The sequence below is a fragment of the Limnohabitans planktonicus II-D5 genome, from assembly GCF_001270065.2.
In the GTDB taxonomy this organism is placed as follows: Bacteria; Pseudomonadota; Gammaproteobacteria; order Burkholderiales; family Burkholderiaceae_C; genus Limnohabitans_A; species Limnohabitans_A planktonicus.
Window position 1 is genome coordinate 1 of record NZ_LFYT02000012.1, and the last position, 57,671, is coordinate 57,671.

Here is a 57,671-nt window from a genome sequence, read left to right on the forward strand (position 1 = left end):
CCAAACGTCGGACTCTGCGAGTGCCGACCTACAGGAGCCATGGATTGGTAGGTCGGTGGTCGAAGACCCCGACATGGGGCTGCTGAAGCCCGCCAAAGTTGAATCGGGTTCAGCGCCTAAGCGGGCAAACGTCGGACTCTTCGAGTGCCGACCTACGGGGGCCATGTATTTGTTGGTCGGTGGTTGAAGACCTCGACATGGAGCTTGCTGAAGCCCGCCAAAGTTGAATCAGGTTCAGCGCCCAAGCGGGCAAACGTCGGACTCTGCGAGTGCCGACCTACGGGAGCCATGTCTTCGTAGGTCGGTGGTCGAAGACCACGACATGGGGCTGCTGAAGCCCGCCAAAGTTGAATCGGGTTCAGCGCCTAAGCTCACAAACGTCGGACTCTGCGAGTGCCGACCTACGGGAGCCATGTATTTGTAGGTCGACGGTCGAAGACCCCGACATGGGCTGGTGAAGCCCGCCAAAGTTGAATAAGGATCAGCGCCAAAGCCCATAAACGTCGGACTCTGCGAGTGCCGACCTACAGGAGCCATGTATTCGTAGGTCGGTGGTCGAAGACCCCGACATGGGGCTGGTGAAGCCTGCCAAAGTTGAATCAGGATCAGCGCCAAAGCTCACAAACGTCGGACTCTGCGAGTGCCGACCTACGGGAGCCATGTATTCGCAGGTCGGTGGTCGAAGACCCCGACATGGTGCTGGTGAAGCCTGCCAAAGTTGAATCAGGATCAGCGCCCATGCCCGCAAACGTCAGACTCTGCGAGTGCCGACCTACGGGAGCCATGTATTCGTAGGTCGGTGGTCGAAGACCCCGACATGGGGCTGGTGAAGCCCGCCAAAGTTGAATCAGGATCAGCGCCCATGCCCGCAAACGTCGGACTCTGCGAGTGCCGACCTACGGGAGCCATGTATTCGTAGGTCGGTGGTCGAAGACCCCGACAGGGGCTGCTGACGCCCGCCAAAGTTGAATCAGGATCAGCGCCCATGCCCACAAACGTCGGACTCTGCGAGTGCCGACCTACGGGAGCCATGTATTCGTAGGTCGGTGGTCGAAGACCCTGACATGGGGCTGGTGAAGCCCGCCAAAGTTGAATCAGGATCAGCGCCAAAGCCAGCAAACGTCGGACTCTGCGAGTGCCGACCTACGGGAGTCATGTATTCGTAGGTCGGTGGTCGAAGACCCCGACATGGGGCTGGTGAAGCCTGCCAAAGTTGAATCAGGTTCAGCGCCCAGGCCCGCAAACGTCGGACTCTGCGAGTGCCGACCTACAGGGGGAGGCCTGGGGAGGCTCGTGGCCTCATGAACCTTGTGATGCGCGGATGCGGTTGACTTGCAGTGGCGTGACTTCGCTGGCCTGGTTGCCCCATTGGGTGCGCAGGTGTGTGAGCACGGCGGCGATGTCGCGGTCGTCCAGCTCCAGCACCGCAGGCGGCATGCCAAAGGGCTGGGGGTGCCCTGCGGTGGCGGGGCCAAAGCCTCCGTACAACACCATTTGCACCAGATTGGTCGGGTCGCGCAGCAGCACCGCCCGGTTGCCCGCCAGGGCCGGATAAGCCACCAGGCCCGCAGCGGTTGTCGCGCCCCGGCCTTGTTCGCCGTGGCATTGGGCGCAGTGGCGGTCATAAATCTTGAGCCCTTGCTCGGCCACGCGGGGGCTGATGGCGGCCTTTGGACTGGTGGACGTGGCAGCCGCGGTGGCCGCAGGGGGGCTGTTGCGCGATTTCAGATACACCGCCATGGCCTGCAGGTCGGCGGGGCTCATGTGCTGGGTGCCTTGCAGCACCACTTCGGCCATGGGGCCGCTGGTCTGGGCCTGGGGGGCGTGCCCTGTGCGCAGCAGCTGCACGATGTCGGCCAGGGGCGTGCTGGCCAGGCCGCTTTCTGATTCGCGGGTCAGATCGGGCGCGTACCAGTTGACCACCGGTATCAGGCCGCCCGACAGATCGTCCACCGGGCCGCTGGCACCCAGGCGGTTGCGCGGGCTGTGGCAGGCTGCGCAGTGGCCCAGGCCTTGGACCAGATAGGCCCCCCGGTTCCATTCGGCGGTTTGGGTGGGGTTGGGTTGAAAGGGGCTGGGCTTGAAGTACAGGCTGCGCCAAACGGCCAGCGCTGCTTGGGTGCCCAGGGGCCACACCAGCGTGTGGGCGGGCTGAGCCTGCGCAACCGGGGGCAGGCTTTTGAGCCAGGCCAGCAGGGCGTCGCTGTCGCTGCGGGTGATGACGCTGGTGTGGTTGTACGGGAAAGCCGGGGTGAGCAAGCGCCCACCTTTGGAGCGGCCATGGTGCAGGGCTTGCCAGAAGTCATCGGCGGTCCAGTGGCCCAGTCCGGTGGCCATGTCGGGTGTCAGGTTGCTGCTGAAGACGCTGCCGAAAGGTGTGTCAATGCGGCGGCTGCCCGCCATGCTGACGCCGCCACGGGCGGTGTGGCAGGCCACGCAGTTGCCTGCACGGGCCAGGTACTGACCGCGTTCGATCTGGCCGGGGTCTGCAACGGTGCTGATGCTGGAGGGGGGCGGTGCTGAGGAAGAAGGCAGCCAGGTGTCTCCCCAGTTGTCCCAGACCACCCAGGCCGACAAGGCCAATGCAGCGCCCAGCAGGCCCAGACCGATGCGCTGGATCAGGCGGCGGTTCATGGCTTGGCTCCTGCAGAAGTTGGGTTCAGTTCGGGCGCACTGCCGCAGCGCCATGCCTCGGGCAGGGGCGGTGTCTGCGGTGCCAGGGCTGCAGGGCGCGTGTCGGCAGGCAGGGGCTGGCGTGCCAGCCAGCTGGACACGGCAATCAGGTCATCGACAGGCACACGCTGGATGACCTGGGCCATGCAGTCGGGCGCATGGGCCTTGCGCTGGCCGGTTTGCCAGGCACCCAGTTGGGCGTTCAGATAATCAAGCGGCAGGCCCAACAGGCCTGGCACGTTGGGTTGCACGCCGGTCAGGCGCGCGCCGTGGCACTGGATGCAGGCAGGCAGGCCGCGCGAGGCATCGCCCTGGGTGACCAGCTGCTGACCGCGTGCCAGGCGTTCGGCCGAAATGGTGTTGGCTGCGGTGGGGCTGGGGTAGGGCAGTTGCAGGTCGGCGAAATACCGGGCCATCTCGCCCAGGTAGTCGTCGCTCAGCGGGTCGATCAGGCGGGTCATCAGATCGTAATGGCGTCTGCCTTGGGCAAAGTTGCGCAGCTGGTTGTGCAAATAACCGGCCGGTTTGCCCGCCAGGCGGGGGTAATAGCCATCGGGGCCTGCGCGGCCTTGTTCACCGTGGCAGGCGGTGCAGGCACGGGTGCGCTCGGCCATGTTGTCGGCAAAACGGGCCGGGGTCTGGGCGGCGGCGCTCAAGGCCAGGACCCCCAGCAGGGTGCCCACCAGCAGGCGGGCACAGGCCACACTGGATTTCATGCGATAAAAAAACGTCATCATGCTTGGAAGATAACCGAAGCGGCGACAATTGCAGGTTTTGCGCCCGATGTGCAGACACCTTGGGCGCTCAGTTCATTCATTCAAGTTCAAGCCATGTCCGATATCCAAGTCCGATTTGCCACCCATAAAGATGCCCCCGCCGTTGCCGCCTTGCATGTGAGCGCCTGCCGCGCCGCTTATGCCGGTCAGGTGCCCGACACCCACTGGGAAGCCACGCCTATGGCCAAACGCGTGTCCTACTGGAAAGAAGCCATCGAATACGGCGAGCCGCAAGTCATTGTGGCCCTGGCGGGGCAAGAGATTGTGGGTTTTGTGGGTTTTGACCGTTCTCGTGACCCCAAATCGAAAAACACCACCGGCGAAATCTGGGCCATTTATGCCGCCCCCGAGCGCATCGGCCAAGGCGTGGGCCTGGCCCTGTGGGACGCGGCCCGTGAAGGCCTGGAAGACGAAGGCTGCACCGATGTCACCGTCTGGCTGCCGCTGTTGCATGAAAAAACCCTGCGCTTTCATGACCTGGCCGGTTTCAAGCGCGAAATGAACACCGCCCGCACCGTGCCTTTGGGCGGGGTGAAAGTGGAAGAAGTGCGCCTCAAGCGCAAGCTGGCTTGAGTCTGAAACGGCCCGCCAGTCCATGAAACTCTTGCTGGCACCCATGGAGGGCCTGCTGGACCACACGCTGCGTGACATGCTCACGCGGCTGGGGGGCGTGGATTTGTGCGTGTCCGAGTTCATCCGGGTCACCAACACGGTGTTGCCGCGCCGGGCCTTCATTCGCGTGGCGCCAGAGTTGCTGAACAACAGCCGTACTCCCGCAGGCGTGCCGGTGCGGGTGCAACTGCTGGGCTCTGACCCGATCTGCCTGGCCGACAACGCTGCCGCCTTGGCAGAGCTGAACCCGTATGGCATCGACCTGAATTTTGGCTGCCCGGCCAAGACGGTGAACCAGCACCGGGGCGGGGCCGTTTTGCTGGACGAGCCCGAACTGGTGGGGCAAATCGTTGCGGCGGTGCGCCGTGCAGTGCCTGCCCACATTCCGGTGTCGGCCAAGATGCGGCTGGGCTACAACGACGACAGCCGCGCCGAAGACTGCGCCCAGGCCATTGAGGCCGCAGGGGCCAGCGATCTGGTGGTGCACGCCCGAACCAAAGCGCACGGCTATCGGCCCCCGGCATACTGGGACCGCATCGCGGATTTGCGCCAGCATGTGCGCTTGCCCATGGTGGCCAACGGCGAAATCTGGACCGTGGCCGACGCGCTGCGTTGCCGCGAAGTGACCGGTTGCGAGCGCCTGATGATCGGGCGTGGCATGGTGGCCGATCCCGGCTTAGCCCTGGCGATTGCCCGGCACGATGCGGCTGTGGGCAAAGTGTTGGGTGGTACTGCAGGTGCTGTGGCTGCTGCAGGCAGCCTCGCACCCGGTCAATCCGTGGCGTGGTCACAGATCGTCGGCTTGATGCGCCTGTTCTGGGTGGGCATCAGCCAACGCGTAGCGCCCAGGCATCGGGCCGGTCGCCTCAAACAATGGCTCAACTACATGCGCCGCGTCTACCCCGAAGCCCAACAAGCCTTTGACCAATTGAGGCTGGTGCACGACGCCAAACACATCGAAACCTGGCTCAGTCAGCAATCCAACGCCAGCGCCCCGTAGGTCGGTGGCTTCAGCCCCGACGTTTTGGGCCTCCGGCAAAGGCCACATGTCGGGGCTGAATCCGCCGACCTACGAATGCAAGGCCTCCCGTAGGTCGGCACCTTAAGGTCCTACGTTTTGGAGCTCCGGCAAAGGCTTTATGTCGGGGCTGAAGCCAACGACCTGCTGTTGACCCGGCCCCATGGTGCTTGAATTTTTGTCATGTTCAACGTTGGGTGTGGGGTGGGCTTTTGTAGGGGCCTTGCCCTGCAAGCGATGGTCTGCGGTCCACAAGCGTCATGTCGCCAGCAGGGCTGGCTCCCACAATGCCCATGTCTTGGCGCACAGGACCTGTTCTGCGCAAATGCTCATGTCCGCCAAACCCACATGCGTCGGGGTCTTCGACCGCCGACCTACGGCATACGCAAATGCGGGAATGCCGGGCTTATTGGCTGGCCAGGTGGGCGGCGACTTCGGCGCGCAGTTGGTCGAGTTGGGGGGCCAAATGGCTGTAGGCGGCGCGGACTTCGGCGGGCTCGCCGTGTTTGCTCAGTTGCTCAACCATGACGACGCGCTCGACCAAGCTGTCCACACAAAACACGGGCGTGAAGCCCTTGAGCTGATGCAGGATACGGTTGGCACCGTTGACATCTTCCTTGTTCAGAAATTCTTGCAAGCGGGGCAAGTCTTCACTCAGAGTTTGTTGCAAAGTCTTGAGCAGCGACAAAACCCCATTGATGTCGCCAATGAATTCCATGGCCCGGTCAATGGACAGGTAGGTCGGATCTGCAGCTTGGCTCATACAGTAAGGATGCGGGTTAAATGAAAAAAGAACGTAACAATTTGAAACGTCTGATGATCTTATTCTAGTCAAGCAATGCGGCCAAGCCCAATTCGGGTTCAAACCGCTTGTTTTTGTACATCAATCGGCTCGGGCCCGGAAAAGCGACTTGGGTGACGGAATGGCGTGGATCGCCCGGGTAGCAGATGGTGCGGATGCCGTCCTGGTCGAAGGGTTCGGGCTCGATCACGGGGGGGCGGCGGCTCTGGGCTTCGGCCAGGACGCTCTCCGTGTGCGCGTGCCGGGTCAGATGCACCAGGCTCATGATCTGCGGCGGTGCCAGCTCAATCTGGCGGTCCCAGTAGCGGATCAGCGCTTGACGCGGGGTGATCCACAGGGTTTCAGTGGTTTCGTGGTTGTCGTGTGCGGCGGTTTGCCCGTCGGGCACGCGGGTGATGAAAAACCGCGTGTCAAAGCGCTTGTGGGTGACCGACGCCTGGCGGGGCGTGATCCAGCGTGTCCAGGGCACCAGGGCTTCGGTGCGCAGCTGCAGCGACAGGTGTTGAAAGGCTTCAGACCAGCTTTGCCCCTGGGTCAGGGCGTTTTGCAGGGCTTGCAGATCGGGTGTTTCGCTGTGCGCCTGGCCCAGCAACACGCGGCATTCTTCAAAGGCTTCGCGAATCGCGGCTACAAACAAGGCGGCGGCGCGTTCTGCGGGCAGCTCGGGCTCGGCCAGGCGCTGGTGCAAGGTGGCGGTGTCCTGGCTCAGCCTTGCCAGCAGCGCGGGACTGTGGTCGGCTGCGTCGAGCTTGCCGCCCGGAAACACATACGCACCCCCCAGCACATTCGACGCCTGATGGCGCTTGAGCAGCAGCACCTGCAGGCCCTCGGCGTGGTCACGCAGCAAGACCACCGAGGCGGAGTCCAGCGGCGGGGTGGTGATGATTTCAGTGTTCAGTTCCATGAGGGTGTCAATCGGGTAACACAGCGGGCAGACCGGCTGCTTTAAAGTTCGGCGTTAGGCTTTTTCAGAGAGCTGCCAGATTAGCAGATGGCGTCCGGCGGTCCTGTCACCCATTCACATCTATTCGAACAAAGGAAAACCCATGAGCATCGAATTCAAAGGCCGCGTGGCCATCGTCACCGGCGCAGGTGGCGGGCTGGGCAAACAGCATGCCCTGGCACTGGCCGCACGCGGTGCCAAAGTGGTCGTCAACGACCTGGGCGGTGACGTGCACGGGGTGGGCGGCTCAGTGTCGGCCGCACAGGCGGTGGTTGACGAAATCCGCGCTGCGGGTGGCGAGGCGATTGCCAACGGCGCTTCTGTGACCGACTTTGAAGCTGTGCAAAAAATGGTGCAGCTGGCCATGGACACCTGGGGCCGGGTGGATATTTTGGTCAACAACGCGGGCATCTTGCGTGACAAGAGCTTTGCCAAGATGGAGCTGGCCGACTTCAAATTGGTGATGGATGTGCACGTCATGGGCGCGGTGCATTGCACCAAGGCCGTGTGGCCCATCATGCAGGCGCAAAATTATGGCCGCGTGGTCATGACCACTTCGTCGAGTGGCCTGTATGGCAACTTTGGACAGGCCAACTACGGGGCGGCCAAGATGGCGCTGGCGGGCCTGATGCAAACCCTGTCGATTGAAGGCGAAAAACACAACATCCGCGTCAACGCGCTGGCCCCCACCGCCGCCACCCGCATGACCGAAGGCCTGATGCCCGAGCAAGTGCTCAAGGCCCTGGAGCCCAGCGCCGTGGTGCCCGCCATGCTGGTCATGGCCAGTGAGGACGCGCCCAACCGCACCATCATCTGCGCCGGCGCGGGCAGCTTTGAGGTGGCCCACATCACCCTGACCCAAGGCGTGCACCTGGGCACCGGCCCCGACACCCCCGAACGCCTGGCCCAGGCCCTGAGCCAGCTGCACGACACCCAAGGCGAAACCGTGCCCCGCTCGGGTTCAGAACAAGGCGCGCTGGAAGTGGGCAAAGCGATGAAGGCGCATGGGGCTTGAACCGCGAATTGAGCCGGGTAATCAAGCGGTTCAGGGACAGCATTCTTGGTCAAGAACTCCAGCCTGAATCAGGCCCAACTCAGGTCAATTGCCTCGCCAAAGCTTGCAATTGAGGGGCAATGCGTTCTCGTAGCCAGACCTCGTCCAAGGCCCGCCCTTGAAATGAACAATTGATGGCGGCAAGCTCCCCCCGGTCAATGCGCCCCAAAGGGACGGCGACAGCTTGCACATCGGGGAAGACCTCTCCGACCGACACGCAGCATCCGTACTTGGGATACTGGAGCAAATTTTCCGTGAGCTTGGGGCCAAACCTGTGCCAGTCCTGAGGCGTTTTGACCTGAATCTGGTTGAGCAAGGCTTCACGTTCAGGGGGGCGGCAAGACATCAGGTACGCCCGGCCGATGGCTGTGCCCGCCATCGAGTGGCTGGTGCCGACTTCGAGGGGGTAAATCCTTTTGTCAAAAGACCTCACGGTTTCAATGTAGAGGATGGCCAGTCGGTCGCGAATGCCGATGGAGATGGAGCCACCCGTGGCCTCGGCCAACTCCAGCATCAGAGGGCGGGCTTGTCTGCGCAAGGTGAACTGTGCCAGCAAGGGATGACCCAAGGAAATCACGGCCGAACCCAACTGGTACTTGCCGTAATGTTCGGTGGGCATCAAGTAGCCCATGCACATCAGGGTGTAAGTCAATCGGGAGATCGTGGCCGCAGGCAGCTTCAATTTTTGGGACAAGTCCTTGTTTCCCAGCACAGCTTGTTCGGGCGTGAAGCAGCGCAGCAACTCCATGCCACGCGCCAAGGTGGTGGCAAATTGTTTGTCCCCGGCGTACTCCTGAAGGCTGGCGGGCGCACGGTTGGGAGGTGTCTCGAGTTTTGGCATATTGGAATATTGTTCAATATATCGAAATTTAACCTGAATCAAGACCTTGCCCTCACTAGACTGGGTCTTGTAACAAAAATGCCATCACCAAAGAGTGACGGGCCACAGGAGACAAGACGTGCAACTCAACGATTTGCCCAGCCACGAGATACCCGCGCTGAATGGCAACAATGCCCCCATTCACCAAGAAGATGTATTCAAGGACATGACGGTCATTGGGCAGGTGCCCAGTGATCTGAATGGCCTGTATGTGCGCAACGGACCCAATGCTTACTACCCACCCGAGTGGCGATATCACGCCTATGACGGTGATGGCATGTTGCATGCCGTACGTTTCGAAAACGGTCAGGTGACTTACCGCAATCGCTGGGTCAAAACATCGGCCTTGCAGGAAGAGCAAGCTGCAGGGCATGCCCTGTGGAAGGGTCTGAAGGAGCCTTGGCGCACCGACCGTCCCGATGAGCCTTTGAAGAACACCGCCAACACGGACGTGAAGTACCACGCGGGTCGTTTGATCAGCATGTGGTACCGCTCAGGTATGCCCTATGCGGTAGATCCTGACACCCTCGAAACCCTTGGACCGTCAGACTTTGATGGCAGCATCAACCGCTTATCGGCCCATTCGCGGCCCGACGAACACACTGGCGAATTGCTGTTTTTTGACTACAGTCTGAAAGCGCCCTACATGCAATACGGCGTGGTCGGTCCAGACCGCCAGATCAAACACAAAATCGATGTGGACCTGCCAGGCCCCAGTTTGCCGCACGACATGGCGATCACCGAGCACTTCACCATCTTGCATGACTTTCCCTTGCGCCCCGACCCCGAGGCACTTGCCGCAGGGCGCTACAAGTTGCGTTTTGATGCAGACCAACCCTCTCGTTTTGGCGTCCTCCCGCGCTACGGGCAGCCCCATGACATTCGCTGGTTCCATGCCAAGCCCACTTATATGTTGCATGTGGTCAATGCCTGGGAGGATGGCGATGAGGTGGTCATGGTGGGCACACCTTACCGACTGCACGAAGATGAGCAAGGTCGTCCCGATGCACGTCGACTTGAAAAAACCATCCATCTGCGCCAGCGCGATTTCATGCTGTATGAATGGCGCTTCAACCTGGCCACCGGCCAAACGCATGAGCGCGTGATTGACGATGTGCTCAACACCGAGTTTCCGGTCATCAACAGTCTCTACCAAGGGCGCAAGAACCGCTACTCCTACAACATCATCTTTCCCCAGGGCGGCAAGGAAGAGCCGCGCTTTCCGGGCCTGGTCAAGTACGACCTGAGCACGGGGGGGTATTTGGCCTACAGCGCGGGGCCCAAGTATTTCTACAACGAGCCTGGATTTGCACCACGAGACAACGCGCAATCCGAAGACGATGGCTATCTGGTGGTCCCTGTTTGGAACCCGGACGAGCAACGTTCAGAAATCCAGGTGTTCGATTGCAAGGGTGCACGTATGGCCGAAGGTCCAGTGGCCCGCATTGTCTTGCCTCGCCGCATGCCGCATGGCTTTCACGCCACATTTGTCAGTCAAAACACCCTGAATCGCTGGAAATAAACATGATCCTGGTCTCATCCGAAAACATCAAAAATTATGTCGAACAGGGCTGGTGGACAGAGGAAACTCTGGGCGAGTTGTTCATCAAAACGGCAGAGCAGCAATCACAGGCCATGGCCGTTGTGGACCCGCCCAACCGCAGTGACATCTCAGGCGATGTCTCCTTGAGTTGGACCTGGGGGCAATTGCTGCAGCAAGTCGGCAGGTACAGCGCCCTGCTGCATGCGCAGGGTTTGCGCAAGGACGACGTGATCGTCATGCAATTGCCCAACTGTGTGGAGATGCATGCCATTTACCTGGCGTGCGCCATGACGGGTGTGGTGGTGTCGCCTGTGCCGGTGCAATACCGCGCGCATGAGCTGACGCATGTTTTTGCCACCACGCAAGCCAAACTGGCGATCACAACCGAACGTGTGGGCAATTACCCTGCTGCGCAACAATGGGCCGCGCATGCCCACCTTTTTGAAGGCTTGCAGCACATTTGGTCTTTGGGTCATGACTTGCCGCAAGGTGTGCACAACCTGAACAACTTGCTGGGCAACACCTTGCCATGGAGTGCGCCCCAGTTGCGACAGCACATGCACGACGAGGGTGTGACGGCGCATGATGTGCTCACCATTTGTTGGACTTCAGGCACGGAGGCCCGTTCAAAAGGGGTGCCTCGCAATCACAACGAGTGGTTGATTGCAGGCCAATCCGTCAGCGACGCAGGGCAGTTGCAACGGGGGGCTCAGATGTTGATTCCTTTCCCCTTTGTGAACATGGCCGGCATTTCATCGAGCCTGGCGGCCTGGCTGGTGGTGGGCGGCACTTTGCACCACCACCATCCCTTTGATCTGGATGTGTTCGTGAACCAGTTGCGTGCACACCCCATGGATTACAGCGTGGCAGCGCCTGCGGTGCTCAATTTGCTGCTCAAACAAGCTGAAAAAATGGAGGGCGCTGACCTCAGTCGCCTCAAAAGCGTGGGCTCCGGCGGTGGACCTTTGTCCGAGTGGATGATGGAGGAGATGAAAAACCGTTTCGACATCGAAGTGGTGAATTATTTTGGCTCCAACGAGGGTGCAGCTTTGAGCTCGTCGCCTCAAGACATGCCAGAACGCAAGCAGCGCGCTTTGTATTTTCCTCGCATGGGGGTGCCAAGCTTTACCTGGAAAACGTCAGTCGCCCAGAAAATCCAGACACGCCTCGTGGACATCGACACCGGAGAGGACATCCACGAAGCGGGACGCATTGGTGAGTTGCGCTTCAAAGGCCCGACGATATTCAGTGGCTATTACAAAGCACCGGAATTGACCGAGCGCGCTTTTGATGCGCAAGGGTTTTACCGAACCGGTGATTTGTTCGAAATTGCAGGCGACGCTTCACAGTTCTACCGTTTTGCCGGACGGCACAAGGACATCGTGATTCGTGGGGGCATGAACATTTCCTCTGAAGAGATCGAGGGCTTGTTGCTGAGTCATCCCCAAGTGCGTGATGCTGCCGTGATTGGACTGCCTGATCCGGTCATGGGTGAGAGGGTGTGCGCTGTGGTCGTCGCACAAGCCGGTCAGGACATCACCTTGCAAAACCTGGTGGACTACCTCAAGCACACCCAGGAAGTCGCAGCCTTCAAATGGCCGGAAAAATTGATCCTTCTCGATGAGTTGCCCCGCAACCCGGTGGGCAAAGTGCTCAAAAGACAATTGCGTGAACGTTTTGCTGCAGAACCCTCTGCCCCATCAGCCATGGCTGGAGCCACCTCTTGAGACCTGTCCTCTTGCTGATTCAAGGCATGCTCAATGATGCGGGTGTGTGGGCCGATGTGCTGCCTTTGCTGCCCCAGCATTGGGAAGTGCGCTTTGCCCAGATACAAACTCAAGACAGCATTGCAGCCATGGCCCGTGATGCCTGGGCGCAACTGTCCGATCTTTCGGCGGACACATCCGTGATGGTGGCCGGATTTTCTTTGGGCGGCTATGTGGCCATCGAGATGTTGGCCAATCCACAAAGGACTTTGTCCGCGGCGGCGCTGATGTCCACATCGCCTTTGCCAGAGACCGATGAAGGTCGGCATGTGCGTGAAAAAACCATGGCGGCCATGCAGGCCAATTTCCCCAAGGTGGTGGAGGGGATTGTCAAATTCGGTTGCCACGAGGCGACTGAGGCTGTTCAGGAGCGCGTGCGTCAAATGATATTGGCCGTCGGTTGCGAAACGGGTTTACGCCAGACACGCGCCATCATGGGGCGCAGTGATCACCGCCATGCACTGTCCCGACTGACACTGCCTGTGGCGCTCCTGTGCGGAGAGCATGACCGTGTGACACCGCCCGCATTGACCCATGAATTGGCGCAATGCCTGCCGCATGCCCAGATTCATATCGTCCCAGGCAGTGGCCACATGCTGCCTGTTCAGCAAGCGCAGGCCGTAGCGCGTGTGCTGTCTTCCCTGCATCCTTGAAATGAACCCTTTAACCAGAGAGAGTCCTATGAAAAACCCCCTGTCCTGCTTTGCCATACTGGCTGCCTTGCTCCTGGGCATGGCCACAGTTCAAGCACAAAACTTTCCCGACCGCCCTGTGCGCGTGGTCGTGCCCTTTGCCCCAGGCAACACCCTGGACAATGCCTTGAGACAGGTGGCAGAGGAGTTCAAGAAGAACACAGGTCAGCCCATCGTGGTGGACAACAAGGCCGGTGGGTCAGGCATCATCGCGGCTCAAAACGTCATGCAAGCGGCTCCTGATGGCTACACATTGCTGTTGTCCAACACCAGCATGATGACCATCAACCCCTACACCTTTGCCAAGTTGCCTTACGACCCTGAAAAAAGCTTCAAACCGGTCACCGGATTTTTGGGCGCTTCACTGGTTTTGGCCGTGAATGCGGCCAATGTGCCCGCCAACAACGTCAAGGAGTTCGTGGCTTGGGCCAAAACGCAAAGCGGTGGTGTGTCTTATGCATCGTTTACAGCTGGAAATTCATCCCACTTTGCGGGTGTGATCATGAATCAGCGCACAGGGCTGAACATGCTGCATGTGCCCTTCAATGGCACCCCGCCAGCCGTGCAGAATTTATTGGGTGGCCAAGTCCATGCTGCCTTCTTGCCGCTTTTGGCAGTCAAGTCCCACGTCGAATCGGGCAAAGTCAAAGTGCTGGCCGTGTCCAGTCCGCAGCGCTCGCCCCTGCTGCCCCAAGTGGCCACTTTCACAGAGCAAGGGCTGCCTGATCTCGAAATCTACATCTGGTCCGGGCTGTCTGCACCTGCTGGCACGCCGGATGCCGTGATCAGCAAACTGCAGGCCGAATTTTCCAAAATTCTCAAGTCACAAACCATCATTGAGAAGTGGCGTGCGATTGACTTTGAGCCATTGCCTTTCAGTGCTGCTGAGTTTCTGGCGTTCACCCGCAATGACGCCAAACGCTGGCAAGAGGCGGTCAAAATATCGGGGTTCAAGGCCAGCGAATAAATTGATTAACCCTTCGCCATCAATCGGGCGCACTCTTTGTGATCCGGCCCTTTGAAGTCTGCAGGATGACTTCAATCTTGCACCTGGTGGGAGCTCGCCCTGCTGACGATCAGACGCTTGTGGACCACAGGCCTTTCGCTTGGCTGGCAAGCTCCCCAAAAATCCTCCCAAGGGGCAAGACAAGGCTCAGACTTCATCGGGCCAAATCAATAACTGAAAGCAAGTCCCCCTTGGGCTCCACTTGTTTCATGTTTGTCAAACTCGCTCGCGCCCGAGGTCACACCTATGCCCAAATCGTGGAGTCCTATCGCGACGCCAGCGGTGAGCCGCGTCAGCGCAACTCCGATCTACGGCGAACGTGTTGTCGGGCGGTGGTCGAAGACTGCGACGCATGTTTTTTTCGCTGCATCGCCAGAGCGGGCAAGACCCGGCGCGCGAAACGTCGGCATTTCCCGCGCAACCTCCTCGGCCAACTCGATCACCTCCATGGCGTAGTCGCTGCTCCACGCAAAACAACTAATGAGTAGCACTTCGTCGCTTAACGTGGCGGAATGAAATAAAAGTCGCCGACGACTTGGTCATAGATCGCCGGCACCTGCTCGTGGCCTATGCTGCGTGCTTTCTCCACAACCTTCTTTCTGACTTCCCGTACGACGTTATCCACCCTTATGCCCGGTGCATACATTTCCTCAAGCAAGATGCGGGTGAACAGACCATTGGGGCTTGTGTCCCCTGAGCCGACCTTATCCAGGGCCTGCTGCCCGGAGCCTGCCGAGAAAATGATCATTTGTCCTGAGGCTGCCATCGTTGGCGCTAGGCCACGTCCGCCGATGGCGCGGCCCCGTCTTGGAAAGGGGTTGTCCCGGCAAGCGTCTATCAAGGCTAGCGTGAACTTCGCGTTTTTCTCGCTCATGTCGTCCAGCAAACGCTGAAGTTGCACAGCCTCGTCCTTCACTTGGTCCTCGGATTCACCCTTGATATCCGTAGGGAGAAGGTAATTTGTGCCCGAAAGCTGTAATCCATGACCGGCATAAAAAAACAGCACCTCGTCACCGCTGTTTACGCTTTCCTTGAACTGGCGAATCACCGCCCTCATGCTCTTTTCAGACAAGTCCGTCTTGAGGGTGACGTGATAGCCAAGATTGGACAGGCTTTTCGCCATCGCCTGTGCATCGGCTCGGGCGTTCTGCAATTTGGCGACAGATTCATATGTGTCATTACCGATGACCAGCGCCTTCTTGTACGGAAGCGCCGCGATGCGAATCGACTTGTCGATCGTGGGCTTCGCAGGTTCAGCGTTCTCGACTTTAGTCTGCATACGCTCCTTCTCCCTGCGCTCCAATTCAGCTGTTATCTTTTTTTGCAGTTCTTCTTCTAATCTGGCGGGATCCGACTCTCTGCCGGTAAACCTTGATTCACTTGTGGAGGACGATGGAGGGGGGCGGCATTTGTCTGGGTTCTTGGCGCATTCGAAGAAATTGACCTGCGCACTAACGTTCACGCAAAGGAAAAGGCCGAGCATGCAAGTCCCAACTCTATTGACGAAACTGGATGACATAGGACTCTCCTCCTTCGAATTTCAGCTTTATTTCACCCGTGATTTTCTTTCTCCAAAAGCTGTAGGAAACGTCGCCAAAGTTGAATTCACCCCGGCGGTCTGGAACGCATCGAACGGGAATCTTAAATCGCTTATCCGACTGCATAAGTGCGTCGAGCCTGTCAATGCCTTTCATTTGAGATTCGAAAATGTCAAGCTCATACCGACACAACTCACTGCCATCGAAGCCGAAGATTCCCGCGTTTTTGCTTCCCATGGTGAGTAGAACGGGTGCCCTGCTGCCAGACCCATCAACGAGGTCGGCCGCGAGCTTGAAAGATTCGTCCAGCAGCAATTCATCGTCATTCGACTTCCAGAGGGCCCGTTTCCGGCCGTGAATCGTTAACTCCGTTTCAAGTACGGACCTACAAGCACAGACCTGCTTGACGTCTGGTGGCAGCAATGACAACTTCTCTTCAAACATCCGCTTGTTGCAACCGTCTTCCGTGATCTTGCGGTCGGCAGGGGTGATAGTGCCGTTCCAGCGGGTATATGTCCATGCGCTGATGGGGCAGAAACGTGGGGGCGAGTAAACGATCCAGTCGGCGGTGGTGGCGCGGTTGGCATATGCGCCTTTTTGAATCTGCAACTGGTACTGGAACCAGGGCAGGCTCAAGATCGGTTTAACTTCGCCAGATTGCATCTTGACGTCAACAAGGTCGAATTGCGCCAATGCGTTGACATGAAAGGCAATCAACGACAGCAGACAAAGGAGTGTCCTCATCACGTTTGCGCCAGATGCGTTGTAAACGGCTCAGTTTAGCTCCAAAGCGGGCTGCAACGCTTTTAGTCAGAGCGTTTCATTGGCATTCCCTCAAACCTGTAGACACTTTCACTGTTGTTGATCCAGTCAAACCCAACCTTGGCGCCAAACGCTGTCATCCTGCAGTTCACGCCAGGCAATCACCTGTGTCGCCTTGGAAAACACCGCTTCGATTTCCACCAACTCGATCGGGTCGGTGGGCAACTCAGGTTGAATCACCCGGCTGACCAAGAAATGCTTTTGCTTGGCCACGGGCTTGACCGCCGTCCACTTGGTCAGCAGCAGTTTTTTGGAGTTCAGCGGGTTCATGGGTGAATGCCTTCAGCGACTGTTGTGCATTTCCCGCGTTACAGCCTCGGCCAACTCGATCACCGCCATGGCGTAGTAGCTGCTCCAGTTGTAGCGTGTGATGGCGTAGAAGTTTTCTGTGCCGGCCACGTAGCTGGGTGGGTTGTTGCCGTTGCGCAATTCGATCAGGGCCAGTGGGCCGTTGTGGGTGAGAGCTGGGCCTTGGAGGGCGGCGCCTTTGGCGGTGAAACTGGCCGCGCTGAAGGTGGGCAGGATGTCGGGGGCAAGCAGGGCGTCCATGTCGGTTTGGCCGGGGGTGAGGGTCACGGCGTAGTGTGTGGGCATGCCCGTGCGCCACTGGAAGGCCTTGAAGTAATTGGCGACTGAGCCGATGGCGTCAGTCGGGCTGCCAAACAGGTCGATGCGGCCATCGCCGTCGAAGTCCACGGCGAAGCGAGTCCAGCTGGACGGCATGAATTGCGGCAAGCCCAGCGCGCCTGCGTAGCTGCCGCGCACGGCCAAGGGGTCGGCTCCGCTTTTTTGGCTGAGCTGTAAAAATTGTTCCAGCTCGGCGCGGAAAAACGCCTGGCGTTCTGCTGCACGCGGGTGGGCCAATGGAAAGTGAAAAGCCAAGGTGCCCAAGGCGTCGACGATGCGGAAGTTGCCGGTGTTTTGTCCGTACAAGGTTTCCACCCCGATGATGCCGACGATGATGGCGGCGGGCACGCCGTATTCGCTTTCGGCGCGCTCCAGGGCGGTGCGGTGGGCAAGCCAGAATCGGGTGCCTGCCTGGATGCGGATGGGCTCGATGAAGCGTGCCCTGTAAGCCCCCCAGTCTTTGGCCGTGGGGCTTGCGGGGGGCAGCACGAGTTTTTCCACCAGAGGCAGGCGCTGTGCTGACTCCAGCGTCTTGAGCACCCAGGCGCGGTCGAGTTGCAAGCGGCCGGCTGCGTCATGCGCCCAGGCCAGAACCTCGGGGTTGTCCATCAGGCGTGTGCCTTTTGCAGGGACTCTGGGGTGGTGTGGCTTGCGACTGGAAATCGGTGTTTGGGCCGTTTTGCCTGCTTGCTTGTCATGGCGGTTGACCGCCAGGGCGGCCTCTGACCAAGTCAGCGAGATCAGCAAACCGAACAGGCCAGCGCACAAGGGGTTCAGGCGTGGTGCCTGCGGGGTGGTGTGAAAGTGGGCGAGAAAATTCATGTCGGTTCAGTTTAATCGCCCGACGACCCACCAGGCAGAAACAACGGAACATGTCTCGGTAGGGTAGAGCGTTGTCAGTGATTGGCAGATGTCGGACGCTTCGAGTGCCGACCTACGGGGGACTGATTGTCTTTTGTAGGTCGGTGGTCGAAGACTCCGATGAATGCGGGTTGATCGGTGAGGCTTTAGATGCGATGGGCGTCAGATATTGCAAGCTGGGCGTGGTAAGCTGAAATTGATAAACATGCAGTAATTCAAAAAATTCAACACTTCCGATCGGTGTGTTGAACTTGCAGGAAGACAAGCCATATGGGCGCGACGGGTTATTTCACACATCCCACATGTTGGAAACACGAGATGGGTGCGGGCCATCCAGAATGTCCAGAGCGGCTGGGTGCCATTGAGGACCGTTTGCTGGTCACTGGGCTGGACATGGCTTTGCAGCGGCGAGAGGCCGGGCCAGCCGCTTTGGCCGACATTGAACTGGCCCACGGGCGCATGCATGTGGCGTCTTTGCGGGGCCTGAGCGATGTGTTGCGTGAAGACATGGCCGCTGGCGGCCCCAGCCACACGTCGATCGACCCGGACACGCTGATCAACGTTCACACCTGGGATGCCGCTTTGCTGTCAGCCGGGGCGGCGATTGAGGCCACCGATGCGGTCATGGCTGGTGAGTTGGAGAACGCTTTTTGCGCTGTGCGCCCGCCCGGTCACCATGCATGCCGGGACAAGGCCATGGGGTTTTGCTTTTTCAACAACGTGGCCATTGCCGCCAAGCATGCGGTGGAGCGCTATGGGCTCAAACGCGTGGCCATCGTGGATTTTGATGTGCACCACGGCAATGGCACCGAAGACATCGTGGCCGGGGATGAGCGGATTTTGATGGTCAGTTTTTTTCAGCACCCGTTTTACCCGGAGGGCGGTTCACAGTCGAATGCGCGCAATCTGGTCAATTTGCCCGTGCCCGCTTACACCCGGGGCATGGACATCCGGGAGTTGATCGACATGATGTGGATGCCGCGTCTGGAGGCGCACCGGCCTGAGCTGATTTTCATCAGCGCAGGTTTTGACGCACACCGCGAAGACGACATGGGGCAAATGGGGCTGGTCGAGCAGGACTATGCCTGGATCACCCAGCGCATCAAGGATGTGGCCCTGCGCCATGCCAAGGGGCGCATCGTGAGTTGTCTGGAGGGCGGCTACAACCTGAACGCTTTGGGCCGCAGCGTCGAGGCGCATTTGCGCGTGCTGGCCGACGTTTGAGCCCTGACTGGGCCGCCGAGCGGCCTGCGGCTTTGGGCACAATCGGGGGCATGACTGATTCAACTGTTCCCACAGGGGCCGATGTGCTGCTGCACGAGCGCGATGCGCGCGGCGTGCACCGCCTGACCCTGAACCAAGCAAGCACCTTCAACACCCTGGGCGAGGACATGCTGCATGCCCTGCAAAACGCCCTGCACCAGATCGCTCAGGACGAGCACGCCCGCGTGGTGGTGCTGGCGGCGGCGGGCAAGGCTTTTTGCGCCGGGCACAACCTCAAGGAAATGCGGGCGCAGCCCGAGATGGCCTACTACCAAAAGCTGTTTGCGCAGTGCACGCGCATGATGCTTTCCATTCAGAACCTGCCGGTGCCGGTGATTGCGCGCGTGCAGGGTGTGGCCACCGCTGCGGGCTGCCAGCTGGTGGCGCAATGCGATCTGGCGGTGGCGGCCGAGACCGCCCGCTTTGGGGTCAATGGCATCGATGTGGGTCTGTTTTGTGCCACGCCCAGCGTGCCCCTGGTGCGCAATATGCACGCCAAGCAAGCCATGGAAATGCTGCTCACAGGCGGCTTCATCAACGCGCAAGAGGCCAGCCAGCGCGGCCTGATCAACCGCGTGAGCCCACCCGAGGGGCTGGATGCACAAGTGAATGAATGGGTTGACTCGATCTTGAGCAAACCCCGCGAAGCCGTGCGCATGGGCAAGGCGCTGTTTTACAAGCAGCGTGAAATGGGCATCGAAGCTGCTTACCAATTGGCCGGTCAAACCATGGCCTGCAACATGATGCACGCCGACGCCCAGGAAGGCGTGCAGGCATTTATTGACAAAAGGAGCCCCGCATGGCGAGCATGAAGTCACTTCACATCACCGACCCCCTGGCTTGGCTGGACACGCTGGTTCGTGCCGATTCCTTGCACGTTTTGTTGGCGTTTGTCGTTTGTGTGGGCTTGTCCTGGGGGGCTGCCTGGCTGGTGCGCCGCGCCTTTGCAGGGGCCGAGTTGTCGATCCTTTTGGGAAAACGCTTGGTGGACGGGGTGCTGTTCCCCACTTTGTTGCTGGGCCTGACCTTTGCTTCGCGTGCGCTGTTGACCACCGACCACCCCATGGCCTTGTATGACATCTTGTTGCCGGTGTGCATTTCTCTGGCTCTGATCCGTCTGGGCGTCAAGGTGATGCAGGTGGCCTTCGGAGAAGCCCATTTTGTGAGGGTGCTGGAGCGCACCATTTCCTGGATGGCATGGCTGGCCGTGGTGTTGTGGGTCACAGGGGTTTTACCGCTGTTGCTTGAGGAACTTGATCAAATCCGCTGGAAGGTCGGTGGCAGTGTCTTGTCGATGCGCACATTGATCGAGGGCGCGCTGACGGCAGGTGCCGTCATGATCGTCATGTTGTGGGTGTCGGCTGCGCTGGAGTCTCGTTTGCTCAGATCGGCCACGGGCAGCGATTTGTCGCTGCGCAAAGTCATCAGCAACACCGTGCGCACTGCTTTGATGTTTGTCGGCTTGATGCTGGCTTTGTCCACTGTGGGCATTGACCTGACGGCCTTGTCCGTATTGGGTGGTGCGGTGGGCGTGGGCATTGGTTTTGGCCTGCAGAAGTTGGCGGCCAATTACGTCAGCGGTTTTGTCATCCTGGCCGAGCGCAGCATGCGCATTGGCGACATGGTGCGGGTCGACGGGTTTGAGGGCCGTATCACCGACATCAAGGCCCGTTACACGGTCATTCGGGCCTTGTCGGGGCGTGAATCCATTGTGCCCAATGAAATGTTGATCACCCAGCGGGTGGAAAATCTCTCGCTGGCCGATCCCATGGTGTCGCAAAGCACGCAAGTGACGGTCGCCTACAACAGCCCTGTGGACTTGGTTGTGGACTTGCTGCAAGACGCCTGCAAGGCCCAAGCCCGCGTGCTGCCCGAGCCTGCGCCCACTGCTTGTTTGGTCACATTTGGCGTCTATGGCCTGGAGTTTTCCGTGTCGTACTGGATTGCCGATCCAGAAAACGGCCCGCTCAAACTCAAGTCAGACATCAACCGCGCCATCTTGCAGGCTTTGCATGCCCACGGCATAGACATTCCGCCCCCCCCTCCTGCGGTGCATGCCCTGTTGCCCCCCGCTGCCTGATCCTGACGGCATGGCCGAGTATTTGCAGGTCGCTGCCGTTTTGCAGGTCGGCGGCTTCAGCCCCGACATGGGGCGGTTGCCCAAGCCTGCAAACGTCGGACGCTGGGAGGGGCGAACAACGGAGCAGGTTTTTCATCCGGCCTTTGAAGTATGAAGCGATGATCAGACGCTTGTCGCATGCGGGTAGCGCCTCGGTCTGTGTGGCAGCCCCGCCGCCTGCGCGATGGGTGTTGGTCGGCGGGGGGGATTGCAGCGGGGGGTGATCGCAGCGGGGGCAACGCTCCCACAAGTGAAGAGCCCTGCAAACTTTACAGGGCCGCACCTATAGAGAGCTCTTCGAAGACTCCGACGAATCTTGTGTTGATGCTGTCAGGGCTACTGACCATGAAAAACGGCACGCCTTGGCGTGCCGTTTTTGCAATTGGATGACGCTGTCAGTCCATCATGGAGGGCAGCCACAGGCTCAAGCCCGGGAATGCCAGCAAAACGCCCAAGCAGATGATCAACACCACCACCAGCGGCCAAACACCACGGAAGATGGTGCCCAGCCCCACTTTGGGCAGCAGGGTGTTGATGACGAACAGGTTCATGCCCACAGGCGGCGAGATCAGACCGATCTGGATCACCATCACGATCAGCACACCAAACCACACCGGGTCAAAGCCCAGCTGCGTGACGATGGGGAAGAACAGCGGAATGGTCAGCAGCACCATGGTCAACTCTTCCATCACGGTGCCCAAGATCACGTAGATCAGCATCATGGCGCCCACGATCATGATCGGCGACAGGCCCAGGTGGGTGATCCACTCCTTGAGTTCCATGGGCATGCTGGTGAAGTTGACGAAGTTGGCAAAAATGGTGGCCGAAATCAGCAACGTGAACAGCATGGCGGTGGTGCGGGCTGATTCGACCAACACCTCAAACAAGGCCTTGAAGCTCAGAGCCCCCCGTGCCACGGCAAACAGGAATGCACCCATGGCCCCCATGCCAGCGCCTTCGGTGGCGGTGAAGAAGCCGCCATAGATGCCGCCCAGCACAATGACCACCAGCAGCAAAACCCCCCAGATGCCGCGCAGTGCCGCCCAGCGTTGTGACCAGCTGAATTTTTCGCCTGCTGGCGCATGTTCGGGGTCACGCGAGGTCATGATCACCACGGCCACCATCATGAGAATGGCGGTCATCAAGCCGGGAATCACCCCAGCCGCGAACAATTTGCCGATGTGGGTCTCGGTGATGATGCCGTAGATCACCATGATGGTGGACGGCGGAATCATGATGCCCAGGGTGCCGCCCGCTGCGATCACACCGGTGGACAGTGCATCGCTGTAGCCGAGCTTTTTCATGGACGGGTAGGCCACTTTGCTCATGGTTGCAGCCGTTGCAATCGACGAACCGCAAATGGCCCCAAAGCCAGCACAGGCCGCGATGGTGGCGTGCGCCAATCCGCCACGGCGGTGACCGATGAAGGTGTAGGCAGCATGAAAGAGTTCATGTGCCAGTCCAGCACGAGCCACAAAGTTGCCCATCAGGATGAACAGCGGGATCACCGAGAGTGTGTAGGCAAAACCGGTTTCGTAAACCACTTGGGCGGTGCTGGCGAGCGCCGGCATCCAGCCGCGGGTCAGGCCAATGCCCACCAAGCCCACCAGGCCCATGGAGAAAGCCAGAGGCACACGCAAGAGCGCCAGGCCAAAGATGGCCGCAAATCCAATCAGCGCTTCAATCACAGCACGCCTCCTTCGTTGTCTTGTTGTTCCTTGAACATCAAGCTCAAGTGGATGAGGCCGGTGAAGGCGCACAGCATGCCCATGCCATAGATGAACGGGGCTTTGAGAATTTTGAGTTGGGCCGTGGTTTCACCGGTTTGCAGAAAGTCGCCACCGGTTTTCCACATCAGCCAGCCCAGGGCAATCAATGCGGCACCGCACACCAGGTGCACCAAGGCGCGTTGGATTTTTTTGATGAAGTCGGGCAAATAGGGGTCCATCGAGTCGAACACCACATGTTCGCCACGCTCGGACACCAAAGGCAGAGCGCCGAAAATGACAACCACCATCAGCAATTCGGTCAATTCCAGAGACCCGGTGATGGAGTTGCCCAAAAATTTTCTTCCCCCTACATCGAGGAAGGTGAGCAGCATGATCGCAAAGAGGGCGATTCCGGCGAGTAGCCCGCAAAGGGTTTCAAGCAGTTTTTTCAAAACAGGTGTCTTTCAAATTCAAAAGGCGGTCCCCTCTTACAGACAGGGACCGCCGGTTGTTCCTTTTGCCCCATCGGGCAAAGCGGGAATCACTTTTCCAGTTTGGCGATTTCGGCGCGGAAGTCAGCCAGCACTTTGGCTGGGTTCTTCAGGCCCTTGCCTTCAGCGGCTTTGACCCAGGCTTGCTCCAGAGGTGCGGTTTTGGCTTTGACGTCGGCAACGAACTTGGCATCGGCCTTGGTGACCGCCACACCGTTGACTTGCATCAGCGCAAAGGCGCGGCGGTCCACTTTGTCCCAGCCACGGCCAAAGATGCGGGCAGCGGTTTCGCCAGAGATGGCATCCACGGCTTTTTTGTCTTCTGCAGACAGCTTGTCGTACTTGGCCTGGTTCATCATGAAGACGAAGCTGGTGTTGTACAGACCGCCTGGGAAGGTGGTGGCGTGCTTGATGATTTTGTCGATCTTGAACGATTCGGTGGACTCTGCGGGGAACAGCGTGCCGTCCATCACACCGCTGGACAACAGTTCATACGAGTCCGGTGCGGGTTTGAGCGTGACATTCATGCCCAGCGCTTTGGACATGTCGTTGACCATGCCACCGCCAACGCGGAATTTCAGGCCAGACAGGTCATCCACCTTGGTGATGGGGCGCTTGGTGTTGAACACAATGCCAGGGCCATGGGTGAACAAGCTGATCACCTTGACGCCAGGGTGCTCGGCCGCAAATTCTGGGTGCTTGTCACTCACGCGGCTTAAGGCGACCGAGATGGTTTCGGAGCTGTTGCCCAGGAAAGGCAGTTCGGCCATTTGCGGAGCGATGAAGCGGCCGGGGGTGTAGCCATGTACGGTGTAAGACACGTCGGCCAAACCATTTTTGACCGCGTCATAAGTGCCAGGGGCAGGCGTCACGCCACGGGGCAAGATGTTGCATTTGATGCGGCCTTTGGTGTTGGCCTCCAGCAGGTCGCACCATTCTTTTTGGGCCATGCTGGCTGTGTGGGTGGGCGGCAGCCAGCTGGAAACTGTCAGAACAGTTTGAGCTTGAGCTGTGCCAGCCAAGCTGGCCAGAGCTGTAAATGACAAGGAAAACAGGATTTTCTTCATGGTGGACTCCACACAAATTGATGATTAAACATAATCTAATCGGTTGATGACCAGACTGCTATGGATAGTAACCCGAATTCACCGACCGATTGGTCGGTGAATTCCCGGGGGTAGGATGTAACAGTTTGCTTCAGTTGAGTGTGTAAAATACGAACGGTCGTGCTTTTTTTGGGTGATTCGATAACACCCAAGGGTAATTTGGTGCAAAATTGCTGTTTACGTTGACGTAAACGTCAATTGATTTCAGACTTTCAAAATCAATCCAATCGGAGATGCTTTCATGAAAATTCTTGTTCCCGTGAAGCGGGTGGTGGACTACAACGTTAAAGTGCGCGTGAAGTCCGATGGCTCCGGTGTGGACATCGCCAATGTCAAGATGAGCATGAACCCCTTTGACGAGATCGCCGTTGAAGAAGCCGTGCGCCTGAAAGAAAAAGGTTTTGCCACCGAAGTCATCGCTGTGTCTTGTGGCGTGGCCCAGTGCCAGGAAACCTTGCGCACCGCCATGGCCATTGGTGCCGACCGCGGCATTCTGGTCGAAACCCCGGCTGACTTGGACCTGCAGCCCTTGGCAGTGGCCAAGTTGCTCAAGGCCCTGGTGGACAAAGAGCAACCCGGTCTGATCATTTTGGGCAAGCAAGCGATTGACGACGACTGCAACCAAACCGGCCAAATGCTGGCCGCGCTGGCTGACCTGCCCCAGGCCACTTTCGCCTCCAAGGTCGAAATCGTGGACGGCAAAGCACAAGTCACCCGCGAAATTGATGGTGGCCTGGAAGTGCTGTCCATCAGCTTGCCCGCTGTGATCACCACCGACTTGCGCCTGAACGAGCCGCGTTATGTGACGCTGCCCAACATCATGAAGGCCAAGAAAAAGCAACTCGACAACTTCAAACCAGAGGACCTGGGCGTCGATGTGGCCCCACGCATCAAGACCTTGAAAGTGGCCGAGCCCGCCAAGCGCAGCGCTGGCATCAAGGTGCCCGATGTCGCCACGCTGGTGGATAAATTGAAAAACGTGGCCAAAGTCATTTGAGGTTCAGGGTTTGGCGTTGTGTGTTCAGCGTGAAATTCATAACGCTCAACGCTCAACGCTCAACCCTTAACGCCCAACCCCTAACCCTCAACGCTTAACGCTCAACCATCATGACTTCTCTCGTCATTGCAGAACACGACAACGCCTCGATCAAAGGCGCCACCCTCAACACCGTGACCGCTGCCGCCGCTTGCGGTGGTGACGTGCATGTGCTCGTCGCAGGCCACAACGCAGGCGCTGCAGCAGCGGCTGCTGCCCAGATCGCAGGTGTTGCCAAAGTGATCCACGCCGACAGCGAAGCGCTGGCACACAGCTTGGCCGAAAACGTCGCCGCGCAAGTGCTGGCCATCTCCAGCAACTACAGCCACATCCTGTTCCCCGCGACCGCTGCTGGCAAGAACGTCGCCCCCCGCGTGGCCGCCAAACTCGATGTGGCGCAGATCAGCGATGTGACGCAAGTCATCTCGGCCGACACCTTCGAGCGCCCGATCTACGCGGGCAACGCCATGGCCACGGTACAAAGCACCGACGCGACCAAAGTCATCACCGTGCGCACCACCGGCTTTGATGCCGCAGCCGCCACGGGTGGCAGCGCCGCGGTGGAAAGCGCAGCCGCCCAAGCCGACAGCGGCAAGAGCAGCTTCACGCGCAGCGAAATTGCCAAGAACGACCGCCCAGAACTCACAGCCGCCAAGATCATTGTGTCGGGTGGCCGCGCATTGGGCAGCGCCGAAAAGTTCAACGAAGTGATGACCCCCCTGGCCGACAAGTTGGGTGCTGCCATCGGTGCCAGCCGCGCAGCGGTGGACGCAGGCTACGCTGCCAACGACCTGCAAGTGGGCCAGACCGGCAAGATCGTCGCACCTCAGCTGTACATTGCAGCGGGTATCTCGGGTGCGATCCAGCACTTGGCGGGCATGAAGGATTCGAAGGTGATCGTGGCGATCAACAAAGATCCTGAGGCCCCCATTTTCAGCGTGGCCGACTTTGGCCTCGAAGCCGATTTGTTTGCCGCTGTGCCTGAATTGACCCAGGCGCTCTGATTCATCAGCATCACCACAAAAGGCATCGTTCGCGATGCCTTTTTTGTAACCTCACCCAGACTTACCGGAGACTTTCATGAGCTACACCGCACCCCTCAAGGACATGCTGTTCAACATCGAGCACCTGGCCCGCATCGACCAGATTGCGACAATTCCTGGCTTTGAAGACGCTGGTCTGGAAACCGCGCAGGCAGTGCTGGAGGAGTGCGGCAAGCTCAACCGCGATGTGATCGCCCCGCTGAACTGGGAAGGTGACAAGAACCCGTCCTACCACCACGACGGCCATCAGGTCACGACCACGCCCGGCTTCAAGGAAGCCTACAAACAATTCACCCAAGGCGGCTGGCAAAGCCTGCAGCACCCGGCTGAGTTTGGTGGCCAGGGCTTGCCCAAAACCATCGGCGCGGCTTGCGGAGAAATGCTCAACTCGGCCAATATGAGTTTTGCGCTTTGCCCCATGCTGACGGACGGTGCCATCGAGGCTTTGCTGACGGCTGGGTCAGACGACATGAAGGCCAAGTACCTTGAAAAACTCATCTCGGGTGAGTGGACCGGCACCATGAACCTGACCGAGCCGCAAGCGGGTTCGGACCTGGCTGCCGTGCGCACCCGTGCCGAGCCCCAGCCCGACGGCACTTACAAAGTCTTTGGCACCAAGATCTACATCACCTACGGTGAGCACGATATGGCCGACAACATCATCCATCTGGTCTTGGCCCGTGTGGTGGGCGCACCGGAAGGCGTCAAGGGCATCAGCCTGTTTGTGGTGCCCAAATTCATGGTCAATGGCGATGGCTCACTGGGCGCGCGCAACGACGTGCATTGCGTCTCCATCGAACACAAGATGGGCATCAAGGCCAGCCCCACGGCAGTGCTGCAGTACGGCGACGGCATGGCGGCGAGCATTGCAGACAGCACCGGGCCCGGCGCTGTGGGCTTCCTGGTGGGCGAAGAAAACCGTGGTCTCGAATACATGTTCATCATGATGAACGCCGCCCGCTATGCGGTGGGCGTGCAGGGCATCTCGATTGCCGAGCGCGCTTACCAGCATGCCGTGCAATACGCCCGTGACCGGGTGCAAAGCCGCCCGGTGGATGGCAGCTTGCCTGGCGCTGGCCCCATCATTCACCACCCCGATGTGCGACGCATGCTTATGACCATGCGCGCCTACACCGAAGGCTGTCGTTCGCTGGCCTCGGTGGCCGCCGCCGCCTACGACGCCGCGCACCATCACCCCGATGCCGAGGTGCGCAAGCAAAACCAGTCTTTCTATGAATTCATGGTGCCTCTGGTCAAGGGCTACAGCACCGAGATGAGCCTGGAAGTCACCAGCCTGGGCGTGCAGGTGCACGGCGGCATGGGCTTCATCGAAGAAACCGGTTGCGCCCAGTACTACCGCGACGCCAAGATTCTGACCATTTACGAAGGCACCACCGCCATCCAGGCCAACGACCTGGTGGGCCGCAAAACAGCCCGCGACGGTGGCCAGACCGCCAAGGCGCTGGCTGCGCAAGTGGCCCAAACCGAAAGTGAACTGGCTGCATCGGGCAATCCCGACGCACTGGCCGTGGCCCGTCGCCTCAAAGCCGCCCGCGAAGCTTTTGTGGACGTGGTCGAATTTGTGGCGGGCAACACCAAGGCCCACCCCAACGACGTGTTTGCAGGCAGCGTGCCTTACCTCATGCTGGCGGGCAACCTGATGGCGGGCTGGCAAATGGGCCGAGCCTTGCTGGTGGCCCTTACACCCGAAGCGCAAGCCCAAGACGCCGCCTTCATGGCCGCCAAGGTCACCACCGCGCGGTTTTATGCTGACCACATTTTGTCCAAGGCCCCCGGCATCCGCGACAGCATTGTCGAAGGTGCAGGCAGCGTGACAGCCATGGCGCTCGACGCGTTCTGACAACGTGGCTTTGAACAAGCATTTGCAAAGTTTTAAACCATCGCCAGCAGGGCTGGCTCCTACAGGGGACAAGCACCATGCCGGTTTTCCTCACGCATGGGGCCGACACGAGGCAGCTGCCAGTGCCGGTTTTTTTGTAGGAGCTTGCCCTGCAAGCGATGGCCTGCCGTCCAGCACGGACACATCGCCAGCAGGGCTGGCTCCTGCAGGCGACTTGGATGTGCCGTGGTCCACCGCCATGGGTCGACTTGTCGCCGCGCCGACACCGTTTGATGCCTTTGTTCTCTCACAATAGACCGATAATTTTCAGGAGACTTCATGTCCAAGCTGCCCCCCGTTCTGGCGAATTTGCCCTTCCCCGCCATCGCTTCGCCCCTGTTCATCATCAGCAACCCCAAGCTGGTCATTGAGCAGTGCAAAGCGGGCATCGTCGGCTCCATGCCCGCTTTGAATGCCCGCCCTGCTGCGCAACTCGAAGAGTGGTTGATTGAAATCACCGAAGCACTGGCCGCCTACAACGCCGCCAACCCCGACAAGCCCGCTGCGCCCTTTGCCATCAACCAGATCGTGCACAAAAGCAACGACCGCCTTGAGCACGACATGGCCATGTGCGTGAAATACAAGGTGCCGATCATCATCACCTCGCTGGGCGCTCGCGAAGAGATCAACGCTGCAGCCCACAGCTATGGCGGCGTGGTGCTGCACGACATCATCAACAACAAGCACGCACACAAGGCGATTGAAAAAGGCGCAGACGGCCTGATCGCCGTGGCCGCAGGTGCCGGTGGCCATGCGGGCGTCAAAAGCCCGTTCGCCCTGATCCAGGAAATCCGCCAGTGGTTCGACGGCCCGGTGGCTTTGTCGGGCTCGATCGCGACGGGCGATGCGATTTTGGCGGCGCAAGCCATGGGCGCGGACTTTGCCTACATCGGCTCAGCCTTCATTGCCACGCACGAAGCGCGTGCCGCCGAAGATTACAAACAAGCCATTGTCGACAGCAACTCCGACGACATCGTCTACAGCAACCTGTTCACCGGGGTGCATGGTAACTACCTGGCCCCGTCGATTCGCGCAGCGGGCCTGGACCCCGAAAACTTGCCTGAGTCCGACCCCAGCAAGATGAACTTTGGTGGCGACGCCAAAAAAGCCTGGAAGGACATCTGGGGCTGCGGACAAGGCATTGGCGCGATCCAGGCGGTGCAAAGCACGGCCGATTTGGTGGCCCAGTTCAAGGCCCAGTACCAAGCCGCCCGCGCCCGTTTGGCGCTTTGAGCGTCTTGCGCACGACTGTCGCTGCCCCTGAGGTCGTGCCTACCTCGGGGCGCGCCTGGCTGATTGACCTGCTCAAGGCACTGGGCTGTGTCTTGATCGTGCTCCACCATCTGGCATTTTACGGGCCCATGTCGGACGTCGTGATGGGTGTCTGGCCCCAGCTGATCGAATGGTTGTTTGACCGTGCGCGACTGGCGGTGCAGATGTTCTTGGTCTGTGCTGGTTTTTTGACGGCGGGCAGTTTGCGCCACGTCATGAGACTCGATGCCCCATTGGCTGCGCAGTGGCTGTGGCGTCGTTACTTGAGACTGTCCCTGCCGCTGCTGGCTGCCCTGAGTGTGGTGGTGTTGGTGTCTGAAATCATCAGGCCTGGATTTGATCACCCCTCTTTGTCCGCATTGCCCACATGGTGGCAGGCTTGGGCGCATGTCTTTTTATTGCAGCATCTGTTGGATTTGGAGGCCTTGTCGGCGGGTGTTTGGTATGTGGCCGTGGATTTTCAGCTGTATGCGCTGGCTATGCTGGTGCTGGCTGTGGCACAGCGGTTGAGCCGCTGGAAAGCTCACACGCGTGCAGAGGTTTGGTGCAATCGCCTTTGGCTGATGCTGGCCGCAGCGTCTTTGTGGTGGTGGAGCGGCATCGAAAGTCTGGACGATTACGCCCTCTATTTTTGTGCCTCTTACGCCATGGGTTGGCTGGCCTATCAGACTCGGCTGGCAAGGATGGCGGGAAAAATCGGGTTCAGTTTTGGAATTGTTGTGATTTTGGGTGCCGTGGCGCTCTGGCTGGATCCGAATTGGAGGCTGGCGACTGCCTTGACGGTGGCGGCCTTGTTGGTCGCTGCTCCGCAGGAGTGGTTTGCGCCTCCTGAGGGCTGTGGCTTGTGGTGTCGGACCATTCAGGCGATCTCAAGGATGTCTTACGCCGTGTTCGTGGTCCATTTTGGCATCAGCTTGGCGGTCAATGCCTGGGTGTCGCAACGTTGGCCTGATCAGCTGTTGCCCAATGCATTGGGGATGCTGGGCTCTTTGGCGCTGTCTTTGTTGGCCGGGGCTTTGCTTTTTAAATATGTGGAGCAACCCCGCCCGACGGTCATGCGCTGGCTGCGTTGGGTGGGGATTTTCATGCTCAGTGTGGCGCTGGCCATGCACATCAACAGCCTGGCGGGCTGAAGCCGCCAGGGTTTCAGGGTTTCAGGGTTTCAGCTTTGACTTTTTCGGTGATGTAGGCCAGAGCTTCTTCAACCTGGTCGATGAGGATCAGGCACAAATCACCTGCATTCAGACGCGAGAGCGCGATGTCAATGGCATTGAACTCGCCCTGAATGTCTTCGATATGGCGCGTGCGTGCCGCGCCATGCAAACCTTCGCGCAGCAGCTGGATGACTTCGCCGTCGGCGCGGCCCCGCTGGCAGGCGTCCTGATACAGCAGCACATCGTCAAAAGCAGCCCCCAGAATTTGCGTCTGCTCGCGGATGTCCTGGTCGCGGCGGTCACCGGCACCGCTGATCACCACCACGCGCTTTTGGGCAGGCATGTTGTCCACGGCCTGCACCAGAGCCTGGATGGCATCGGGGTTGTGGCCGTAATCGGCAATCAAGGTGGCCCCTTTGTAATCGAACACGTTGAAGCGACCGGGCACGCCCTGGATATCGCTGATGAACGTTGCAAGGCCCTGGGCGATGGCGTCCCAAGGCACATTCACGGCCCAGGCTGCAGCCACAGCCGCCAGCACGTTTTCAGTCTGAAAACCGATCTGTCCCTGGCGCGTGATCGGCACTTGGGCCAGCGGGATGCGGAAAATCTGTTTACCGTTTTGCGCCACGAGGTCGCCGTCCTCGGTGAAGACCACGCGTTTGCCTTGTGCGCGGTGCGCAGCCAGCACAGGCTGGTTGCCGTCGAGTGCAAAAAAAGTCACATCGCCGGGGCAATGAAGCGCCATGGACACCACCGCAGGGTCGGCAGCATTGAGCACGGCCATGCCGCTTTGCTCCACGTTGAGCACGATGACGCGCTTGACCACTGACAGGTCTTCAAGGGTGGTGATGTAGTTCAAGCCCAGGTGGTCACCTGAGCCCATGTTGGTGACGACGGCCACCTTGCAGCGGTCAAAGGCTTGGCCTTCGCGCAACAGGCCGCCACGGGCGGTTTCAAACACGGCGGCATCCACATCGGGGTGCATCAGCACGTTGCGGGCGCTGCGCGGGCCACTGCAGTCACCTGAATCGGTCTGGCGGCCGTTGACGTACACACCGTCGGTATTGGTCATGCCCACGCGCAGGCCCTGAGCCCGCAGCAGGTGCGCTGTCAGGCGAACCGTGGTGGTCTTGCCGTTGGTGCCGGTGACGGCAATCACGGGCACGCGACCCGTCTCGCCATCAGGGAACATCTGGTCAATGACGGCATTGCCCACATCGCGCCCCTTGCCATAGGACGGGCTGATGTGCATGCGCAAACCGGGTGCGGCATTGACTTCCACAATACCGCCGTTTTGTTCTTCGAGTGGGCGCATCACCGATTCGCACACCACGTCCACGCCGCAAATGTCCAGGCCCACCATCTGGGCCGCTTCGATCACGCGGGCGGCCACGTCAGGGTGCACATCGTCGGTCACGTCGGTGGCTGTGCCGCCGGTGGACAGGTTGGCGTTGTTGCGCAGGATGACGCGACGGCCTTTTTCGGGCACTGATTCGGGTTCCAGGTCTTGTTCGCGCAGGCGGCCAATGGCGATGTCATCGAAACGGATTTTGGTCAGCGATGTGGAGTGGCCAGAGCCCCGACGCGGGTCGGCGTTCACCAGGTCTACCAGCTGACGCACGGTGTGCTTGCCGTCACCCACCACCAAGGGCGGCTCACGACGTGCGGCGGCGATCAGCTTATTGCCCACCACCAGCAGGCGGTAATCGTGGCCGGGCAGGAATTTCTCGACCATCACGGTGCCGTAACGCTCGGCGGTGACATAGGCGTTGTCAAAGGCTGTGCGGTTGGTGATGTTGACCGAGACGCCTTTGCCCTGATTGCCGTCCTGCGGTTTGACGACCACGGGCAGGCCCACTTCCAGTGCCACTTGCCAGCCCTCATCCACGGACTGGACGGGCCGTCCCATCGGCACAGGCACCCCTGCCGCGTGCAAGAGGCTTTTGGTCAGGTCCTTGTCTTGCGCAATGGATTCGGCAATCGCGCTGGTGGAGTCGATTTCGGCGGCTTGAATGCGCCTTTGCTTGGCACCCCAGCCAAACTGGACCAGGCTGCCATCGGTCAGGCGGCGGATGGGCACGCCACGGGCCATGGCTGCGTCCACGATGGCGACGGTCGAAGGCCCCAGACGCACGTTTTCATCCAGTTCATGCAGTTGCGTGATGGCCGCTTCAAGGTCAAACCCGACACCGGCAATGGCCGCGTTGCAGAGTTTTTCGGCCAAATCGAGGGCCAGGCGCCCAACGACTTCATCGTTGTATTCCACCACTACTTGGTACACCCCGGGCTCTTGTGTGGGGGTGGTGCGACTGAAGGAGATGAGGCAACCTGCTTGCACCTGCAGGCCCAGCGCCACTTTTTCAAGAGCGTGCGCCATGGCCACTTGCTGGCCCGGCCGTTGCCCGTCAAATGGGCCGACTTGCGGGAAGATGCGACGCAGTTGCTGTTCGATGGGGTGCTGGGCGTTCAGACCTTGCTCATGGGGTGTGCAAGTGATGATGGCTTCAATGGCCGTGTGGCGGCTCCACAAGTTGGGGCCGCGCAAGGCGCGAATTCGGGACACTTCCATGGAGGTGGGTTCCTGTTGTTCTTCTGGGGCCGCTTCAGACGGCGGCGGTTTGGCCGTAGCTCTTGACACCAGCGCGGATCAGGTCTGCACCCATGTCCAGAGCCCAGGCTGCGCAGGCGGCAATCAGCATGTCGGTTTGGCTGAGTGTGTCGGTTTTCAGCAAGCGGGACACAGCGGGGCGCTGACTGGACAGCACGGACACTTCCTTGCTGCCTTCGGCCAGGATCAGCTGGCCATCGCGCCAGAAACCGACGCGACCCCCTTCGCTGCGGTGCGCGCTCAGGCACGCGTTGGATTCATGGGTGGCATAAAAAATCACGCCGCCATCGCTGTACTGCGCCAGATCGGCCACGGCTTCATCTTCTGCGTTGAGCACGGCAAAGCCATGCGGCAGCACCAGATCAATCTGGGTGCGTATGTAGCTGGGCATTTTCTCGTCCGGCCCGGGATACAGGTCTTCCAGCGGTGCGGCTTTCGGCATGCGGGTGACGATGCCCACTTGGCAGCGGTCATAGGGCAGGCCCTGGGTCAGCAAACGCCGTGCATCCGTTTCGAACACGGCCGCTTGTACGGATCGGTTCACCAGCAAACGCTCGGCTTGTTCAAAGTCCATGGCATGCTGCGTCTGAACGCGGCGTTGGTGCATGTAAAGGCCATCGGCACAGGCCAGGCCCGTATAAAAGCCGTTGAGATGCAGCAACCAGGCGATCAGTTTGGCGCTGCGGGTGGTGTCACCATCGCCCATCAGGCCGACCACCGGGATGCGGCCTGTCTCGTTGGGGGCAATCAGGTGATCGGCAATGGCTTGACCGACTGATCGCGCCTGGCCTTCGGCCGGATTCAGGTGCATCAGCAAGCTGGGGCCGGCGTTGACTTCAACGATCACGCCTTGCTGGCCCAGAGGTTCGCGGATGTCGGGGGTCACCACATCCACACCGGCAATGTCCAGGCCCACCACGCGGGCTGCGAGCACGGCCAGTGCGGCCACATCGGGGTGCACCTCGTCTGTGACGTCGGTGGTCATGTTGCCCGTGCGCTTGACCAGCACCTGGCGGCCTGCCTCGGGCACGCTGTCGGGGTTCAGGCCTTGGCGGGCCAATTCCAGCACTTCGGGGCTGTTGTCGCGCAGGCGCACCCGTTCAAGGGGCAGACTGCCGTCGCTGCCACGGCGTGGGTCGGAGTTGATCTGCATCTCGACCAGATCACGCACGCTGTGCTGGCCGTCGCCCGTCACGCTGGCGGTTTCGCCGCGGCTGGCGGCCACCAGGCGGTCACCCACCACCAGCAGGCGGTGTTCGGCACCCCGAACAAAGCTTTCCACGATGACTTCGCTGCCTTGATCCAGGGCGATGGCGTAGGCCGCCTCCACATCGGCCTGGGTGTTCAGGTCCAGGGATACGCCCCGGGCACGGTTGCCGTCGCTGGGTTTGACGCACACGGGCAGGCCGATTTCCTGCGCGGCTTCCCAGGCAGCGGCGGGGCTTGCCACCACCTGGCCTTCTGGCACGGGCACGCCGCACATGGCCAGCAGGTTTTTGGTCAGGTCCTTGTCTTTGGAGATACCTTCGGCAATGGCGCTGGTGCGGTCGGTCTCGGCCGTCCAGATGCGGCGCTGGTTCACGCCGTGGCCCAGTTGCACCAGGTTGCCTGCGTTCAGCCGGATGAAGGGCACACGCCGGTCATAAGCCGCTTCAACGATGCTGGCGGTGCTGGGGCCGACAGACAGGCTGTCGACCATGTCGGTCAGTTTGGCAATGGCACCGGGCACGTCAAACAGATTGTCGTGAATGGCCGCCAGGATCAGTTCGCGTGCCATTTCCAGTGCGCTGCGACCCACGTCCTCGTGGTCGGTGCGGATGATGACTTTGTAGACGCCACGCGGGCCCGCCTCACGCGCCTTGCCAAAGCCCATGGGCATGCCCGCGCGTGTTTGCAGCTCCAGACTGACGTGTTCCAGAATGTGGCCAGCCCAGGTGCCGGTGTCCAGCCGCTGGAAGAAGCCGCCGCGCACGCCAGGCGTGCAGCGGTGCTCGATCATCTGGGGTAGCCAGGCCTTGAGCCTGTCGTTGAAGCCGGGTAGCAAATTGGAAGGGAAGTCTTCCAATTCACCGATGTCGATCAGGGCTTCGATCACGGGACGGTAGGTCCAGATGTTCGGGCCGCGCAAATGGGTCATGCGCAGGAATTGGATGTTTTTGGTGCTCATGGCTTGGGGGAGGGGCAACGATACAATGATCGGCCAATGGTGGCGCTGGCCAGAAGCTCAGAATTCGAAAGATACATGGGCAGTGTTGTTGCAGTCGTTGGCCACATCAATGGTAGTTTTTGTCTCGACTGGCCAAATGGCTGGTCGGCTATTTGCGGTTCAATCTTCATGATCTCAACATCTTCCTCTGTTTTGCCCCGTCCGGTGATTCCAGACGCCTGGCAAACCGAGGTTTCAGTGCACCTTCAACCTGAAGAAAACGCGTCAGCCTGGTTGGAAGTTGACCTCGATGCGCAATTGAGGTTCGCTAAAAATGTCATTATTTTGACTGATCGCCGGGTTTTATCACCTGACGGCCCTGAAAAAAATTGGCGCAGCTGGGCTTTGCAGCCCGATTTGAGCCTGAAATTGAGCGATCACGCGGGTGTCGGCACGCTGGAGTTGTCCACCTCTGCGGGCCGTCTGGCCGTTTGGCGCTTCACCCTGGGCTTGCAACCGGTGGTGGCGCGCTGGGTCGCGCAATTTGAAAGCCAGATGGCACGTCTGGGCGCAGAGGCCCAGGGGCAGCCGTTGCAAACCCTGCTGTCGGGCGCGGTTTGTCCGGTTTGCCAAAGTCCCATGCGCAAGGATGAGGATGAGTGTTCCCAATGCGGCCGCGAAGACCTGACGCCGCCTTCCACCTGGACCTTGTTCAAGCTGTGGCGTTTTGCCAAGCCCTACCAGGGCTCGCTGCTGGCGGGTTTTGTGCTGACTTTGGCGGCCACGGCTGCGACCCTGGTGCCGCCCTACCTGACCATGCCGCTGATGGACGACATCCTGATCCCTTACCAGAATGGCAAGGCGATTGATCCGGGCCTGGTGTCCCTGTATTTGCTGGGTTTGCTGGGTGCAGCGCTGTTGGCCTGGGGCTTGGGCTGGGCCAAAACCTACATCCTGGCGCTGGTGTCCGAGCGCATTGGCGCAGACTTGCGCACCACCACCTACGAGCATTTGCTCAAGCTCTCGCTGGAATACTTTGGCGACCGCCGCACCGGTGACCTGATCGCCCGCATCGGCAACGAGACCGACCGCATCAACGTGTTCCTGTCCTTGCACCTGCTGGACTTTGCCACCGATGTGCTGATGATCCTGATGACGGCGGTCATCTTGTTCACCATCAACCCCACCTTGGCCCTGGTGACCTTGCTGCCGCTGCCCTTCATTGGCTGGCTGATCCATGTGGTGCGCGAGCGCTTGCGCACCGGCTTTGAAAAAATCGACCGCGTCTGGGCCGAAGTGACCAATGTGCTGGCCGACACCATCCCCGGCATCCGCGTGGTCAAGGCCTTTGCCCAGGAAGACCGTGAAGCCAACCGCTTCAAGGACGCCAACCGCCACAACCTGATGGTCAACGACCGCCTCAACCGCGTCTGGGCCTTGTTCTCGCCCACCGTCACGCTGATGACCGAAGTGGGTCTGTTGGTGGTGTGGGGCTTTGGCATCTGGCTGGTGTCGGATGACCAAATCACCGTGGGTGTGTTGACCGCATTCCTGGCCTACATCGGCCGCTTTTATGGCCGTCTGGACACGATGAGCCGCATCGTTTCGCACACGCAAAAGGCTGCATCGGGGGCCAAGCGTATTTTTGACATCCTGGACCACGTCTCCAGCGTGCCCGAGCCGGTGAATCCTTTGCCCCTGCCACAGGTGCAAGGGCGCATCACGGTGCGCGACGCCGGTTTTCGCTACGGCAACCGCGCCGTGATCCGCCAGCTCAATCTGGACATCCAGCCTGGTCAGATGATCGGACTGGTGGGGCACAGCGGCTCGGGCAAAAGCACCTTGGTCAATTTGATCTGCCGCTTTTACGACTTGACCGAAGGCGTCATCGAGCTCGATGGCACCGACATCCGTCAGCTCAAAATCGCCGACTACCGCAGCCAGATTGGTCTGGTCTTGCAAGAGCCTTTCCTGTTCTTCGGCACGATTGCCGACAACATCGCCTACGGCAAACCCGGTGCAACCCGTGAAGACATCGTGGCCGCCGCCCGCGCCGCGCATGCCCATGAGTTCATTTTGCGCATGCCGCAGGGGTATGACTCGCTGGTGGGGGAGCGGGGGCAGGGTCTGTCGGGGGGGGAGCGTCAGCGCATCTCGATTGCGCGTGCCCTGCTGATCAATCCGCGCATCCTGATCCTGGACGAGGCCACCTCGGCAGTGGACACCGAGACCGAAAAAGAAATCCAGCGGGCCCTGGACAACCTGGTGCGCGGTCGCACCACCATTGCCATTGCGCACCGCTTGTCCACCTTGCGCAAAGCCGACCGTTTGGTGGTGATGGACAAGGGTGTGGTGGTCGAAGAAGGCTCGCACGATGAGCTGATAGAAACCCAGGGCGCTTACTGGCGCCTGTACGAAGCGCAGCAGCGCCAGGCCGAGGCCGAAGCGGTTTTGGGGGGCAACAGCCCGGTGACAGCACAAAAGGTGAGCGCATGACCCCGTTTGATTTGCAACGCGATGCCTTTGGCCGTTGGACCCTGGTGATGGCTGACGGGGTACGCCACGCGCCGGTGACGGCGCTGCGGGCTTACCCCGTGACCTCACCCGAGCAGGGTATTGCCCTGATGGATGCCGAAGGGCATGAACTGCTCTGGATCGAAGACCTGACCAAGCTCGATGTTGACGTGCGCACCACCGTCTTGCAGGCACTCAATGAACGGGAATTCCTGCCTGAGATCCTGCGTCTGGAAGGGGTCAGCAGCTTTGCCACGCCCAGCACCTGGACGGTGCTCACCGATCGGGGCGTGAACCAGTTCCTGCTCAAGGGCGAAGAAGACATTCGCCGCCTGACGGGCACGGTGCTGCTGATCAACGACGCCGATGGCGTGCAATACATGATCCGTGACCTCGCAGCCATGGACAAACACTCGCGCAAGCTGCTCGACCGCTTTTTGTAAACCTTTTGGTCATGGGTAGCCATGGTGGTCATCCAGTAACCTATCCGTCATTGCGAGCGAAGCGTGGCAATCCAGTGTCTGCTTCAGCACCCATTCTGGATCGCCGCGTCGCAAGCTCATCGCGATGACAGATTTTTGGGGGGGCGCCACGTCCCGCCACGTCGCTGCGCTCCTTGCGGCTGGAGGCGGCTTCTTGCGAGGATGAAATGAGGGTGGCTGGGCCCTGCGCGCCGTCCATGTGAACCACTTTCCCGTCATTGCGAGAGAAGCGCGGCAATCCAGTCTTTGGCGGTTGATGCCGCACCAAGCCCCGCTTGGGCTACCTGATTTGAACGGCAAGGTCTTGTCATGTCACAAAGGCCAGACCGAGCCATGCTCGGGCACCAGTGCGCGCCATTTGATCTCGTGTTCAATGCGCTGGCGCAGCATGTCAGACGCTTCGCGTTCGCCGTGCACCACATACACCTGCCCGGGGGCGCTGGGCATTTTGTGCAGCCAGCTGAGCAGTTGGTTGGCGTCGGCATGGGCCGAGGCCGACTCGATTTGCACCACCTCGGCGCGCACCGCCACATCTTGCGCGTGGATGCGGATGGGGCTGCGACCGCTTGCCAGCCATGCACCGCGTGTGCCGGGCGCCTGGTAGCCCGTCAGGATGATCAGGTTGCGGTGGTCCCCTGCGTATTGCGCCAAGTGGTGCAGCACGCGCCCACCGGTGGCCATGCCGCTGGCCGCCAGAATCACCATGGGGCCATGTCGCTTGGCCAGTGATTTGGACTGCTCGGGCGTCTCCAGCATGGTGGCCACATGGTCCATCTGGCGCACTTCCTGCACGCTCAGGCGGTGTTCGCCAGGGTGGCGCTCAAATAAGGCGGTGGTGTGGATCGCCATCGGGCTGTCCAGGAAAATCGGCAAACTGCGTGGAATTTCTCCGGCCGCCTTGAGTTGGGCGATGGTGTGCAGCACTGCTTGTGCGCGACCCACCGCGAACACCGGCACCACGGCCACGCCGCCCCGGGCAGCCAATTTGTGCAGCAGGGGGCCGAGTTCTTCAAAAAGCTTTTCCTTGGGGTGCTGGCGATCGCCATAGGTCGATTCGATCAACACCGTGTCGGCTTGCGGCGGCGGCTCGGGCGGGTTCATCAAGGGGTCATCGGGTCGTCCCAGATCGCCGGAAAACAGGATGCGGCGACCGGCCACATCCAGCAGCAAACTGGCCGCGCCCAGAATGTGCCCGGCAGGTTGAAAGCGGGCCTTCCAGCCACGTATGGGCTCGAACCATTGCCCCTGATGTTCCGCGTGCAATTGCTTGAGGCTGTCAATGGCTTCTTGCTGGGTGTACAGCGGCAGGGCCGGGGCGTGTTTGGAAAAGCCGTGTCGGTTGGCAAAGAACGCATCCTCTTCCTGAATGTGGCCACTGTCAGGCAGCAAGATGCTGGCCAGATCGCAAGTCGCCGAGGTGGCATGTACCCGGCCCCGAAAGCCGTTTTTGACCAGCAGGGGCAGGTAGCCGCTGTGGTCCAGGTGCGCATGGGTCAGCAGCACCGCATCGATGTGCGCCGGGTTGGCGGGTAAGGGGCTCCAGTTGCGCAAGCGCAGTTGTTTGTAACCCTGAAACAGCCCGCAATCGACCAGCAGCCGCTTTTGATTGTGCTCGATCAGGTATTTGGAGCCGGTGACGGTGTCAGCTCCGCCCAGAAAGGTGATGGTGGCAGTCATCCTGCCATGGTGGGCGCAAAAGCCCAAGGCCGTTTGACGCAAGTCAAACGGCCTTGGGATCGGTCACAGTGGTCAAGCAGGTCGGCACTCGAAGAGTCCGGCACATGGCTCGCAGACCGAATTCGCCCATGCAGGCTCCGCAGTTCAACAAGTAAATGTCGGGGTCTGCGACCACCGACCTACGAGCTGTAAACATCGTCCTGCGAATTTCCGCCTTGTAGGTCGGCACTCGAAGAGTCCGACATATGGCTCGCAGACCGAATTCGCGCATGCAGGCTCCGCAGCTCAACCAGCAAATGTCGGGGTCTGCGACCACCGACCAGCCCGCTACGACGGCATCATTGTGCGGGTTTAACCGCCGAAAAAGCCCTTGAGCTTGTCGGTCCAGCTCTCGCCACTGGGCTGGTGTTTGCCGCCGCCTTTTTGCAAGGACTCTTCAAACTCCTTGAGCAACTTTTTCTGGTGCTCGGTGAGCTTGACCGGGGTCTCCACGGTGATGTGGCAATACAAATCGCCGGGGTAGCTGCCGCGCACGCCCTTGATGCCTTTGCCGCGGATGCGGAACTGCTTGCCGGTTTGTGTGCCTTCCGGAATGTCAATGGCTGCTTTGCCGCCCAGGGTGGGCACTTCGATTTCGCCGCCCAACGCCGCTTTGCTGAAGCTGATGGGTACAGCGCAATGCAGGTCGTCACCGTCGCGTTCAAAAATCGAGTGCTTTTTCAGGCGAATCTCGATGAACAGGTCGCCCGGGGGCCCGCCGTTGGTGCCAGGCTCGCCATTGCCCGCGCTGCGAATGCGCATGCCGTCGTCGATGCCGACCGGGATTTTGACTTCCAGCGTCTTTTGTTTCTTGACCTTGCCCTGACCTTGGCAGGTGCCACAGGGGTCGGGGATGATCTTGCCCGTGCCGCGGCAGTGCGGGCAGGTTTGCTGCACGCTGAAAAAGCCCTGGCGCATTTGCACCTGGCCCTGGCCGTGGCAGGTCGAGCAGGTTTTGGCGCTGGTGCCGGGTTTGGCGCCGGTGCCGTGACAGGTGTCGCACTCGTCCCAGCTCGGAATGCGCAGCTGCGAGTCTTTGCCGTTGGCCGCCTCTTCGAGCGTGATTTCCATGGCATAGCTCAGATCGGCACCCCGGAAAACCTGGCGACCACCGCCACGTCCACCGCGACCCTGACCGCCAAAGATGTCACCAAAGATGTCGCCAAACGCATCGCCAAAGCCCCCAAAGCCTTGAGCCCCACCGGGGCCACCGCGCATATTGGGGTCCACACCGGCGTGACCGTACTGGTCATAGGCGGCACGTTTTTCGCCGTCTGACAGCATCTCGTAGGCCTCTTTGACCTCCTTGAATTTGGCTTCGGCATCTTTGGCGGCATCCCCCTGGTTGCGGTCAGGGTGGTACTTCATCGCCAACTTGCGATAAGCCTTTTTGATGTCTTCGTCCGAGGCGTTTTTGGCAACGCCCAGCACTTCATAAAAATCTCGTTTAGCCATGGGGGAATCAAACCGTTAGAACAAGAACGCCGCGAAGGCGATTCAGGGGGCTGAATCAGCTTGCGCGGCGGGATGGCAGGCTGGGCTGCAAGGCAGGGGGTCAGCCCTTTTTGACTTCCTTGACTTCAGCGTCCACGACGTTGTCGTCCTGGGGCTTGGCTTGCTCAGCGCCGGCACTGGCCGCAGCTTGTTGCGCTTGCATCTCGGCATAGACCTTCTCGCCCAGCTTTTGGCTGGCCGTCATCAGGGCTTCGGTCTTGGCTTCGATGGCGTCTTTGTCTTCGCCTTTCAAAGCTTCTTCCAGCGCTTTGGCTGCGGCTTCGATGGCTTCTTTTTCAGCTGCTTCGATCTTGTCGCCGTGCTCGGTCAGGCTCTTCTTGACGCTGTGCACAGCGGCTTCGCCCGAGTTGCGGGCTTGCACCAGTTCGAGTTTTTTCTTGTCTTCGGCGGCGTTCAGCTCGGCGTCTTTCACCATTTGCTGGATTTCGGCTTCTGACAGACCGGAGTTGGCCTTGATGGTGATCTTGTTTTCCTTGCCGGTGCCCTTGTCCTTGGCGCCGACGTGCAAGATGCCGTTGGCGTCGATGTCAAACGACACTTCGATCTGGGGCGTGCCACGCGCTGCGGGTGGAATGCCTTCGAGGTTGAACTCGCCCAGCGCCTTATTGCCCGAAGCGATTTCGCGCTCGCCCTGGAACACCTTGATGGTCACGGCGGGCTGGTTGTCTTCGGCAGTCGAGAAGGTCTGTGCGAACTTGGTCGGGATCGTGGTGTTCTTGGTGATCATCTTGGTCATGACACCACCCATGGTCTCGATGCCCAAAGACAAAGGTGTCACGTCCAGCAGCAGCACGTCCTTGCGGTCGCCCGACAGCACCTGGCCCTGGATGGCGGCGCCCACGGCCACGGCTTCGTCAGGGTTCACGTCCTTGCGGGGTTCCTGGCCGAAGAATTCCTTGACCTTTTCCTGCACCTTGGGCATGCGGCTCATGCCGCCCACCAAAATCACGTCATGGATGTCGGAGACCGACACGCCAGCGTCCTTGATGGCGGTGCGGCAAGGGGCAATGGTGCGCTCGATCAGCTCTTCCACCAGCTGCTCCAGCTTGGCGCGGGTCAGCTTGACGTTCAGGTGCTTGGGACCTGTGGCGTCTGCCGTGATGTAGGGCAGGTTGACATCGGTGGATGCCGAGCTGGACAGCTCGATCTTGGCTTTTTCAGCGGCTTCTTTCAGGCGCTGCAGGGCCAGCACGTCCTTGGTCAGGTCGACGCCGGATTCTTTCTTGAACTCGGCAATGATGAAGTCGATGATGCGTTGGTCGAAGTCTTCACCGCCCAGGAAGGTGTCACCGTTGGTGGACAGTACTTCGAACTGCTTTTCGCCGTCGACGTCGGCGATTTCGATGATGGACACGTCAAACGTGCCGCCACCCAGGTCATACACGGCGATCTTGCGGTCGCCCTTTTCGTTCTTGTCCAAACCGAATGCCAAAGCGGCTGCGGTCGGTTCGTTGATGATGCGCTTGACGTCCAGACCGGCAATGCGGCCCGCGTCTTTGGTGGCTTGGCGCTGTGCGTCGTTGAAGTAGGCGGGCACCGTGATGACGGCCTCGGTCACTTCTTCGCCGAGGTAGTCTTCGGCGGTTTTCTTCATCTTGCGCAGGATTTCAGCGCTGATCTGTGGCGGGGCCAGCTTCTGACCGCGCACTTCCACCCAGGCGTCGCCGTTGTCGGCTTTGGCGATGGTGTAAGGCATCAGGTCGATGTCTTTCTGGACTTCTTTCTCGGCGAACTTGCGGCCGATCAGGCGCTTGACCGCGTACAGCGTGTTCTTGGGGTTGGTGACCGCCTGGCGTTTGGCCGATGCGCCGACCAGGATTTCGCCGTCTTCCTGGTAGGCAATGATCGAAGGCGTGGTGCGAGCGCCTTCGGCGTTCTCGATCACTTTGGTGGTGTTGCCTTCCATGATGGCCACGCATGAGTTGGTGGTGCCCAAGTCAATACCGATGATTCTTCCCATGATGATTCTCCAAAATTCAGTGAAAGTGCAGATGGTCTGCAAGTGGGGCAGGGCGGAAACTTTTCAAGTCCCCACACGCCAAAAAAGGTTTTTGCGGTTTTGAAGCCGCGATTTGAGGCCGCGTTATTTGGGGGCGGTGACCGTCACAAGAGCCGGGCGCAGCACGCGCTCGGCAATCAGGTAGCCCTTTTGCAGCACCGTGACCACGGTGTTGGCTTCCTGCTCGGCTGGCACCACGCTGATGGCCTGGTGGTGGTGCGGGTCGAACTTGGTGCCCGCAGGCGGGGCGATTTCGACCACTTTGTTGCGCTCCAGCGCGCTTTTGAGCTGGCGCAGGGTGGCTTCGGAGCCTTCGCGGATTTGTTCCAGCGTGGCGTTGGGGATGGCCAGCCCGGCTTCCAGGCTGTCGAGCACGGGCAGCAAGCTGTCTGCAAAGCCTTCGACGGCGAACTTGCGGGCCTTGCTGATGTCTTCGTCCGCGCGGCGGCGGGCGTTTTGCACATCGGCCTGGGCGCGCAGGTACTGGTCGGCCAAATCGGCGTTTTGGGCCTTGAGGTTGGCCAGTTCCGCTTGGGCATCAGCCAGTGGGTCGGTAGGGGCCATGGCCGCAGCGGCCGCGAGCTCTTCGTCGCTCAGGGGTTTGTTTTCGGGGTTTTGATTGGCTTCTGACATGAACAATGTCCGCAAAAAATGAATACCCCTATCAACTAAGGGCGAATGAACAGACTTCAAGAGGGGGTGCTCAGGCGAATGACGTGGTTTCAGGCCACCAGAAAAAAGCCCGCCTGGCGGCGGGCAGGGTGGCAGACTGAGTGCTCGATCAGTTCAGAGCCAGCAATTCCACGTCAAATTTCAGGGTGGCATTGGGCGGAATCACGCCACCAGCGCCACGGGCACCGTAGCCCAACTCGGACGGGATGATCAAGGTGCGCTGACCGCCCACCTTCATGCCGGCCACACCTTCGTCCCAGCCCTTGATGACCATGCCAGCGCCCAGCGGGAACACAAAGGGATCACGGCGGTCACGGCTCGAATCGAACTTGGCGCCTTGTTGGCCGTCTTTGTAGAGCCAGCCGGTGTAATGCACGGTGACGTCCTGGCCTTTGGTGGCTTCGGCGCCTTCGCCAACAACGGTGTCTTCGAATTGCAGGCCGGAGGGGGTGGTGTTCATGGGTAAGCTTTCTGTGAATGCGCTGGCGCCAACGCAGGCGCTTGCGTGCGGTCGAAAAGCCAAAATTATGCCAGCCCCTACTTGTTCACTCATCCGGACGCTGTCATGTCGGACTCTGCGAGTGCCGACCTACGGGATCAGAATTTGTAGGTCGGCGGTCGAAGACCCCGACATGCGGAGGCTGTCATGTCGGACTCTTCGAGTGCCGACCTACGGGATCAGAATTTGTAGGTCGGCGGTCGAAGACCCCGACATGCGGCTTGTCAAGCTGGCAGCTGGCGTTTGGCCAGGTCGCGCATCAGGGCGCCCACACCGTATACCCAGGGCTTGGCCTGGTCGCTGGTGGTGACCTGGTTGACCAAGGTGCCCAGCTGGGGGGTGGACACGCTCACCACGTCGCCCACCACATGGGTGAAGCCTTGACCAGGGCCATGACGGTCTTGCGTGGGGGCGAACATGGTGCCCAGAAACAGCATCATGCCGTCCGGGTATTGGTGGTACTGGCCCATGGCTTGCCCCACCAGATCCAGCGGATCGCGGCTGATCTGGCTGAGCGAGCTGCTGCCTTGCATCACAAAGCCTTCGGGGCCTTGCACTTTCAGGCTCAGGTCGCTTTGGCGCACATCGTCGATGCCAAAGTGCTCGTCAAACAGGCGGATGAAAGGGCCGATGGCGCAGCTGGCGTTGTTGTCTTTGGCCTTGCCCAGCAGCAGGGCGCTGCGGCCTTCAAAGTCGCGCAGGTTGACGTCGTTGCCCAGGGCGGCACCGACCACTTCACCGCGTGAATTGACGGCCAGTACGATTTCAGGCTCGGGGTTGTTCCACTGGCTGCCCGGGTGAATGCCGACTTGGGCACCGGTGCCCACCGCGCTCATGGCCTGCGATTTGGTGAAAATTTCGGCGTCAGGGCCAATGCCCACTTCCAGGTATTGCGACCACATGCCTTGCGCCAACAAGACTTCTTTGAGCTTGGCCGATTCGGGCGAGCCGGGCTTGACGCTGCGCAGGTTGTCGCCAATCACCGCCACCACCGCCTGACGCACCGCTTCTGCCCGGCTGGCGTCACCCCGTGCCTGCTCTTCGATCACGCGCTCAAGCATGCTGGCCACAAAAGTCACGCCTGCCGCCTTGACGGCCTGCAAGTCGCAAGGGGCCATGAACCAGGGCTGGTCGGCCTGGCGTTTGTTTTCATCGCTGTTGGCCAGTGCATCGGCTGTGCTGGCCAGGCGAGGTGCCTGCCCGGTGCGCATGCATTCACGCACGCGTTCGGCCGCTTGGGGCAGTTCCAGCAAACCGCTGCAAGTGGCCGCCAATTCAGACAGGTCGAACACAGCGTCTTGCGCAATTGCCACCAGCACAGGCCCCAGACTGGGCACCCATAAACGCCCGATCAACAAGGCTTGATGCATGTCTGTGGGCAAGGTGTTAGGCAGCATGTTTCGTCCTTTCGGGCAAAGAAAAATGCAATTTTGACAGCCGGGGTCATGCCAGGCTGTCACCTGGGCGGATTGGCTTGAAACGATTGCTTGCAAGCTTTGTGCGCTGCAAAACTGAATTCTTGCTTGCTTGGGCTAAATTCAGTCGGTTCATACCAAAGGAGTAAACAGTTCATGACCCCGAAAAATTCCGTGTTGACCGCCGTGGGCACAGCCGCTTGTGCCGTCGCCGTTTTATTGACAGGCTGCGCCACCGCCACCCCCGAGCAAAAAGGAGCAGGCACAGGCGCTGTGATTGGGGCGGTCGCTGGGCAAATCCTCGGGCGCGATTCGCGATCGTCTGCAATTGGTGCAGGTCTGGGTGCTTTGGGCGGGTATGTCTGGTCCAAGAACATGGAAGACAAAAAACGCGCCATGGAAGTGGCCACAGCGGGCACTGGCACGGTGGTCACGCAAACTGCTGATAACCAGCTCAAGCTGAGCATTCCGAACGACATTTCGTTTGACACGGGGCGCTATGACATCAAGCCGAATTTGCGCCCGATCCTGGACCAATTTGCCCAGGGTTTGAGCCAGCAAGTGTCCATGGAGGTCAAAATCGTGGGCCACACCGACAACACAGGCAGCGACGCGATCAACAACCCCTTGTCGGTCAACCGGGCGCAAAGTGCGCGCGATTATCTGGTGTCACGCGGCGTCAGTGCGAGCCGCATGGCGATTGATGGCCGAGGTTCCCGTGAACCCATTGCCGACAATGCCAGCGAATCAGGACGCGCCCGCAACCGTCGGATCGACATCTTTTTGGCCGAACGCGCTGCTGGCAGGTGAAGCTCAGAGGTAAATTTTTTGCAACAGTGACAGCAGCGTTTTGCGCTCTGCTGGCGTGAGCTTGGCGGTTTTTTCGGTTTCGAGCTCGGTTGCCGTTTGTTCGGCTTGCACCATCAGGGCTTGGCCCTTGGCAGTGGCGTGCAGGCCCACTGCGCGACCGTCGTGCGGGTGGGGCTTGCGCTCGATCAAGCCCCGAGCCTCCAGTGACTGGATCAAACCCACCAAGTTGGGGGGCAACAAATTCAAGGCCGCGCACAGCTGGCGCGAGGTCACGCCGGGGTTGTGGCCAATGGTGGACATCACCGAAAAGTCCACCGGCTTGAGGCCATAGGGCGCAAGCCGCTCCAAAAACAATTCGATGATGCTCAGCGCCGCACGCCGGGCGTTGTAGCCCATGAGGCTTTGCAGGTAGCGCGTGTCCACTTGCTCAACGCAAGCCGCAGCAGGTTTGATCACTTTGGCGCTGTGGCGCAGCCCTTTGGATGAGGCGGGGAGTGGGGTTTTGAGGGCCGCAGTCGCCAGGGTTTTGGGGGCTGTTTTGCTGGCCGTTTGGCTTGGGCGTGTGATGCCGGGCATGGGGTCGTTCATGCTGCGGCCATGCATTGCTGCACGATGATGAAAGTGCGCATCTGGAATTCGGGCAGCACCCAGCTGCGCAAGGCTTTGGCCGGTGCCAGCCAACGAGCCTGGGCGTTGGGCGTGTCGGCGTCCACACCTGATTCGATGCGCAGCCAAGCCCAATCCATGAGCACCAGCGCCACAGCACGCAAATAATCGTCGGCCACCCGATAGGGCAAGGCGGCGTCTTGTGCAGCAGCCTTGACGATTTGCGCGGTCACGGCACGCAGGGTCTGGATGCGTGCCTGCGCGGCGGTACTGGCTTTGGCACCTTTTGGCAAGTCGGCTGCGATCGTGTCCAGCAGGGTGTTCATGCTCGTGCCGCCATCGGCCAGCACTTTGCGCACCAAGAGGTCAATGGCTTGGATCTCGTTGGTGCCTTCGTAAATCATGGCCACACGGGCGTCGCGCACGATCTGCTCGATGCCCCATTCGCGCACATAGCCGTGGCCGCCAAACACCTGCAGGCAGTCGCTGCCGCCATGAAAGGCCTGGTGCGTGAAGACCGATTTCATGACCGGCGTGACGAGGGCGCACCAGCGCTGGGCGGCGGCTTGCGTGGCGGCGTCCTGGCTGTGCTTGATCAGGTCGAGTTCGAGCGCGGTGCGGTAGGCCAGCACACGACCGGAATCGACCCAGGCACGCTGCGTGTCCAGAATTCGTCGCATGGCGGGGTGCTCGCCAATCAGGTCAGCTTCACCCGCTGACTTGCCTTTGCCCGGCGCACGCATTTGGCGGCGCTCTTGCGCATAGGCATCGGCTTTTTGCCAGGCAGCGTCCAACAGGCCAATGCCTTGCAAGGCCACATGCAATCGCGCGGCGTTCATCATCACGAACATCGCGTTCAGGCCCTTGCCGGGCTCGCCCACGATCGCGCACACGGCTTCGTCAAAGCGCATCACGCAGGTGGGACTGCCGTGCAGGCCCATTTTTTCTTCGATGCGGTCGCAGTGCACGCGGCTGCGTGAGCCGTCCGGGTAGAACTTGGGGACCAGGAACAGCGACAGGCCTTTGGGGCCGGGCGGCGCGTCGGGCAAGCGGGCCAGCACCAAGTGCACGATGTTGTCGGTGAGGTCGTGCTCGCCACCCGAGATGAAAATTTTGGTGCCGCTCACGGCGTACTTTCCATCGGGCAGGGGCACGGCGCGGGTAGCCGCCAGGCCCAGGTCAGAGCCTGCGTGCGGCTCGGTCAGGCACATGGTGGCCAGCCATTCGCCGGTGGCCACTTTCTCTAAATATTGCGCTTTCAGTTCGTCGCTGGCGTGGTGCTTGATGCATTCGTATGCGCCATGCAGCAGGCCGGGGGCCATGGTCCAGCCGTGGTTGGCGGCCGACAGCATTTCGTAGAGCATGGCTTCGAGCACGCTGGGCAGGCCCTGACCGCCGTCTTCGGCGCTGGCGGCCAAGGCGGGCCAGCCTGCTTGCCAAAACGCTTGGTAAGCGGCCTTGAAGCCCGGCGGCATGGTAACTGCGCCGTCTTTCCATTGGGCACCGATTTCGTCGCCGTCGCGGTTGAGCGGGGCGATGACTTCGCCCACGAACTTGCCCGCTTCACCCAGCACCTGCTGCATCAAGTCCGAGTCCACCTCGGCAAAGGCGGGAAGGGCTTGCAACTGGGCGGGTGCGTTCAAAACGCGGGACAACACAAACTGCATGTCCTCGGTGCGGGGCTGGTAGACGTTCATGGGTTTCTTGGGCTCAAGGGAAAAAAATCCGGCGCTACCGTCGAGCAGCGCCGGACAAAACGATGTTGGTCAGCCGAATCAGGAATCGACGCTGAAGCCAATGCGCTTGATCAGGGGCCCCCAGCGCTCGAGTTCTACTTGCGAGCTCTTGAGCTGGTCAGCGGCCGTGCCACCAAATGGAATCAGGCCGACCACGGTCAAGGCGTCTTGCACGCCTTTGTCTTTGAGCGCAGCGTTGATCGCCGCATTGGCTGCTTGCACCACGTTGGCTGGGGTTTTGGCGGGGGCGTAAAAGCCAAACCACTCTTCCACAGTCAACTCGGGGAAGCCTTGCTCGGCAAAAGTGGCCACATCGGGCACAAAAGGCGAACGGGCTTTGCCCGAGGTGGCCAAGATGCGCATCTTGCCGGCTTTGTGGTTGGCAATGAAATCGCCATGCGGGGTGAACATGCAAGCGATCTGGCCGCCGACCACATCGGTCACGCCGGGCACTGAGCCACGGTAGGGCACATGCTTGAACTCGAAGTTCTGGTTCAGACCGAGCAAAGCGCCAATGAAGTGGGGCGTGGAGCCTGCAGCAGGTGAGCCGTAGCTCGCTTGCGCGGGGTTGGCCTTGGCCCAGACGATGAAGTCTTTCACGTTCTTGACGCTGGCCGGCACCATGGGGCCAACGGCAAAACCGTGATGGATCATGGAGGCGGTGCCCACGGGTGTGAAGTCTTCAAAGGGCTTGTACTGCAGGTTTTTGAAAATGTGGGGATAAAGCGAGATGGCCGAGAACGGCGTCATGGCCAGCACCGAGCCGTCGGCTGGAGCACCTTTCAGCAGGTTCAGGGCAATTTGACCGCCTGCACCAGGCTTGCTGTCAATGATGCCGGCGTTCTTGCTGTAGGGCGTGCCGCCAAACTTCTCGGCCACACGGCGGGCGCAGATGTCGCCCGAGCTGCCGGGCGGGAAGCCGTAGAGCACTTTGACTTGCTCAATCGGCAGGCCACTTTGCGCCCAGGCTTGCTGGAACGCGGTGCTGCCCAAAATGGCGGCACCGATGGTGGATTGAATGAATTCTCGACGGTTGCTCATGCTTGTCTCCTCGGAGGGGTGGTTGGAAAACTCAGGTTAGGGGAAAACAGGAAATCACACAAATCAGCTGCACAAAGTGCGGATGTCATCGGGCACCGCAATGGCTTTGATCCGGTCGGGGTCTTCGGGGTGTTTGATACAAAAGGCGCGCACTTCGGTGCCCTCGCATAGCACCATATCTCCACGCATCACAACGTGTTTGTGTACAAACACTTTCTCGCGCCACTCCTGCACGCTGGTGTGCACTTGAATGCTTTCTCCATAGGTGGCCGGGCGTATGAACTTGGTGTTGATCTCCAACAGCGGCGTGCCGATGATGCCGCGCGTCTTGACCAGTTCGCGCCAAGGCGGGATGCCGCACTTCATGAAGAAGTTCAGCGATGACGCGTCCATCCATTTGGAGAAATTGGGGAAGAACACGATGCCTGCGGGGTCGCAGTCACCGAACATCACTTGCACTTCGTAGATGACGGTTTTCATGGGATATTTCGTTAAGCGTTTGGCGTTGAGCGTTTGGCGTTTGGCGTTTGGCGTTTGGCGTTTGGCGTTGAGCGTTCAGCGTTGCGCGGTTTTTCACGCTCAACGCTCAACGGGCGTCAGCGGGGTGCCATGCGCAATGCGCCATCGAGGCGAATGACTTCGCCGTTCAGGTGGTCGTTGTGCACGATGTGGCAGGCCAGTTCGGCAAATTCGCTGGGCTTGCCCAGGCGCGCTGGGAAGGGGATGCTGGCGGCCAGCGATTGCTGAATAGGCTCGGGCAAGCTGGCCAAGAGCGGTGTCTTGAACAGGCCGGGTGCGATGGTGCACACGCGGATGCCGTGTTGCGCCAAGTCGCGGGCCATGGGCAGCGTCATGCCCACCACACCGGCTTTGGAGGCGCTGTAGGCCTGCTGGCCCACTTGGCCGTCAAAGGCGGCAACAGAGGCGGTGAAGACCATCACGCCACGCGCACCGTCCTCCATGGGGTCGAGTTGGGCGCAGGCCTCGGCAAACAGGCGCGCCGCGTTGTAGGTGCCGATCAGGTTGACGTTGATCACTTTGGCAAACTCGTCCAGCGGCGCGGCTTTGCCGTCTTTGCCGACCACGCGCTTGGCGGTGCCGATGCCTGCGATCTGCATCAAGATGCGGGCGGGGCCGTGGGCTGCGGCGGCTGTCTGGATGGCTTGCGTCATGCTGTCTGCATCGCTCACATTGCAGTGCACCGCAACACCGCCAATCTCTGCGGCCACGCGCTCGGCGTTGGTCATGTTGAGGTCGAGCACCGTGACCTTGGCACCCAGGCGGGCCAGTTCGCGGGCCGTGGCCTCACCCAAACCAGAGCCACCGCCGGTGACCAATGCTGCTTGTCCTTGAATGTTCATGTTGAGACCTTTCTGTTGTAGGTCGGCCCTTCAGGTCCGACGTTTCGGGTGCATGACGGGGCTGAAGCCGCCGACCTTCGGGTTCTTGGAATTTGTATTGATGTAGGTCGGTGGCTTCAGCCCCGACAAATGCCCGCAGACCGCAAACATGTCGGGGCTAAAGCCACCGACCTACAAAATCAGTTCATGCGCTTTCAGGGTTTTCGATCAACAGCGCAATGCCTTGCCCACCACCGACACAGGCGCTGGAGATGCCGTAGCGCAAACCGCTGCGTTGCAACTCACGCGCCAGCGTGATGGTCAGGCGCACGCCTGTGGCGGCCAGGGGGTGACCGAGCGCGATCGCGCCGCCGTTGACGTTGAGCTTGGACAGATCGAGTCCCAACTCTTTGGCTACGGCCAGGGTTTGCGCGCCTTGCGCTTCGTTGATTTCGAAGCGGCCAATGTCCGACAGCTTCAGTCCCGTGCGCTCGAGCAGCAAACGAATGGCCGGGGCAGGGCCGATGCCCATGATCTCGGGCGGTACGCCCACGGCCGCAGCGGCCACCACACGGGCCATCGGTTTTTTGCCTTGGGCTTTCGCATAGGTGCCAGACGTGACCACGCAGGCAGCCGCCGCATCGACCAGGGCAGAGCTGTTGCCACCGGTCTGCACGCCGCCTTCGTACACGGGCCTGAGTTTGCCCAGCACCTCGGCTGGCGAGATGCGCGGGTGCGTGTCGGTGCTGACCTCGGTCACTTTGCCTTGCAGCTTGATGCCCCGGGAAACGTAGCCTTCCAGCTCGAACTTTTCGGTAACCACCGGCACGATCTCGCCCGCATGAAAACCTTCTGCTTGCGCGGCCACCGCTTTGGCAAAGGAGTCGGACGCGAACTGGTCCACCTCTTCGCGGGTGATGCTGTATTTTTTGGCCAGGTTCTCGGCCGTCTGGATCATGTTGATGCCTGCAGCCGGGTCTTTCAGGGCTTCCCACATGAAGTCCTTGAAGCCCACGGGCGCGCCGAGCTTGAAGCCGGTGCGGTGGTCAAAGGCGGCAATCGGGTTGCGCGTCATGCTCTCGGTGCCAACCACCAGCGCGGCCTCGCACACACCCGCTTCGATCTGCTCGCCGGCCTGGCGAAACAACTCAAAGCCGGTGCCGCAAATGCGTTGCACCATGATGGCGGGCACCTCTTGCGGCACACCGGCGTACAGGCCGATGTGGCGCGGCAGTACAAACTGGTCAAAGTCGCCGGGGGCCATGTTGCCGGTGATGACCGAGCCGATCTCGCTGGCCGCTATGCCTGCGCGCTTGAGTGCTTCACGAGCGGCCTTGATACCCAGGTCGGTGGGCGAGATGTGGCCGAGTGATCCGCAGTAATCGACCATGGGCGTGCGCACGCCGTCGTGCATCCACACATCTGCAAACGCGTTGAAAAATCCTTTGGAAGCCATTTTTTCTTCTTTCTGTTTTTGGTAGGAACTTGCCCTGCAAGCGATGCTGGAGGGCTATCGCTTGCAGGGCAAGCTCCTACATGAAATTCATTGGGGTTTGACGATGTCATGCAGCGTGTCGGCATGCAAGGCCGCCACGGTGTCGGCGCGGTGGGTCAGCACCGAGCGTTGGTTGATCGAGCCTTTGTCGGTGATCTCGCCTTTGTCAATGGTGGGCGGCTCGCTGAGCAAACACAGGCGGGCAATGCGGTTGGCGCTGCCGGTGCTGGTTTGGGCCAGGGTGTTGACGATGTCCTGGAACTTGGCCAGCACCGGGGCCGAGGCCAGCACGTCGGCCAGGGGCGCATCAGCAGGCAAACCGCTCAAAGCACGCACCGCCGGTGTCGGAAAAATCATGGCACCGACTTCTTTCAGGTTGATGCCAGTCAGCACTGCGTCCTGAATGAAGGGGGCTCCCGCTGCGATGATTTTGGCCCGCAGCGGGCCCACGCTGACAAAGGTGCCGGTGGCCAGTTTGAAGTCTTCGGCAATGCGGCCGTCGAATTTCAGGCCCAGGTGCACATCGGTCTCGTCGATCCATTGGACCGCGTCGCCGGTCTTGAAAAAGCCTTCTTCGTCAAACGCACTGGCGGTTTCTTCTGGGTTGCGCCAGTAGCCGGGCGTGATGTTGGGGCCGCGGTAGCGCACCTCGGTTTTGCCTTGCATGTTCACCAGCTTGAGTTCCAGGCCGGGGGTGGGCACGCCCAGGTCGCCCGCTTGCACAAAGGGGTTGGTCACAAAAATACCGAAGGGACCAGACTCAGTCATGCCCAGGCCCGTGCCCATGACGATGCGCTCGCCCACTTCACGCTCCTGGCTGGCATACAGACTGTCCCAAATCGGTTGGGCCAATGCGGCTCCGGCGTAAAAGAACATCTGCACGCGCGACAGCAGCGTTTTGCGCAGCTGGTCGTCGGTTTGCATGGCGTGGGCGATCGCTTCAAAACCGGTGGGCACGTTGAAGTAGACGGTGGGCGCGATTTCACGCAGGTTGCGCAAGGTCTCGTGCATGAGCGCTGGCGTGGGCTTGCCGTCGTCGATGTACAGCGTGCCGCCGTGGAACACGGTCATGCCAAAGTTGTGGTTGCCGCCGAAGGTGTGGTTCCACGGCAGCCAGTCGACCAGCACCAGTTCTTGCTCGGCCAGCACGGGCATGGACTGGGCCATTTGTTGCTGGTTGGCACACCACAGGCGGTTGGTGTTGATGACGGCTTTGGGCAGCTTGGTGGAGCCGCTGGTGAACAAAAACTTGGCAATGGTGTCGGGGCCGGTGGCGGCCATGGCCGCATCCACCGCGGGTGTGGCGGGCTGTGAACACAGGCTCTCAAAGGCCGTGACACTTCGGCCGGGCACATCACCCTCGACCATCACGACTTCCATGTCGTCGCTCACCGTGGCGGCAATGGCTTTGGCATAGCGAGCGTCTGAGGCGAACACCATTCCAGGCGTGACGGTGCTCAGCACATGCTTGAGCTTGTCATAGTCCACGCTGACCAAGGAATAGGGGGGCGAGGTGGGCACGTAGGGCACGCCGGCCACGAGACAACCCAAAGCCAGTAAGGCATGTTCCAGGCTGTTTTCGCTCAGGATGACAACGGGGCGCTCAGCGTTCAGGCCGCGGTCGATCAGGCCTTGCGCAATGTTGCGCGCTGTTTGCCAGGCCTGGGCATAGCTGATGTGTTGCCAGTCACCCAAAGTGCCATCGGCTTGCTGGATGCGGCGCGCCATGAAGCTGTGCTCGGGCTTGACCTGCGCCCAATGCTGCAGGCGGTCGGTCAGGCGGTCCGGAAAGGCCTGCAGGTCCTGGTCGGCTTGTAGGTAACGCGTGCCGTCTGTACCGTTGCGCAGGTTGACACGGGTCACGCCGAATTTGAGCGGACGAAATTGGGGGGCGGTCATGGGGTCTCCGGTTTTGGCGTTTTGCGTTGAGCGTTTGGCGTTGAGCGTTGAGCGTGTTGGGTTCAGGGGTCGGTTTTCGGGTTTCGGGTTTCGGGGTCGTCGCTCAACGCTAAACGCACTTCGCAAATCGCTCAACGCCAAACGCTCAACGCTCAACGCTCAACGCTCAACCAAAAAACACTCAACCCTTCTGCACCTTGGCGGCCTTGCCCTCCAGGAAGGCACGCACACGGGCTTTGGCTTCCGGGGCGGCTTGGGCGATTGAGGCCATCAGGGCTTCGGTGAACAGGCCATGGTCAGCCGGTTGTTCGGCAATGCGCGGCATGGCGTGTGTGAGGGCAAAGTTGGTCAGTGGGGCATTGGTGGCAATGCGGGTGGCCAACTCGATGGCCTTGGCCAATGCAGTACCCGTGGGCACGAGGTATTGCGCCAAACCCACGCGCTCACCGTCTTGCGCGTTGTACACGCGGCCCGTGAGCATCATGTCGATCATGCGGGCTGTGCCAATCAACTTGGGCACGCGCACCGAGCCGCCGCCACCGACAAAGATGCCGCGTGTGCCTTCGGGCAGCGCGTAAAAAGTGCTCTCATCGGCCACGCGGATGTGGCTGGCGCTGGCCAGTTCCAGGCCACCACCCACCACAGCACCATGCAAAGCGGCCACCACGGGCACCCGGCCTTGCTCAACGGCGTTCAAGGCCACATGCCAGCTGCGTGAGTGGTGAATGCCTTCGCCCGCATCGCGCTCTTTCAATTCAGACAAATCCAGACCGGCACAAAAGTGGTCGCCCTCGCCATGGATCACGGCGGCCCCCGCTTCTGGCGGCAGGTTTTGAAACACATCACGCAGGGCTTCGATCAGGGCGTCGTTCAGGGCGTTGCGCTTGGCAGGGCGGCACAGGCGCACCACCGCGACGGACCCTTTCATGTCCAGCGCAACACCGTTGGCGGCTGCGCGTTCGAGGATCGGGTGGCTGTTGTGTGTCATCGCAAGGGGCTTTCAGCAGACTTGACCCATGGGGCAAGAAGGTTATTACTCATAACCATATTGTGATCAGCGCTTGACGATTTACTGCTTGGTGTTTTCCCTAGACTCCTTGTCTACACAAGGCGTATGCCCAGCCCTTTACAGAAGTCATGCCCTCGGGACACTGCGATGGGAGGGTGATAGGCGGTGATCTCAACCGGTGTTGTGGTCTGGCAGGTGATGTTTGTTGTGGCAGCGATCACTCACTCATCAGGCCCGAGGGTTGGTGATTTGATGCTGCTGGGTTCCGCCCAGAGGTGATGCTTGGCATCCTTGAGGGTCATGCGGTGCGCCTGCTGGCGCTGGACAAGGCCGGCTGAGAATCGTCTGGCTTTGCGAGTCTGCCTGCAAGGAGAGGGGTGATTTTTCGCAGCTTGGGGGTCGAAGACCCCGACAATTTGACCCATGAAAAAACCCGCAAGAAGCGGGTTTTTTCATGGGGGTGTCAAACGATCAACGCTGAACGTCGCGGCGTGGGGAGCCGGTGAACAACTGACGTGGGCGGCCGATTTTGTACTCGGGGTCGCTGATCATTTCGTTGAGTTGGGCGATCCAGCCGACGGTGCGGGCCAGCGCGAACACCCCGGTGAACAGGTTCACCGGAATGCCGATGGCGCGCTGCACGATGCCAGAGTAGAAGTCCACGTTGGGGTAGAGCTTGCGGCTGACGAAGTATTCGTCTTCGAGGGCGATCTTTTCCAGTTCTTTGGCCAGCTTGAACAAGGGGTCGTTTTCCAGGCCCAGTTCCTTGAGCACCTCGTTGCAGGTCTCTTGCATGAGCTTGGCGCGGGGGTCGTAGTTTTTGTAAACGCGGTGACCGAAGCCCATCAGCTTGACGCCGGAGTTCTTGTCTTTCACCTGGTTCATGAATTCACCGACTTTGGACACGCCACCCATTTTCTGGATGTCTTCCAGCATGTTCAGGCAAGCTTCGTTGGCACCGCCGTGAGCTGGGCCCCACAGGCAGGCCACACCCGCAGCGATGGCCGCGAAGGGGTTGGTGCCCGACGAGCCGCACAGACGCACTGTGGAAGTCGATGCGTTTTGCTCGTGGTCAGCGTGCAGCGTGAAGATGCGGTCCATGGCGCGTTCAAGCACGGGGTTGACCTTGTACTCTTCGCAAGGGGTGCCGAACATCATGCGCAGGAAGTTGCCCGCGTAGGACAGTTCATTGCGGGGGTACATGTAAGGCTGGCCCACGCCATATTTGTAGGCCATCGCTACGAGGGTTGGCATTTTGGCGATCAGGCGGATCGCCGCTATGTGGCGGTGTTCAGGATTGTTGATGTCGGTGCTGTCGTGGTAGAAGGCAGACAGGGCACCCACCAGGCCAGTCAGAACAGCCATGGGGTGAGCATCACGGCGAAAGCCACGCAGGAAAAACTGCATCTGCTCGTTGACCATGGTGTGGTTGTTCACCAACTTGTGAAAGTCCTTACTTT

General features: G+C 60.2%; 48 protein-coding genes (1 of these 48 running past the window's edge). 19 read left to right on the forward strand and 29 right to left on the reverse strand.

Annotation, left to right across the window (positions count from 1 at the left end; genetic code table 11):
* Positions 1 to 1,299 precede the first annotated feature (1,299 nt).
* Positions 1,300 to 2,634, reverse strand: coding sequence for a c-type cytochrome (locus H663_RS31055; protein ID WP_053173883.1), 1,335 nt, complete (start codon positions 2,632 to 2,634; stop codon positions 1,300 to 1,302).
* Entirely contained in the window at positions 2,631 to 3,410 is a 780-nt protein-coding gene (locus H663_RS31060) for a c-type cytochrome (RefSeq protein WP_420844047.1), read from the reverse strand. The genes H663_RS31055 and H663_RS31060 overlap by 4 nt, the downstream gene beginning before the upstream one ends.
* Before the next feature lie 93 nt (positions 3,411 to 3,503).
* Here H663_RS31060 and H663_RS31065 point away from each other — a divergent pair, with 93 nt between their 5' ends.
* Together H663_RS31065 and H663_RS31070 are read left to right on the forward strand one after the other, a co-directional pair.
* A complete protein-coding gene (locus tag H663_RS31065) occupies positions 3,504 to 4,022 on the forward strand; it encodes a GNAT family N-acetyltransferase (protein WP_053173885.1) in 519 nt (172 codons plus the stop codon).
* A gap of 22 nt (positions 4,023 to 4,044) precedes the next feature.
* Positions 4,045 to 5,061, forward strand: a complete 1,017-nt coding sequence (locus H663_RS31070; protein ID WP_053173887.1) for a tRNA dihydrouridine synthase — start codon at positions 4,045 to 4,047, stop codon at positions 5,059 to 5,061.
* 424 nt (positions 5,062 to 5,485) lie between these two features.
* On the opposite strand, the gene H663_RS31075 is transcribed toward H663_RS31070, so the two are convergent.
* A complete protein-coding gene (locus H663_RS31075; protein WP_240620493.1) occupies positions 5,486 to 5,842 on the reverse strand; it encodes an Hpt domain-containing protein in 357 nt (118 codons plus the stop codon).
* A 64-nt stretch (positions 5,843 to 5,906) separates the two neighbouring features.
* Entirely contained in the window at positions 5,907 to 6,785 is an 879-nt protein-coding gene (locus tag H663_RS31080) for an NUDIX hydrolase (protein ID WP_053173889.1), read from the reverse strand.
* 142 nt (positions 6,786 to 6,927) lie between these two features.
* On the opposite strand from H663_RS31080, the gene H663_RS31085 reads away from it, so the two are divergent.
* Positions 6,928 to 7,839: an SDR family NAD(P)-dependent oxidoreductase gene (locus H663_RS31085; RefSeq protein ID WP_053173891.1), complete on the forward strand. Its 912-nt coding sequence runs from the start codon at positions 6,928 to 6,930 to the stop codon at positions 7,837 to 7,839.
* Between the two features lie 79 nt (positions 7,840 to 7,918).
* Here the strand turns inward: H663_RS31085 and H663_RS31090 are convergent, their stop codons facing one another.
* Positions 7,919 to 8,719: an IclR family transcriptional regulator gene (locus H663_RS31090; RefSeq protein ID WP_083451233.1), complete on the reverse strand. Its 801-nt coding sequence runs from the start codon at positions 8,717 to 8,719 to the stop codon at positions 7,919 to 7,921.
* Positions 8,720 to 8,837: 118 nt separating this feature from the next.
* Between H663_RS31090 and H663_RS31095 the strand changes: the two genes are divergently transcribed.
* Genes H663_RS31095 through H663_RS31110 form a run of 4 tightly spaced genes read left to right on the forward strand, consistent with a single transcriptional unit; the run spans position 8,838 to position 13,726 of the window.
* Complete coding sequence (locus tag H663_RS31095) at positions 8,838 to 10,280, forward strand: carotenoid oxygenase family protein (RefSeq protein WP_053173893.1); 1,443 nt, start codon at positions 8,838 to 8,840, stop codon at positions 10,278 to 10,280.
* Positions 10,281 to 10,282: 2 nt separating this feature from the next.
* Positions 10,283 to 12,028, forward strand: coding sequence for a class I adenylate-forming enzyme family protein (locus H663_RS31100; protein WP_053173895.1), 1,746 nt, complete (start codon positions 10,283 to 10,285; stop codon positions 12,026 to 12,028).
* Complete coding sequence (locus H663_RS31105) at positions 12,025 to 12,720, forward strand: alpha/beta fold hydrolase (protein ID WP_133240009.1); 696 nt, start codon at positions 12,025 to 12,027, stop codon at positions 12,718 to 12,720. Before H663_RS31100 ends, H663_RS31105 begins: the two co-directional genes overlap by 4 nt.
* 28 nt (positions 12,721 to 12,748) lie before the next feature.
* Complete coding sequence (locus tag H663_RS31110; protein WP_240620494.1) at positions 12,749 to 13,726, forward strand: Bug family tripartite tricarboxylate transporter substrate binding protein; 978 nt, start codon at positions 12,749 to 12,751, stop codon at positions 13,724 to 13,726.
* Positions 13,727 to 14,264: 538 nt separating this feature from the next.
* Here H663_RS31110 and H663_RS31115 read toward each other — a convergent pair.
* The 4 genes from H663_RS31115 to mltB form a co-directional block, all read right to left on the reverse strand.
* Positions 14,265 to 15,284 (reverse strand): caspase family protein, encoded by a 1,020-nt coding sequence (locus H663_RS31115; protein WP_083451235.1) that lies wholly within the window; start codon positions 15,282 to 15,284, stop codon positions 14,265 to 14,267.
* Entirely contained in the window at positions 15,262 to 16,047 is a 786-nt protein-coding gene (locus H663_RS31120) for a hypothetical protein (RefSeq protein ID WP_053173901.1), read from the reverse strand. The genes H663_RS31115 and H663_RS31120 overlap by 23 nt, the downstream gene beginning before the upstream one ends.
* Positions 16,048 to 16,173: 126 nt before the next feature.
* Positions 16,174 to 16,395 (reverse strand): TIGR02450 family Trp-rich protein, encoded by a 222-nt coding sequence (locus H663_RS31125; protein WP_053173903.1) that lies wholly within the window; start codon positions 16,393 to 16,395, stop codon positions 16,174 to 16,176.
* 12 nt (positions 16,396 to 16,407) lie between these two features.
* Positions 16,408 to 17,574: a lytic murein transglycosylase B gene (gene mltB / locus H663_RS31130; RefSeq protein ID WP_083451236.1), complete on the reverse strand. Its 1,167-nt coding sequence runs from the start codon at positions 17,572 to 17,574 to the stop codon at positions 16,408 to 16,410.
* A 309-nt stretch (positions 17,575 to 17,883) separates the two neighbouring features.
* On the opposite strand from mltB, the gene H663_RS31135 reads away from it, so the two are divergent.
* Genes H663_RS31135 through H663_RS41610 form a run of 4 tightly spaced genes read left to right on the forward strand, consistent with a single transcriptional unit; the run spans position 17,884 to position 21,110 of the window.
* The gene (locus H663_RS31135) at positions 17,884 to 18,837 is read left to right on the forward strand and encodes a histone deacetylase family protein (RefSeq protein WP_053173905.1); all 954 of its coding nucleotides are present in this window, start codon (positions 17,884 to 17,886) and stop codon (positions 18,835 to 18,837) included.
* Between the two features lie 50 nt (positions 18,838 to 18,887).
* On the forward strand, positions 18,888 to 19,688 hold the full coding sequence (locus H663_RS31140; RefSeq protein ID WP_053176718.1) for an enoyl-CoA hydratase: 801 nt from the start codon (positions 18,888 to 18,890) through the stop codon (positions 19,686 to 19,688).
* Complete coding sequence (locus H663_RS31145; protein WP_053173907.1) at positions 19,676 to 20,956, forward strand: mechanosensitive ion channel family protein; 1,281 nt, start codon at positions 19,676 to 19,678, stop codon at positions 20,954 to 20,956. Before H663_RS31140 ends, H663_RS31145 begins: the two co-directional genes overlap by 13 nt.
* A gap of 10 nt (positions 20,957 to 20,966) precedes the next feature.
* Positions 20,967 to 21,110, forward strand: coding sequence for a hypothetical protein (locus tag H663_RS41610; protein WP_165803903.1), 144 nt, complete (start codon positions 20,967 to 20,969; stop codon positions 21,108 to 21,110).
* Between the two features lie 280 nt (positions 21,111 to 21,390).
* On the opposite strand, the gene H663_RS31150 is transcribed toward H663_RS41610, so the two are convergent.
* From H663_RS31150 to H663_RS31160, 3 genes are all read right to left on the reverse strand, one after another.
* Positions 21,391 to 22,683, reverse strand: a complete 1,293-nt coding sequence (locus H663_RS31150) for a TRAP transporter large permease (RefSeq protein ID WP_053173908.1) — start codon at positions 22,681 to 22,683, stop codon at positions 21,391 to 21,393.
* Complete coding sequence (locus H663_RS31155; protein ID WP_083451351.1) at positions 22,680 to 23,096, reverse strand: TRAP transporter small permease; 417 nt, start codon at positions 23,094 to 23,096, stop codon at positions 22,680 to 22,682. The genes H663_RS31150 and H663_RS31155 overlap by 4 nt, the downstream gene beginning before the upstream one ends.
* 149 nt (positions 23,097 to 23,245) lie before the next feature.
* Complete coding sequence (locus H663_RS31160; protein WP_053173912.1) at positions 23,246 to 24,262, reverse strand: TRAP transporter substrate-binding protein; 1,017 nt, start codon at positions 24,260 to 24,262, stop codon at positions 23,246 to 23,248.
* Between the two features lie 280 nt (positions 24,263 to 24,542).
* On the opposite strand from H663_RS31160, the gene H663_RS31165 reads away from it, so the two are divergent.
* The 5 genes from H663_RS31165 (at position 24,543) to H663_RS31185 (ending at position 30,685) form a co-directional block, all read left to right on the forward strand.
* On the forward strand, positions 24,543 to 25,298 hold the full coding sequence (locus H663_RS31165) for an electron transfer flavoprotein subunit beta/FixA family protein (protein ID WP_053173914.1): 756 nt from the start codon (positions 24,543 to 24,545) through the stop codon (positions 25,296 to 25,298).
* A 110-nt stretch (positions 25,299 to 25,408) separates the two neighbouring features.
* Positions 25,409 to 26,341, forward strand: coding sequence for an electron transfer flavoprotein subunit alpha/FixB family protein (locus tag H663_RS31170; RefSeq protein WP_053173916.1), 933 nt, complete (start codon positions 25,409 to 25,411; stop codon positions 26,339 to 26,341).
* A gap of 76 nt (positions 26,342 to 26,417) precedes the next feature.
* On the forward strand, positions 26,418 to 28,241 hold the full coding sequence (locus tag H663_RS31175) for an acyl-CoA dehydrogenase (RefSeq protein ID WP_053173918.1): 1,824 nt from the start codon (positions 26,418 to 26,420) through the stop codon (positions 28,239 to 28,241).
* Positions 28,242 to 28,559: 318 nt separating this feature from the next.
* Complete coding sequence (locus H663_RS31180; RefSeq protein ID WP_053173920.1) at positions 28,560 to 29,513, forward strand: NAD(P)H-dependent flavin oxidoreductase; 954 nt, start codon at positions 28,560 to 28,562, stop codon at positions 29,511 to 29,513.
* 5 nt (positions 29,514 to 29,518) lie between these two features.
* Positions 29,519 to 30,685 (forward strand): acyltransferase family protein, encoded by a 1,167-nt coding sequence (locus H663_RS31185; protein WP_240620495.1) that lies wholly within the window; start codon positions 29,519 to 29,521, stop codon positions 30,683 to 30,685.
* Between the two features lie 13 nt (positions 30,686 to 30,698).
* Here H663_RS31185 and cphA read toward each other — a convergent pair whose 3' ends face one another.
* Both cphA and H663_RS31195 read right to left on the reverse strand, forming a co-directional pair.
* The gene (cphA, locus tag H663_RS31190; protein ID WP_053173924.1) at positions 30,699 to 33,278 is read right to left on the reverse strand and encodes a cyanophycin synthetase; all 2,580 of its coding nucleotides are present in this window, start codon (positions 33,276 to 33,278) and stop codon (positions 30,699 to 30,701) included.
* Positions 33,279 to 33,312: 34 nt separating this feature from the next.
* Positions 33,313 to 35,484, reverse strand: coding sequence for a cyanophycin synthetase (locus H663_RS31195; protein ID WP_053173926.1), 2,172 nt, complete (start codon positions 35,482 to 35,484; stop codon positions 33,313 to 33,315).
* 168 nt (positions 35,485 to 35,652) lie between these two features.
* Here H663_RS31195 and H663_RS31200 point away from each other — a divergent pair, with 168 nt between their 5' ends.
* Complete coding sequence (locus H663_RS31200; RefSeq protein WP_083451237.1) at positions 35,653 to 37,959, forward strand: cyanophycin metabolism-associated ABC transporter; 2,307 nt, start codon at positions 35,653 to 35,655, stop codon at positions 37,957 to 37,959.
* The gene (locus H663_RS31205; RefSeq protein WP_053173930.1) at positions 37,956 to 38,420 is read left to right on the forward strand and encodes a cyanophycin metabolism-associated DUF1854 family protein; all 465 of its coding nucleotides are present in this window, start codon (positions 37,956 to 37,958) and stop codon (positions 38,418 to 38,420) included. The genes H663_RS31200 and H663_RS31205 overlap by 4 nt, the downstream gene beginning before the upstream one ends.
* Positions 38,421 to 38,771: 351 nt before the next feature.
* Here the strand turns inward: H663_RS31205 and H663_RS31210 are convergent, their stop codons facing one another.
* From H663_RS31210 to H663_RS31235, 6 genes are all read right to left on the reverse strand, one after another.
* Positions 38,772 to 40,136, reverse strand: coding sequence for an MBL fold metallo-hydrolase RNA specificity domain-containing protein (locus tag H663_RS31210; RefSeq protein WP_053176720.1), 1,365 nt, complete (start codon positions 40,134 to 40,136; stop codon positions 38,772 to 38,774).
* A 351-nt stretch (positions 40,137 to 40,487) separates the two neighbouring features.
* Positions 40,488 to 41,630: a molecular chaperone DnaJ gene (gene dnaJ, locus H663_RS31215; protein ID WP_053173932.1), complete on the reverse strand. Its 1,143-nt coding sequence runs from the start codon at positions 41,628 to 41,630 to the stop codon at positions 40,488 to 40,490.
* A gap of 100 nt (positions 41,631 to 41,730) precedes the next feature.
* Entirely contained in the window at positions 41,731 to 43,650 is a 1,920-nt protein-coding gene (dnaK, locus tag H663_RS31220) for a molecular chaperone DnaK (protein ID WP_053176722.1), read from the reverse strand.
* A gap of 123 nt (positions 43,651 to 43,773) precedes the next feature.
* Positions 43,774 to 44,322, reverse strand: coding sequence for a nucleotide exchange factor GrpE (gene grpE, locus H663_RS31225; RefSeq protein WP_083451238.1), 549 nt, complete (start codon positions 44,320 to 44,322; stop codon positions 43,774 to 43,776).
* 148 nt (positions 44,323 to 44,470) lie between these two features.
* Positions 44,471 to 44,821 carry an FKBP-type peptidyl-prolyl cis-trans isomerase gene (locus H663_RS31230; protein WP_053173934.1) on the reverse strand — a complete coding sequence of 117 codons (351 nt, stop codon included), beginning with the start codon at positions 44,819 to 44,821 and terminating at the stop codon, positions 44,471 to 44,473.
* Positions 44,822 to 45,084: 263 nt separating this feature from the next.
* Positions 45,085 to 46,257, reverse strand: a complete 1,173-nt coding sequence (locus H663_RS31235) for a fumarylacetoacetate hydrolase family protein (RefSeq protein ID WP_053173936.1) — start codon at positions 46,255 to 46,257, stop codon at positions 45,085 to 45,087.
* Positions 46,258 to 46,431: 174 nt separating this feature from the next.
* Between H663_RS31235 and H663_RS31240 the strand changes: the two genes are divergently transcribed.
* Complete coding sequence (locus tag H663_RS31240; RefSeq protein WP_053173938.1) at positions 46,432 to 47,085, forward strand: YiaD family glycine zipper/OmpA-like lipoprotein; 654 nt, start codon at positions 46,432 to 46,434, stop codon at positions 47,083 to 47,085.
* Between the two features lie 3 nt (positions 47,086 to 47,088).
* Here the strand turns inward: H663_RS31240 and H663_RS31245 are convergent, their stop codons facing one another.
* From H663_RS31245 to gltA, 9 genes are all read right to left on the reverse strand, one after another.
* Positions 47,089 to 47,673 (reverse strand): MarR family winged helix-turn-helix transcriptional regulator, encoded by a 585-nt coding sequence (locus H663_RS31245; protein WP_083451353.1) that lies wholly within the window; start codon positions 47,671 to 47,673, stop codon positions 47,089 to 47,091.
* Complete coding sequence (locus H663_RS31250; protein ID WP_053173940.1) at positions 47,670 to 49,388, reverse strand: acyl-CoA dehydrogenase family protein; 1,719 nt, start codon at positions 49,386 to 49,388, stop codon at positions 47,670 to 47,672. The genes H663_RS31245 and H663_RS31250 overlap by 4 nt, the downstream gene beginning before the upstream one ends.
* Before the next feature lie 78 nt (positions 49,389 to 49,466).
* Positions 49,467 to 50,468, reverse strand: coding sequence for a tripartite tricarboxylate transporter substrate-binding protein (locus H663_RS31255; protein WP_053173942.1), 1,002 nt, complete (start codon positions 50,466 to 50,468; stop codon positions 49,467 to 49,469).
* Between the two features lie 63 nt (positions 50,469 to 50,531).
* Entirely contained in the window at positions 50,532 to 50,948 is a 417-nt protein-coding gene (locus H663_RS31260) for an acyl-CoA thioesterase (protein ID WP_053173943.1), read from the reverse strand.
* Positions 50,949 to 51,064: 116 nt separating this feature from the next.
* Positions 51,065 to 51,829 carry an SDR family NAD(P)-dependent oxidoreductase gene (locus H663_RS31265; protein ID WP_053173945.1) on the reverse strand — a complete coding sequence of 255 codons (765 nt, stop codon included), beginning with the start codon at positions 51,827 to 51,829 and terminating at the stop codon, positions 51,065 to 51,067.
* 184 nt (positions 51,830 to 52,013) lie between these two features.
* Complete coding sequence (locus H663_RS31270; protein ID WP_053173947.1) at positions 52,014 to 53,264, reverse strand: thiolase family protein; 1,251 nt, start codon at positions 53,262 to 53,264, stop codon at positions 52,014 to 52,016.
* 87 nt (positions 53,265 to 53,351) lie between these two features.
* Positions 53,352 to 55,202, reverse strand: coding sequence for a feruloyl-CoA synthase (locus H663_RS31275; protein WP_053173948.1), 1,851 nt, complete (start codon positions 55,200 to 55,202; stop codon positions 53,352 to 53,354).
* A 181-nt stretch (positions 55,203 to 55,383) separates the two neighbouring features.
* A complete protein-coding gene (locus H663_RS31280) occupies positions 55,384 to 56,130 on the reverse strand; it encodes a crotonase/enoyl-CoA hydratase family protein (RefSeq protein WP_420844048.1) in 747 nt (248 codons plus the stop codon).
* A 552-nt stretch (positions 56,131 to 56,682) separates the two neighbouring features.
* Positions 56,683 to 57,671 carry the 3' portion of a citrate synthase gene (gltA, locus tag H663_RS31290; RefSeq protein WP_053173950.1) on the reverse strand. It continues 310 nt past the right edge of the window, so only the last 989 of its 1,299 coding nucleotides appear in the window; its start codon lies off the right edge, out of view — the gene reads right to left on this strand; its stop codon occupies positions 56,683 to 56,685.

What these genes read in the sequence shown, in the direction of transcription:
- H663_RS31055 (WP_053173883.1), bottom strand. Translation starts at nt 2,634, where the DNA reads ATGAACCGCCGCCTGATCCAGCGCATCGGTCTGGGCCTGCTGGGCGCT.
- H663_RS31060 (WP_420844047.1), bottom strand. Translation starts at nt 3,410, where the DNA reads ATGATGACGTTTTTTTATCGCATGAAATCCAGTGTGGCCTGTGCCCGC.
- H663_RS31065 (WP_053173885.1), top strand. Translation starts at nt 3,504, where the DNA reads ATGTCCGATATCCAAGTCCGATTTGCCACCCATAAAGATGCCCCCGCC.
- H663_RS31070 (WP_053173887.1), top strand. Translation starts at nt 4,045, where the DNA reads ATGAAACTCTTGCTGGCACCCATGGAGGGCCTGCTGGACCACACGCTG.
- H663_RS31075 (WP_240620493.1), bottom strand. Translation starts at nt 5,842, where the DNA reads ATGAGCCAAGCTGCAGATCCGACCTACCTGTCCATTGACCGGGCCATG.
- H663_RS31080 (WP_053173889.1), bottom strand. Translation starts at nt 6,785, where the DNA reads ATGGAACTGAACACTGAAATCATCACCACCCCGCCGCTGGACTCCGCC.
- H663_RS31085 (WP_053173891.1), top strand. Translation starts at nt 6,928, where the DNA reads ATGAGCATCGAATTCAAAGGCCGCGTGGCCATCGTCACCGGCGCAGGT.
- H663_RS31090 (WP_083451233.1), bottom strand. Translation starts at nt 8,719, where the DNA reads ATGCCAAAACTCGAGACACCTCCCAACCGTGCGCCCGCCAGCCTTCAG.
- H663_RS31100 (WP_053173895.1), top strand. Translation starts at nt 10,283, where the DNA reads ATGATCCTGGTCTCATCCGAAAACATCAAAAATTATGTCGAACAGGGC.
- H663_RS31110 (WP_240620494.1), top strand. Translation starts at nt 12,749, where the DNA reads ATGAAAAACCCCCTGTCCTGCTTTGCCATACTGGCTGCCTTGCTCCTG.
- H663_RS31115 (WP_083451235.1), bottom strand. Translation starts at nt 15,284, where the DNA reads ATGTCATCCAGTTTCGTCAATAGAGTTGGGACTTGCATGCTCGGCCTT.
- H663_RS31120 (WP_053173901.1), bottom strand. Translation starts at nt 16,047, where the DNA reads ATGAGGACACTCCTTTGTCTGCTGTCGTTGATTGCCTTTCATGTCAAC.
- H663_RS31125 (WP_053173903.1), bottom strand. Translation starts at nt 16,395, where the DNA reads ATGAACCCGCTGAACTCCAAAAAACTGCTGCTGACCAAGTGGACGGCG.
- mltB (WP_083451236.1), bottom strand. Translation starts at nt 17,574, where the DNA reads ATGAATTTTCTCGCCCACTTTCACACCACCCCGCAGGCACCACGCCTG.
- H663_RS31135 (WP_053173905.1), top strand. Translation starts at nt 17,884, where the DNA reads ATGGGCGCGACGGGTTATTTCACACATCCCACATGTTGGAAACACGAG.
- H663_RS31140 (WP_053176718.1), top strand. Translation starts at nt 18,888, where the DNA reads ATGACTGATTCAACTGTTCCCACAGGGGCCGATGTGCTGCTGCACGAG.
- H663_RS31145 (WP_053173907.1), top strand. Translation starts at nt 19,676, where the DNA reads ATGGCGAGCATGAAGTCACTTCACATCACCGACCCCCTGGCTTGGCTG.
- H663_RS41610 (WP_165803903.1), top strand. Translation starts at nt 20,967, where the DNA reads ATGGCCGAGTATTTGCAGGTCGCTGCCGTTTTGCAGGTCGGCGGCTTC.
- H663_RS31155 (WP_083451351.1), bottom strand. Translation starts at nt 23,096, where the DNA reads ATGCTGCTCACCTTCCTCGATGTAGGGGGAAGAAAATTTTTGGGCAAC.
- H663_RS31160 (WP_053173912.1), bottom strand. Translation starts at nt 24,262, where the DNA reads ATGAAGAAAATCCTGTTTTCCTTGTCATTTACAGCTCTGGCCAGCTTG.
- H663_RS31165 (WP_053173914.1), top strand. Translation starts at nt 24,543, where the DNA reads ATGAAAATTCTTGTTCCCGTGAAGCGGGTGGTGGACTACAACGTTAAA.
- H663_RS31170 (WP_053173916.1), top strand. Translation starts at nt 25,409, where the DNA reads ATGACTTCTCTCGTCATTGCAGAACACGACAACGCCTCGATCAAAGGC.
- H663_RS31175 (WP_053173918.1), top strand. Translation starts at nt 26,418, where the DNA reads ATGAGCTACACCGCACCCCTCAAGGACATGCTGTTCAACATCGAGCAC.
- H663_RS31180 (WP_053173920.1), top strand. Translation starts at nt 28,560, where the DNA reads ATGTCCAAGCTGCCCCCCGTTCTGGCGAATTTGCCCTTCCCCGCCATC.
- cphA (WP_053173924.1), bottom strand. Translation starts at nt 33,278, where the DNA reads ATGGAAGTGTCCCGAATTCGCGCCTTGCGCGGCCCCAACTTGTGGAGC.
- H663_RS31195 (WP_053173926.1), bottom strand. Translation starts at nt 35,484, where the DNA reads ATGAGCACCAAAAACATCCAATTCCTGCGCATGACCCATTTGCGCGGC.
- H663_RS31200 (WP_083451237.1), top strand. Translation starts at nt 35,653, where the DNA reads ATGATCTCAACATCTTCCTCTGTTTTGCCCCGTCCGGTGATTCCAGAC.
- H663_RS31205 (WP_053173930.1), top strand. Translation starts at nt 37,956, where the DNA reads ATGACCCCGTTTGATTTGCAACGCGATGCCTTTGGCCGTTGGACCCTG.
- H663_RS31210 (WP_053176720.1), bottom strand. Translation starts at nt 40,136, where the DNA reads ATGACTGCCACCATCACCTTTCTGGGCGGAGCTGACACCGTCACCGGC.
- dnaJ (WP_053173932.1), bottom strand. Translation starts at nt 41,630, where the DNA reads ATGGCTAAACGAGATTTTTATGAAGTGCTGGGCGTTGCCAAAAACGCC.
- dnaK (WP_053176722.1), bottom strand. Translation starts at nt 43,650, where the DNA reads ATGGGAAGAATCATCGGTATTGACTTGGGCACCACCAACTCATGCGTG.
- grpE (WP_083451238.1), bottom strand. Translation starts at nt 44,322, where the DNA reads ATGTCAGAAGCCAATCAAAACCCCGAAAACAAACCCCTGAGCGACGAA.
- H663_RS31230 (WP_053173934.1), bottom strand. Translation starts at nt 44,821, where the DNA reads ATGAACACCACCCCCTCCGGCCTGCAATTCGAAGACACCGTTGTTGGC.
- H663_RS31235 (WP_053173936.1), bottom strand. Translation starts at nt 46,257, where the DNA reads ATGCTGCCTAACACCTTGCCCACAGACATGCATCAAGCCTTGTTGATC.
- H663_RS31240 (WP_053173938.1), top strand. Translation starts at nt 46,432, where the DNA reads ATGACCCCGAAAAATTCCGTGTTGACCGCCGTGGGCACAGCCGCTTGT.
- H663_RS31245 (WP_083451353.1), bottom strand. Translation starts at nt 47,673, where the DNA reads ATGAACGACCCCATGCCCGGCATCACACGCCCAAGCCAAACGGCCAGC.
- H663_RS31250 (WP_053173940.1), bottom strand. Translation starts at nt 49,388, where the DNA reads ATGAACGTCTACCAGCCCCGCACCGAGGACATGCAGTTTGTGTTGTCC.
- H663_RS31255 (WP_053173942.1), bottom strand. Translation starts at nt 50,468, where the DNA reads ATGAGCAACCGTCGAGAATTCATTCAATCCACCATCGGTGCCGCCATT.
- H663_RS31260 (WP_053173943.1), bottom strand. Translation starts at nt 50,948, where the DNA reads ATGAAAACCGTCATCTACGAAGTGCAAGTGATGTTCGGTGACTGCGAC.
- H663_RS31265 (WP_053173945.1), bottom strand. Translation starts at nt 51,829, where the DNA reads ATGAACATTCAAGGACAAGCAGCATTGGTCACCGGCGGTGGCTCTGGT.
- H663_RS31270 (WP_053173947.1), bottom strand. Translation starts at nt 53,264, where the DNA reads ATGGCTTCCAAAGGATTTTTCAACGCGTTTGCAGATGTGTGGATGCAC.
- H663_RS31275 (WP_053173948.1), bottom strand. Translation starts at nt 55,202, where the DNA reads ATGACCGCCCCCCAATTTCGTCCGCTCAAATTCGGCGTGACCCGTGTC.
- H663_RS31280 (WP_420844048.1), bottom strand. Translation starts at nt 56,130, where the DNA reads ATGAAAGGGTCCGTCGCGGTGGTGCGCCTGTGCCGCCCTGCCAAGCGC.